The following is a 54,532-nucleotide window of genomic DNA, read 5'->3' as shown; positions in this document are numbered from 1 at the left end:
GGTTAACCCGCCACAAACTTGGATTAGACGGTCTGATAGGGTCGACTTACCATGGTCGATGTGGGCGATAATCGAAAAGTTACGAATGTGCTTCATAGATTTAGGGTGACTAACTCTTTACAAATAGGGACAGTAAGAAACGCCATCTACTGACGGCATTTCAATCAAGTTGGCAGATTCTACCGAATTTCGTTAACGGGCGCACGTAATTTAAAGTACATACCCAAATAACCTTTAGTGGAGGGGGACAGCACTTACTGGATTGGCTCTCCAAGTACCCGAACGAGGGTAACTTGGCGCTTAGATTCATCTTCTAACGGACGAGAAACACGTTTTGCGATCCACATTCCACCAGCGGCAAACAATACCGATGCCAATATGATGATGCCTTCCCCGCCGGCTGTCAGCGGCGCTAATAGGAAGTGACCAAACATCGCACCGATAATCAAACCAAACAATGGCAGTAAATAAACCGCCATTGCTGATTTTATTAGGCTCGACTCAGGAAAACCAATCTCGACGACTTGACCTATTTTCACCGATTTATCCGTGCGCAGGTGCCAAGATAAACTCTTGTTACCAATGGCTTTAGTAACAACGCCCGTTCCACAGCTTTTCTGTGAAGAGCAACTACTGCAACTGGTCTGCTGTTCGCAACTTAAATCAATTTCGTATTGCTTGCCGCGACGATGCACGTCTGTCACGGTAGCCAACGCGGTCATCATTGTTATTTACTCTTTGTTACATTAAATGTGACAGATTGGGCTATACGCTGTGCTGTGGTCGGTGGAATGTCTCCTACAACAGAGATTTCATGTTGACCGCTCACAAAACTGTGTAGCGTTCTTCTGCCTTGGCGAACCAACTGCCCTTTTAACGAATGCTCATCCTTGTTTGCTACGTAAACAGAGAAGCTAAACAGACCATCAGAATACAGCTGGCTCTCCACCATTTGGTTAGTAACGGCCATACGATAGCGGTTGAGCTCGTTCGGCTCGAAACCCTCAGGGATCCAACCAACCTGCCAATTACTGGTCCCAATATCGCCTTTTGGCATGGTGAGAACAGCAGGTAATTGAACATCTTGCAGGCCACTCATTAACTCTGCGATTTTTGGGTTTACCGTGTAAGAAATAGTGCGATATTGTTCAAGCATTTCACCATCGCGGTCCACAAGGTCGGCACGTAACGGCAATTTACTCTTTTCATCGATCCATAGTACGTATGAATAGCGCAGACCGTCTTTAGGAACAATACGCAGCACTTGTGTTGCCACACCAGCTTCACGAGCTCTACCCACTTTTACATAGTCGTAATACAAGTTTAGCTCATCGATATTGGTGTTGAGCATAGGCATAGTCGGAGCGACCATTTTACCTGACTCGATGGTGAACGGTTCTAAACCCGTTTCGATATAACTTACTTCAGTTCCGCGACGAATCACTTCACGCACTGGGCCACTTAAGTAGACAAGATGAGCATATTGATCGTCACCATGCGTGGCATGACGATACAGCAACGGCTCAATGCTGTTCTTTTTGATAAGGATATAAGAGAGTTCGTAACTTAAATTCTTACTCGCCTCGCTCATTTGATGCAATAAAGCCTCCGCTGGCTTATCACCAGCAAAGGCTTGAGAAGACATCATACTGAACAGAGCGCAAGCGCTGATCAGAAATTTTTTCATTCAATATCCGGATTCAGATTTGCATCTTGTTGAGATGCATCACTGTTAATTCGTAACTGCAATTCGTAGTCTCGCAGCATAGCATGAACACGCTTGCGCTGCTCTTGCATATTTGCCTCGCCTACAGAACGTTCTACAGACTCACGAGTCAAACTCACTGGTTCTGCGCTGCCAGCAAACGGAACCGTCTGCAATACAGGTAATTGATCTGTTTGCGGCGACATTGAATCGCTACCACCGTACTGCTGTACACCTAAAATAACAACAAGCGATACACATGCAGCAACAGCAACTTGACCAAACTGCGTCAACCAACCTGGCAACTGACGTTTTGCTTTTTGCGGTTCTGGTTGCGACTCTTTTGGCGTATCCGCAATTGAGATAACATTTGCACTGTGCGAATCAAACGCACGGTGTGCAGGTTCATCTTCTAACGCTAACGCCACGCTTTCAGCAATATTCCACTCAGGTTTTGCTGGCGCTTCGCCTCGCATCACATCACCAATCAGGTGATAGTTCTGCCAAGCATCACGGCTCTCTTGGTCTTGCTCTAACTCTTGAATTAAAGCCTTATCGACCAATTCTCCATCCATGAGAGCTGAAAGTTTTTCTTTGTCAGCCATTATTTTCACCATAGTTATTACTTGTACTAGCGTTGCAAAAGAGGTCTGATTTTCTTTTCCACCGCCTCACGAGCACGGAAGATACGCGATCGTACCGTTCCTACCGGGCAATCCATCACTTCTGCAATTTCTTCATAACTCAAGCCATCGAGCTCTCGTAATGTCATTGCGGTTTTTAAATCTTCAGGTAAAGCTTCGATTGCACTGAACACCACCCGTTGCAATTCTTTGGACAACGTTAAGTTCTCAGGGTTCGATATTTCTTTAAGTGCACTACCTGTTTCGTAAAATTCAGCATCTTCAGCATCGACATCTGTCGCTGGAGGTCTACGCCCTTGAGCAACAATGTGATTTTTCGCAGTATTCACTGCAATGCGATACAGCCACGTATAAAACGCACTTTCCCCACGAAAGCTAGGGATAGCTCGGTAAGCTTTAATAAACGCTTCTTGTGCTACATCTGGTACATCGCCAGGATTACTAACGTATCTGGAAATAAGATTACATACCTTATTCTGGTACTTTGTTACCAACAGGTTGAATGCTTGCTTATCGCCATTCTGAACTCGCTCAATCAATACTTGATCGGTCAGCTGCTCGTTCATTCGAGCGGATACTCCTATTTGTTATGCCCCTACTCTTCTCAGATATGGGTACTAATTATGCAAAACGTAGTATTGACACCACTGCTTACTTGAGCACTATTGTGACCCTAACGTGAATGAGAAAGTTCCATGGTTTCTCAAGTTTTTTGTCATTGTTTTTTCACAGTGTGATGTCTGTACCCAAATGACCACCGCTGCCTGACTTTAGTCTAAGTTTGACAAGCGAGCATCTTGGAGGGAAATGGGTATAATGAATGATCTCTGTCCCAGATTGTGCTGGGTCGAGCATGGAAAAGCAATGGCATTGACAAACTATTACTTTTCATTTGCATGGCTAATGGCTATCTGAACACCGCGTTACAAATTATAACTTAGGAAGCATGCTCATGCTCTGCATGAAAAAGAAGAGTGGCTCAGTCACCGCCGTAACACGGACGTCGATAGGTCTCCCAACTTAGCCCTTAGCGACAGATGTCGCGATAATGGAATGCACATGGTGTGCAAATAATACACAAGGTAACTTTGTTACCTTAGCTTGGGATTATAAAAGTTATATGAACACAAATCGTGAACATGAGTGTGATGTATTAGTGGTAGGGAGTGGCGCGGCAGGTTTGTCGTTGGCTTTGCGCGTTGCTAACCACTGTAAGGTGATGGTGCTGAGTAAAGGACCACGCAGCGAAGGGGCAACCTACTATGCTCAAGGCGGTATCGCTGCCGTATTTGATGAGTCAGACACCATTGATTCACACGTTGAAGACACGCAAATCGCCGGGGATGGTATTTGCGATGAGGAGACCGTAAGGTTCATTGCTGAGCATTCAAAAGAGTGTGTACAGTGGTTGATTGACGGTGGTGTCCCATTTGATCGTGAAGAAGATGACTCTGACGATGAACCTCGCTACCACTTAACTCGTGAAGGTGGTCATAGCCGTCGTCGTATTCTTCACGCGGCAGATGCGACAGGTATGGCGATGCAAACCTCCCTGCAAGATAACGCTCATAACCATCCAAACATTCATGTTCTCGAACGTCACAATGCTCTGGACTTAATCACCGAAGACAAAATTGGCGGTGATAAAAACAAAGTTATCGGTGCTTATATTTGGAACCGCAACGAAGAGCATGTCGAAACCGTGCGAGCCAAATTTGTGGTTCTCGCTACAGGTGGTGCTTCAAAGGTTTATCAATACACCTCTAACCCAGATGTGTCGTCTGGTGATGGTATTGCGATTGCTTGGCGTGCAGGGTGTCGTGTGGCGAATATGGAATTTAACCAGTTCCACCCTACGTGTTTATATCACCCAGAAGCACGTAACTTCTTGCTGACTGAAGCGTTGCGTGGCGAAGGTGCTTACCTGCGTCGTCCAGATGGCTCTCGCTTTATGCCGGATTTCGATGAACGTAAAGAGCTTGCTCCGCGTGACGTCGTGGCTCGTGCTATCGACTTCGAAATGAAGCGTTTAGGTGCCGACTGTATGTATCTCGACATCAGCCATAAGCCTGCTGACTTTATTACGAAACACTTCCCAACCATTTATTCACGTTTGATGGACTTGGGCATTGACATGACTAAAGAGCCAATCCCAATCGTACCTGCTGCACACTACACTTGTGGCGGTGTCATGGTGGATAGAAATGGCTGCACCGATCTGAAAAATTTGTATGCGATTGGTGAAGTTAGCTACACCGGCCTGCACGGTGCTAACCGCATGGCATCAAACTCACTTCTCGAATGCGTGGTTTATGCTTGGTCTGCGGCAAAAGATATTCTAAAACATCACACTAACGTTGAGCTACCCTCACAGGTGCCATGTTGGGATGAAAGTAAAGTAACCAATAGTGATGAAGAAGTGATCATTCAGCACAACTGGCACGAGCTTCGTCTGTTTATGTGGGACTACATGGGCATTGTGCGAACTGACAAGCGTTTAGAGCGCGCCTTACGCCGTATCCAACTGTTGCAACAAGAAACACACGAGTACTACAGCAATTTCCGAGTGTCGAACAACTTATTAGAACTGCGTAACCTTTTACAAGTAGCAGAGTTGATGGTTCGTTGTGCGATGCAGCGTAAAGAGAGTCGAGGTTTGCACTACACGCTTGACTATCCGAACCAACTGGAAAACAGCGGACCAACGATTTTGGTTCCAGCTAAACAGCTTTAACTTTACAAATTAAACTAGGGAGCATTAGCTCCCTGTTTCATTTCCCATTGGCGTAATACCAAAGATAATTGACGATACTGCTCATCGTCACAGCTATCACGCCAAATCGTAACACTACGGCCAGATTGCAATTGGAATGTTATCTTGAATGGTGATGCCGATGTATCAACTCGCTGTAAATGACCCTTTTCGGACTCAATATCTTCCGAGTATTCGCCATACTCAAGGGCATCAAACCTAACCGAGCCATCGCAGTGCACATACCAATGCCCATGACTTGTAGGTTGAACAAGGCCTTGGCTTGAGAGAGCCTTAACAATCAGTAATAACAAATAAGTCGATAATACGAGCGGAATGCTAGAGAAGATAACAGCCCAAGTCATCAATAAGAAAAGTACAACATTGAAGACTCGGGCAGTCAGAGAGGGAGAAGCAGTAAAATTAACGAACTTTGCTGAGGTTATGGGCGACAATTTTATCAACCATTGCTGCATGACCTAAATTTTCGCTACGGCCATGCCCCATTACCCAAGTAAACAGATCAGGATCATCGCATTCAAGTAAAGAAACAAAGTCACGCTGCTCTTGTTCACTCAGAGTATCAAAGCACTCTTCAAAAAACGGCATAATTACTACGTCAAGCTCAAGCATGCCTCGACGACAAGCCCATTTAATACGCGCTTTTTCTTCCGGAGTGTACATTCACTATTCCTTCATAGATGTCTTGTTGTTAGTGCGGAGTGTAACAAGGGATGTGCTACGTCACTAGTGTGCGGGTCACAATACGATAGTGAAAGCAGACAAATGTTGATTCGTAAATCGCTCCCCTAGTATCTCAAGGTTATTTGGGTATAACATAGCGGAAAAATATCTTCAAAAGGCATTGTAATTATGGAATGGCAAACTCGTTTTTCAGCATTACCTCTCTCAACTCAAGACGCACTTCCAGAGTTATCTATCTCACTGCTGGATAACTTCGGCATGATCACCATGATCGGTGATGATAAAAAATCATACTTACAAGGTCAGGTTACCTGCGATGTTGTTTCTTTAGAACAAGACCAATCAACACTGGGCGCACATTGTGATGCGAAAGGAAAAGTGTGGAGCGTGTTCCGCCTTTTCCATCATCATGATGGCTACGGCATGATCCAACCAAAATCGGCGATTGACGTAGAACTTAATGAAATAAAGAAATACGCTATTTTCTCTAAAGTAACGATTGAAGCTTCTGATGACGTTATCTTAGGTGTTGCTGGCGTCAAAGCCGACGAATTCATTTCAACAATGAGCAAGACAACTGGCAGCGTTCGCCCAGTTGACGGTGGCACAGCAGTGCAAGTTGCACAAGATCGCTGGTTACTGATATTAAGTGCGCCAGAAGCACAGCAAATCGTTGAAACTACCGACGCTGTCTTTACGACAAATGAGCTTTGGAATCGTTTCGATATTGAGGCAGGTTTACCATTTGTCTCTGCATCCGCGCAGAATGCTCACATTCCACAAGCACTTAACGTGCAAGCTTTAGGAGGCATAAGCTTCACAAAGGGCTGCTACACGGGACAAGAAACGGTAGCACGAGCGAAGTATCGCGGTACCAATAAACGTGCGATGTATATCGTAAAAGGTGCAACTTCTGCTCCATTCAGTGACGAACCAATTGAGCTCGAACGCAGCGTAGGTGAAAACTGGCGTTCAGTAGGTGCTTTATTAAATCACTACCAGTTCAGTGACAATCACGCGATTGGCCTGATCGTGCTGCCTAATAATCTCGATGAGGACACTCGTCTTCGTTTGGTTGCGCAACCAGAATGTGAATGGACAATCGAATCACTGCCTTACAGTCTTGATGATGAGTAATACAATCAATACTCCTTTGATGCAATTTCTCAAAGACCAACACATTCCGTTTCGTCTGTTACCGCATCAAAGACCAGCAACCACCATTGAGGATGCCGCGCACCAACGCGGCATTCGCCCCTCTCAAATGGTGAAAGCAATCTTGCTACGAGACATGGGTAATCAATATGCACTCGCCTGTGCGCCAGGTGATCGTAGCGTTGATCCCAAAAAAGTGCGCTCGTTACTGAAATGTCGCCGGATGACTTGTGTTGATCAAGCCGATGTTGAGTCCATCACTGGTTACAAAATTGGTACTGTCACTCCTCTGCTACTAAAACGTCATATGCCAATCGTGTTCGACCCTAGCTTACTAGAAGAACAGGAAGTCACGATCAGCAGTGGCGATCGCATGGCTGGACTGGCGCTTTCTATCCAAGATCTTATCCAATTGTGTCAGCCGACCGTAGCTGAGATCTGTCGTTAATCGTCTAAAAACAATGTAATGACACGTAGTGTTTCTATCACTGCGTGATCTCGCTCATATCTACAAAAATAGACATGAGAATTTTTAATCACATATAAAACATAAATAGTCACAAAGATAAAACTCGTATATGCTGAATTTGTTGGTTAAGTTTCAAACAAGCACTTAACCAATATAAAGTGAGTCAGCTAGCTGAGTGACAGCATTCATGCAGTTAGTTATCCACTTTTGTGTAATGCATCTGTGACTATTCGCCCGCTGAAGCGGGCTTTTTTTTACGTGGAACTTTTTCTCTTTCATTTCCTCTAATCGTTAGAACGTAAAGTGTGTTACGCGAAGCACGACCTTAATAGAAACAACTAGCAAACAACCGTTTTCGTTCTATTCTTAATTCTGTAACAAAACTATTGCTTAATGCGTCACGTAAAAAGGAGTGTATTGGGTAAGGGTTCCTTTAGAGAGGTTATTTTTGGGGTAATCCTCACGCTATTTAAGAGATGACACTGTCAAATTGTCTAAGACAACACAATTCTCTGACGCAACACCCTACATCTGTATTTAATACTATTGCTGTCACAATAATTTTCGCGTCCAGAACGTAGAATACCTAGGCTAGGTTAGATAAAAGGAAAGTAAATATGAGACTGTTTAAGCGCTATACACCAAGTATGATTGCTAAACATATAAGTCGTCTTTTTAAAGGAAGAATTTATATTTACGGGGTCGGTAGATTCGAGTTTGATAACGGTAAGTTAATACTGCCGGAGAAAGCAGAGCAACGCCATTTCCGAGCGGTCAAAGAGATCAATCAAGAAATAATGAAACTCCGATGCGCATATGCTTAGCAAAATGTTGATAAAACAAAGGCTGGATTAACCAGCCTTTTGTGTATTTGAAGTTCGCTTTGCACTTACTGACGCGCCAGATCCGGCAAGTGTCCCTTTAAACCAAGCGCGCGCTTCATGATCTCATCTTTCGCTCCCGGCAGTTGCCCCGCTAAACTTAAGCCAATGCCACGAACGAGCTTCTTAGCTGGGTTCTCGCCAGAGAACAAATCTCGAAACCCTTGCATAGTAGCGATCATCTTTGCCGCTTCCGCTTTTCGCCAACGCTCGTAGCTTCTTAGGTTGCGTTTACTACCGATATCTTGTCCCTGCTTCCAAAGTGCTAACACCTCTTGAGCAAGACTGGCCGCATCTAATAAACCCAAATTCACACCCTGCCCCGCTAATGGGTGAATGGTATGGGCCGCATCACCAACCAGCGCGACTCGCTCGACGACAAAATCTCGCGCATAGCGCATTTTCAAAGGAAACGCAGCACGCTCTCCCACTACTTCACATAGACCAAGTCGAGCATCAAACTCACTCGTCAACGCTTTATTGAAATCATGTTCACTCATCGCCACTAACTGCTCTGCTCGATTTGGCTCCGTGGACCAAACAATAGAGCACATATTTGGTTGCGACATTGGCAAAAATGCCAACGGTCCGTGAGGAGTAAATATCTGGCGCGCAATGCTGTTGTGTGGCATAGCAGTTTTGACATTCGCGACCAAAGCATGATGACCATAGTCCCAATGCGTTAATGGAATATCCATTTGATGGCGAAGCCACGAATTCGCCCCATCGGCTCCGACCACTAATTTAGCGGTCATGGCTTGGCCATTATCGAGCGTCAGCCAGCTTTCTTGCTCACCGACCGCGAGAGTCGCGCAACGTGCAGGCATAAACATAGTGACGTTATCGAGCTTTTGGACTTGTTCAAGCAGCGCAAGTTGAATCACACGATTCTCAACAATGTGCCCTAAATCAGGTTGTGCCATACTTTGTGCATTAAATTCAATACTGGCAAAGCTATCTTGTTCCCATACTTCCATGCCATGGTAAGGTGAAGCTCGGCGCTGTTCTATGCCCTGCCAAGCACCAAGTTTACGCAAAATCGTCTCACTAGAGCGGCTCAGCGCAGACACACGAACATCGGGCAATTCTTTCAACGAATCATCTGGCACTTTACCTTCAATAACGGCGACACGCAGATCACTGTCTTTGAACGCGGCAGCAAGTGCCAACCCAACCATCCCTCCGCCGATGATGGCGATATCTACACTTTGCATCATTGCTTTTTATTACCTAATTCAGTGCGGCCGTTCATCGTTTTACCAAGCCAAGTGTATGGCGTAGTAGCGGCTGCTTAAAAATAGAAAGGTTATCCATCGCTGCTAAGGCAGTATTTCGGCCAATTCGCATCGCGGGTAAATCATTTGAAAAAACATGCACCAAGGCACTGGTTAGCCAAATAGTTTCGCTTCGATCTGCTTCTCTACGTTGACTAAAGCGCATCAGGCCTTGATAAAGACCCACATCCTCACTTTGGTGCACAATTTCTTCTGCTAGTGAGACTACATCGCGAATACCGAGATTAAAGCCTTGTCCAGCTATCGGGTGCAGCGTTTGCGCCGCATTTCCAACAATCGCAAAGCGATGTGAAATATTTTGCTTTCGATGGCGAAGAAGCAATGGGTAACTTGCACGACGCCCCACTTTTTTCATCGCGCCTAAACGCCAACCAAAATCGTTCTGTAAATGCTGGAGAAATGCTTGATCAGATAACTCAAGAACGGCTTGGGCTTCTTCAGGGTGCAAACACCAAACTAAGGACATTCGATTGTCACTCATTGGCAATAAAGCAACAGGGCCATTTTCAGTAAAACGTTCAAAGGCTCTACCTTGATGAGGTTCTTGAGTCACAATATTGGCAATGACAGCCACTTGTTCAAAATCTTGCTCAGAAAGTTCTAGACCAATTTTCTGACAACAGGTCGAAACAGCACCATCTGCAGCCACCAGCAGTTTTGCTTCAAGTTGCTCACCACTTTTCAACGTCACATGGGTACAGTTTTGCTCGCGCTCGATATCGGTAACGGAGTCAGGACAAAACAGCGTAATTGATTCGCTGCTGTCTAATAATTCTTGATATACACGCCCAACATCGGCTAATTCTACAACATACCCTAGAGCTTCAACCCCAACCTCTTGCTTGGTAATCTCCGTCATCCCAGCATGAGAACGGTCAGAAACGTGGATATGTTCAATGGGTGTGACAAACGGTTCTACTGACGTCCAGAGCTGTAGTTGACGCAACAGATTGACAGTACCGTAAGACAATGCGATTGAGCGAGAGTCAAAACCAGGGTGCATATCTGATTGTGCTTTAAAAGGCTCAACGACGGCAATGCGGAGCTTTCCCTGAGACAAATGGTCAATCGCCAATGCTAACGTTGCACCAGCCATGGCACCACCAGCAATGACTACATCATATTGCTTCATACTAACCTCTGGACGGTCTACGATTAGTGAATAGTAGGTTTTTTGTCGCTGCTTTCAGGACGAACACCAAATTCAGCATGAATCGTTAGTACGCAAGCTTTGATGTGCTCAATCACTTGCTCTAGCAATTGCGCTTGTTCACCAAGATCGTCATCTTCATCGATGCCTAATTTGGCAATCTCTTCTAGGTCAGCCAGTGCTTCTTTAGCGTCATCAGATGCTTTATTAAGCGCAACGCCTGCTAGACCTAACCCAGAAATAAAGTGGTTTACAAAGTCGGACACACTGTCGGCTAATGCGAATAAGCCTTCTTCGCCCGGCTCATCTGGCAATAGTAAAGACAGCTCCATTGATGTGCCAGTAAGCTCATTAACAGTAACGTTGAATATGCTCTGAGCAAAAGTGAGTGCTGTCGAGGGCCACCCCATCCCATCATTGGTGTAGTCAAAAAGAATCGGCTGCCAAGTTTGATCATTGATCGCCAATCCACCACTTAACATGCCAACAAATAAGCCATGTAACTCCGCCGGTGTCACAGCCAGGCTTGCCGATTGCAGTTCAGCAGCAATAGATTGGTATTCAGGAAGGGTGATTTCACTCATAACTTGGCTCATTCTTGCGTAATAATGTATTGGTATATCCTACCATCAAGGTTAGTGGTCTGAAACGGCTATCAAATTCAATTTTGGACAGCATTTGTTCAATTTGCCCAATTCCTGTGTGATCTCGTCATCATTTCTCTTTCTGTGATGGGAAATGCTTGAATCTTAATAGCGGTTTTCCTATAGTTTGCTCCTCGGTAGTTGTATGAAGCAACACCTTAGATAGCGCGAATATAGAGTTTATTCATCATGAGCAATCAAGCGATCGACGTTGAAATATTAGGCAAACTTACACGTGTGAATTGTCCGACAGGACAAGAAGAGTCTCTTGTTGCAGCGGCAAAAGATCTGGATCGCCGATTGAAAGAAATGAGCGAACGTACTAAGGTAACCAATGAAATCCAACTGCTGACCTTTGCTGCATTGAATATTTGCTATGAGTTGCACACCAAGTCATACGAATCCAATGGTCAACAGCAAGAAATTACTGAGCGAATGGAAAAGCTCACCGCGTCTTTAGAGAACGCACTAAGCAAAGTTACGCAAGGACAGCAGTAAATACAAAATTTACCCTGGGGTGTGCGTCAGCAGGATTTAAGTCCCTGAGCCGATAAGCAATACCTAAGGGTTAGTATTTGGTAACTATTGAGCAAGCTCGGCATGCACCGAGAAGCCTACGGTTGTCATTGCTGATCCGCCTTGAACCAGCTGGTTCAAGGGCCACAATCCTCAACGGCACCCTGGGGTATTCTCTCTATGTCAGACCTCTCTCGACAAGACTTCCGCAAACTGATTCGTGAAAAGCGCAACGCTCTGTGCAGTGATACGCAATACCAAGCGGGAATCGACCTTATTACTCAATTTTCCCAACTTCCTGAAATCGATCAGGCGCAACATATTGCCATCTACCTTTCTGCAGACGGTGAGCTTGATACTAAACCGCTCATTGAATGGTTATGGCAACAGGGAAAATCGGTTTATCTGCCCGTCATCCATCCCTTTTCTAAAGGTCAGTTACTGTTTCTTCAGTATATAAGTGATGAACAGCTCGTCTACAACAAGTACGGCATCTTAGAGCCCAAGCTCGATATCAGACACCTCAAACCCGTTCGCCAGCTTGATTTAATCTGCACGCCTTTAGTTGGGTTCGACAGTATCGGACACCGCTTAGGCATGGGCGGAGGGTACTACGATCGTACTCTGTCACGTTGGTTTATAACTGGAGAGGGTGCTAAACCTGTCGGTATCGCTCATGACTGCCAACATGTAGAACGCTTACCAATTGAAAGCTGGGATATTCCATTACCTAAGATCGTGACCCCAAGCCAAATATGGCAATGGGAAAGTGACAAGTAAGCCGCTATAATCACGCCCGCAAACGTTAACGAACATCTATTCAGGAGATTGGCATGACTCAAGATGAAATGAAAAAAGCGGCTGGTTGGGCAGCACTAAAATATGTTGAGAAAGGCAGCATTGTCGGTGTTGGTACTGGCTCTACCGTGAATCACTTCATCGATGCACTAGGCACTATCAAAGATGATATTAAAGGTGCAGTGTCTAGCTCTGTCGCTTCAACTGAGCGCCTTAAAGAGCTTGGTATTGAAGTATACGAGTGTAACGATGTAATGAAGCTGGATGTGTATGTTGATGGCGCAGATGAGATCAACCCAGCACGTGAAATGATCAAAGGCGGCGGCGCGGCTCTGACTCGTGAGAAAATTGTCGCAGCAATCTCTGATAAGTTCGTATGTATCGTTGACGGCACTAAAGCAGTTGACGTACTTGGCCAGTTCCCATTGCCTGTTGAAGTAATCCCAATGGCACGCTCTTACGTGGCTCGTGAATTGGTAAAACTAGGTGGTGATCCAGCTTACCGTGAAGGCGTTGTGACTGACAACGGCAACGTGATTCTGGATGTGCACAATATGCAAATTACCAACCCGAAAGAAATGGAAGACAAAATAAACGGCATCGCTGGTGTCGTGACTGTGGGTCTTTTCGCTCATCGTGGTGCAGACGTAGTGATCACTGGCACACCAGAAGGTGCAAAAATTGAAGAATAAATAACAGCCCAAAATGAACCTATCTGGTTCACTTTTCTGTTATTTCATTACATACGGTGCTGCAAGGCACCGTTTTTTATTCCTTTCTATAATAAAATTATCTCTTATTCCGTAATTTTCTTACCCAAAGCAATTTTTTTTTGTTACTTTATTGAACAGAAGACGCACAGGGAAACGTTTGTCTTCCTACAAAACTGTTAATTATCCCCTTTTTAATAGTTTTGCCCAATGTGCGCCACATTAGCCCACCTTTCCATTTTAAGGACGAGAAAAAATGGCCAAAGTTTCACTGGAAAAAGAAAAGATTAAGATCCTCTTGTTAGAGGGACTCCACCCTTCTTCAGTTGAAGTTCTTCAAGCAGCTGGTTATACCAACATTGAATACCATAAAGGTTCCCTTCCGGAAGAAGAACTAATTGAAGCAGTAAAAGACGTGCACTTCATTGGTATCCGCTCCCGTACGAACCTATCCGAAGAGGTAATCAATGCGGCGAACAAGCTGGTTGCAATTGGCTGTTTTTGTATTGGTACTAACCAAGTAAACCTAGATGCAGCAGCAAAACGCGGTATTCCTGTCTTTAATGCACCATTCTCTAACACTCGAAGCGTGGCAGAGCTTGTACTTGGGCAAATCCTTTTACTAGTGCGTGGTATTCCTGAAAAGAATGCACTTGCACATCGCGGTATTTGGAAGAAAAGTGCAGACAACTCTTACGAAGCTCGTGGTAAGTGCCTTGGCATTATCGGATACGGTCACATTGGTACGCAGCTTGGTATTATTGCCGAAAACTTAGGTATGCGCGTTTACTACTACGATATTGAGAACAAACTGTCCCTTGGTAATGCGACGCAAGTACATACCATGAGTGAACTATTGAACAAATGTGATGTGATTTCTTTGCACGTTCCCGAAACACCGGAAACGAAAAACATGATGGGTGAAGCTGAATTTGCTCGAATGAAACCAGGTTCCATCTTTATCAACGCGGCACGTGGCACCGTTGTGGATATTCCTGCACTTTGCCATAGCTTAGAAGCTGGTCACCTTGCTGGCGCTGCAATTGATGTATTCCCAACTGAACCAAAAACGAATGCTGACCCGTTCGAGTCTCCTTTACAAAAATTCGATAACGTCATCCTTACTCCACACGTTGGTGGTTCAACGCAAGAAGCACAAGAGAATATCGGCTTAGAAGTGGCGGGCAAACTGGCTAAGTACTCTGATAACGGCTCGACACTTTCAAGCGTAAACTTCCCTGAAGTGTCATTGCCAGAACACAGTGGAGAGTGCTCTCGTCTGCTTCATATCCACAAGAACCGTCCTGGTATTCTAACTCAGATCAACACCATCTTTGCTGAAGAAGGCATTAACATTGCCGCGCAGTACCTACAAACAGCCGCTGAAATAGGCTACGTAGTGATCGACGTTGAAACTGAACGAGCAGAAGAAGCTCTAACAAAGCTCAAAAACATTGAAGGCACAATCCGTGCTCGTATCCTTCACTAAACAGTGAAACAGAAACGACAAAGGCAGGGGTTGTAACTCCCTGCCTTTTGCTTTTTACTGTTTGCTAAGCCTTACTTTAGCTTATAAATGACATCGACTTGATCGCGAATGATCATGGTTGAATCTTGGTAGCTATTCGCTCCTTCTTTACTATCCATCGCCATTGAACGCATTAACACAGGCTGAACGTGCATCTGTCTGTAATTGATCTGCCATACATCGCCCAACTTTTTCTCAAAACCAGTCGCTAATGACCCTGCTTTTTCTCTTGCGTCCTTAATCGCAGCCATTCGTGCCTTTTGCTGATACTCGGCTTGGTTGCTTACCTTAAGTTGAATATTATCAACCTGATTAATTCCCGCTTCTAACGCCATATCTAGGTATTGGTTAAGGTTTTTCAGATCCGTCACCGTGACATCAATACTGCGAGATGCTCGATACCCAACAAGTTCTGCTTTTCCTGATTTAGGGTAATGGTACTGAGGAGCAAGGTATAAATTCGAGCTAGTAATATTGTCTTTTGACAAGCCGGCATCCGATAAGCTTTTTAGAAACTCTTCAACGGTTTTATCTACGGACAATTTCGCTTGTTCGGCCGTCATTGTCGTATCGACTACTTTTACAGAAAACGTAGCCATATCAGGTGTGGCCGTCACTTCGCCATACCCCGTTGTCGTAACATGAGCAAACTCTGGCGTATTCGCCAAAACTGAAGCACTGGTAAGGCTGAGTGCTGAAGCCAGCAAAAATGAATACAATTTCATTCAATAAATCCATCCATACAAAATTAAGTACTTAATCTCAGATTCCAACATCACTATCATGGCTGAGAAAGCGTGTGGTTTCATAATAGAAACTTCCGCCGATTATCCAAGCACCCATAGTGACTTCTAACACAACTTTGACTATGTAACATTGGCGTAATTTTTAAACAAAACACACTTAAGTTAACGATATGCAGCTCTGACAAACTTATTGAGGTAGATGCTGCTGCGCATACCCCACTATCGCGTGTGAGATTTCTTGTAATACCCCAGTTTCTAACTGCCAGTGGTGCCAATAAATCCGATGGGACATTAAAAAACCTGGAGTCACATCAACCAACACACCTCTGTCTAATTCGTCGGTAATTTGCAAGCGGGGGATCAAGCAATAAGCAACACCAGCTAACGCCACTTTTAGAAACGCTTCAGAACTACTGATGTTGTGATGAATAACGCTGTCAGGATTGACGTTAAAATGCTCGGTAAGAAATGTTTTATGTAGATCATCATATTGGTCATATGAAACGGCCGGTGCTTTTGCCAATGTCTGATTATTTACGCCTTTAGAAAAATAACGCTGATAGAACTCTGGGCTCGCGACACAAACATAATCGATGCGACCTAAATAGTCTGCTCTGCATCCGGGGATTGGCTGGGACTCCAAGCTGATCGCTCCTGTCACTTCGCCACTTTTGAGTTTTTCAATAGAGCGGTATTCACCATAGATAGTCAGTTTTAGTTCAACTTGACGCTGCTTCATAACATTTTGCAGCGCTGGCAGTAGCCATGTTGCAAGGCTATCTGCATTAGTCGCTAAAGAGAGTTGCACAGGTCGCGTACTGGTATCATTTTTTAATTCGGGGAGAATTTCATGCTCTAGCAAGCGTACTCGCCGATAAAGACCCAACAATTTTTTACCAATTAGCGTTGGCTTAGGTGGCTGGCTTCGAATTAAAACAGGCTGCGCGAGAAACTTCTCTAACTGCTTGATACGTTGAGAAATGGCGGATTGAGAAACAAATAAATGCTCGGCAGCACGCTCAAAGCTACCCTGATAAACTATAGCGTCTAATGCCTCAATCCATTTGTAATCTAACCCTCGCATACCTTTCCTCTCACTCTTGATCAAACGCCTCCCGTTAAATTAGTCTATCTAATGTAAGATTAAAATCATTAATTATACTTATTTAGATAAACGCTTTATCTTTCCCTTTTCTGTAAATGTATTTGTTATTTTGAAGTGAGGTGAAGTGTGAGCTTGTGGGTTCTATTGCAAGGTTTTGGTTTAGGAGCATCAATGATCATTCCGATCGGCGCGCAAAATGCGTATGTTTTGAATCAAGGCATAAAGCGTAACCACCACCTAACAACCGCCACTATTTGTAGCGTGCTAGATATGATTTTCATCTCTCTAGGTATTTTTGGTGGTGGTGCAATTCTGTCTCAAAATGAAATCTTACTGACGTCGGTGACACTTGGTGGTATTGCTTTCTTGAGCTTCTATGGACTGCTCTCATTAAAAAGTGCTTTTAAGCCAGAGAGTGAATCGGAATCAAAAGGGGAGATCGTAGCTCGAGGTCGTCGAACGGTTATTCTAGGTGCGTTAGCCGTCACTGTGCTTAATCCGCACTTATATTTAGATACAGTCGTTATTCTAGGTTCGATCGGTGGACAATTTGAAGGCCATGATCGCATTGCTTTTGCACTAGGTACGATTATGGCTTCCTTTGTTTGGTTCTACACTTTATCGATAGGAGCCGCCAAACTAGGTCCAACACTCTCTAAACCAAAAGTGAAAAAAACCATCGACATTGCAATCGCAATGATGATGTTCACAATAGCGTATATCTTAGCGAGTGAGCTTATTGATAAGTATTGGTAATCATAAGGTAGTAAGGCAGCAGAGACATGGAGTCACTAAAACGTATTTATAACAACAATAGAGAGCGATTCAACGCGCTCTCTATTCCTTTTCGGGAATGGCAGCACGAAGCCACCTTAGACTTTGAGACAGATATACGCATTGCGAGAGAGCTTGGTTGGACGGGTACGCATACCAAAAGCCTCTTTTTAACACTCAAAGGACAAGGTTACGCAGTTTATCTGACAGATAAGGACTCGCGCCTCGATGCCAAGCAGATTAAAGCGATTACAGGTAAACGTCCCTCTATTTGTAATGACGATGAAATGGTCGAAGTGTTAGGTTGCGTACCCGGCGCGGTTTGCCCAATAGGCTTACCGGAATACATCACTATCATTGTTGATACCAATCTCTATCAACATCAAGAGTTGCTCTATACGCCTGGCTTACCTGAGTTCACATTTGGATTTGCAGGTAAACATCTAAAACGCCTCTTACTTGCTGGTCATCACACCCTTTACGAAGTATAAAAAAGCGAGGCCTATTGGCCTCGCTTTTGAATATCGACTGCTTTTGATTAAGCGTCGACTTTGTTCAGGTGAACATCCATTTGTGGGAATGGAATCTCGATACCATTTTCATCCAATGCTTCTTTAATACCTTGCATTGCATCAAAGTATACGCCCCAGTAATCTGCAGTTTTCACCCATGGACGAACCACAAAGTTAACTGAAGAGTCTGCTAACGTAAGTACACCAATTGTGATATCTGGGTCTTTCAAGATACGTGGATCTTTCTCTAGCGTCTCACGAATCACTTTCTTCGTTAGTTTAAGGTCTGCTTTGTATGAAACACCAATCACTAGGTCGACACGTCGTGTCGCATGGCGAGAGTAGTTAGTAATGGCACCGCCGATAACTGAAGAGTTAGGCACAACAACCATTTTGTTGTCTGGTGTTTTTAGAACTGTTTGGAAGATTTGAATTGCTTCAACACTACCCGCTACACCACCGATTTCTACGTAGTCGCCTGATTTGAATGGACGGAACGCAACAATAAGTACGCCTGCTGCAAAGTTTGATAGTGAACCTTGTAGTGCAAGACCAACAGCAAGACCTGCCGCACCAATCACAGCAACAACAGAAGCGGTTTGAACTCCTAATCGACCAAGAGCCGCGATTAGCACGATTACAAATAGCAAGTAACGAACAAGACCGTGAATAAATTCAACGACGGCCTTATCCATGTTTTTCTTTTCTAGTACTTTAGAAACACTACCAGCGACTGCCTTAACGATAAGATTACCGATAAACAGAATAAGCACCGCAGAGATAATGTTCACACCGTACTGAACCAGTAGATCTGAATTGTTTGTCAGCCAAGTTTCAGCCTGAGTTAGACCATCCGTTAAAGTGGTATCGATACCCACCGATTCACCTGCCATAATTCTTATCCTCAAAAATAAAGAGATATAAATCCAATTGCCGTTAATTTATGAACCTTGTTTTTTTAAAGGCTCTTTTCTAAAACAACATCCCTATTGCTCCACTGAACAGTGTCAGATTTTTGGCACAATATCCCAACTCTGACTTTTTTCAAAGTCAGAGTTTCGCAAAGATATGCAAAACAAGACTTTATCAGAGCTTTCTGACACTGACTTGTTACAGGTTACGCAATGCACTCTGATTTCGCCACTCTTAAGACTGATATTCCCATGTTTTCTTTAAAAAAAACGTTAAAGGTGAGATATCTCACTAGCAAATACAACCTAACGCATAAAAATATCGGGAGAAAGCAGAGGGGAAGAAAATGATAGATATAAAAAAAACCCGCTCAAAGAGCGGGTTTTTAAGTAACTTAATCAGTAACGATTATAGTACGTCAACTGCGTTAAGGTCAGCAAATGCTTGCTCTAGACGAGTAACCATTGAAGCTTGGCCTGCACGTAGCCATACGCGTGGATCGTAGTACTTCTTGTTTGGTGCATCTTCACCAGTTGGGTTACCGATCTGACCTTGTAGGTAATCGTGGTTTTCAGCTTCGAACTTACGGATACCATCCCAAGTAGCCCACTGTGTATCAGTATCGATGTTCATTTTGATTACACCGTAGCCGATAGATTCACGGATTTCTTCTAGAGAAGAACCTGAACCACCGTGGAATACGAAGTTTAGAGAGTTCGCTGGAAGACCGAATTTCTCAGAAACGTGCGCTTGAGAATCACGTAGGATAGTTGGAGTTAGTACAACGTTACCTGGCTTGTATACGCCGTGTACGTTACCGAAAGATGCTGCGATAGTGAAACGGTGGCTGATTGCGCTTAGTTTCTCGTATGCGTATGCAACGTCTTCTGGAGAAGTGTATAGCTCAGACGCATCCATATCAGAGTTGTCAACGCCGTCTTCTTCACCACCAGTACAACCTAGTTCGATTTCTAGAGTCATGTTCATTTTAGCCATGCGCTCTAGGTACTTAGCAGAAATTTCGATGTTCTCTTCTAGAGACTCTTCAGAAAGGTCGATCATGTGAGAAGAGAATAGTGGCTTACCAGTTTGCGCGAAGTACTCTTCACCAGCGTCTAGTAGACCGTCGATCCAAGGAAGTAGTTTCTTAGCTGCGTGGTCAGTGTGTAGGATTACTGGAACACCGTAAGCTTCAGCTACAGCGTGAACGTATTTCGCACCAGCAACAGCACCTAGGATTTGAGCTTCTTGACCTTCAAGTTTTAGACCTTTACCAGCAAAGAAAGCAGCGCCACCGTTAGAGAACTGAACGATAACTGGAGCTTTAACTTTTGCAGCTGCTTCAAGTACTGCGTTTACAGAGTCAGTACCCACACAGTTTACTGCTGGAAGTGCAAAGCTGTTTTCTTTTGCAACTTCAAATACTTTCTGAACGTCATCGCCAGAGATAACACCTGGTTTTACGAAGTCGAAGATCTTAGACATGGATGTAATCCTATTTATCTGTCGTTTTTAAACAAAACTTGTTAAGTTGAAAATCTTGCAAACGTTTGCTCACAACTGAGGCTATTCTAGCAGAGTTCCTCACACGTTGCAGCAAACAAGAAAGCGGGAGAATCACTCCCCCGCTTTGCTTTAATTACTTAGCGCGTGCTTCTAGCATTTCTACTGCTGGAAGAACTTTACCTTCTACGAACTCAAGGAAAGCGCCGCCGCCAGTAGAGATGTAAGATACATCCGCTTTGATACCGAACTTGTCGATAGCTGCTAGCGTGTCACCACCGCCTGCAACAGAGAAGCCTTCAGAAGCTGCGATAGCTTCAGAGATACCTTTAGTACCTGCTTCGAAGTTCTTGAATTCGAATACGCCTACTGGACCATTCCATAGGATAGTCTTAGCGTTTTTAAGGATTTCAGCTAGTTCAGCTGTTGAATCTGGACCAAGGTCGAAGATCATGTCGTCGTCTTGTACTTCAGAAACGTGCTTAATTTCAGCTTCTGCGTTCTCGTCGAATGCTTTCGCACATGCAACGTCAGTTGCTACTGGAATTGCACACTCGTCCATTAGCTTCTTAGCTGTTTCAACTAGGTCTGCTTCGTATAGAGACTTACCAACGTTGTGGCCAGCAGCTGCGATGAATGTGTTAGCAATACCACCACCAACAACGAGTTGGTCAGCGATTTTAGATAGAGACTCAAGAACCGTTAGCTTAGTAGAAACTTTTGAACCACCTACGATAGCAACCATTGGACGAGCTGGCTTGTCCATTGCTTTGCCTAGCGCTTCTAGTTCGTTCGCTAGTAGAGGACCAGCACATGCTACGTCTGCGTGCATACCAACGCCGTGAGTAGATGCTTGAGCACGGTGAGCCGTACCGAATGCGTCCATTACGAATACGTCACATAGTGCTGCGTATTTCTTAGATAGCTCTTCGTCGTTTTTCTTTTCGCCTTTGTTGAAGCGAACGTTTTCAAGAACAACAAGTTCACCCGCATTTAGCTCTAGGCCATCTAGGTAGTCTTTTGCTAGCTTCACTTCGCAATCTAGTGCGTCGTTTAGGTAGTTAACAACTGGTTGTAGAGAGAACTCTTCAGCGTATTCACCTTCAGTTGGGCGACCTAGGTGAGACGTAACCATTACTTTAGCGCCTGCTTCTAGGCAGTGCTTAATAGTTGGAAGAGATGCGATGATACGTGCATCCGAAGTTACTTTACCGTCTTTTACTGGCACGTTTAGGTCAGCACGGATAAATACACGTTTACCTGCAAGATCCAGGTCAGTCATCTTGATTACAGACATGATGTGTCCTCTCAAATATTTAATAATTAAAGTTTTTGAAAACTCGGCAACCCTGCCAAGCCTGTTAATTCTTCAAACTGGTTATAGATATGGAGATATTATGGATTTATTTCAAGGCTAGAAATAAAAATTCTCCATCACTTCTTCGTCATTACTGTTCCACTTGCGAAGAAGCTTGCATTGCTAAGGCAGTATCCAGCATCCGGTTAGCAAAGCCCCATTCGTTGTCGCACCAAACGAGCATTTTTACGAGTTGCCCGTTACTCACTCTAGTCTGGCTTCCATCCACAATCGCACTATGGGGGTCGTGGTTAAAGTCGATGGAAACGAGTGGCGATTCAGTATAGTCAACAATGTTACGTAATGTACACTGAGATGCGTTAACAATGGTTTGATTTACGTCATTAACTTTCACATTTGTACTAATTGTGACACTTAAATCCATTGCAGTGACGTTAACCGTTGGAACACGAACAGAAATTGCTTCGAATTTGTTGGAAAATTTCGGGAAGATCCTTTCAATCCCCTTATGCAACTTAGTGTCCACCGGAATAATAGATTGGCTTGCAGCACGGGTACGGCGTAAGTCGTTATGATACGCATCAATTACTTGTTGATCGTTCATGGACGAATGAATTGTGGTAATGGTGCCAGACTCTATGCCGAAGGCTTCGTCTAGTACTTTAATGATGGGAACGATACAGTTGGTGGTGCAAGAGCCATTGGAGACAACACGGTGCTCGTCTTTCAGAGTTTCGTGGTTCACGCCATAGATAATCGTATTATCTAGGTCGTTTGCGCCCGGGTGCGAAAACAGTACTTTCTTCGCGCCTGCTTCTAGATGCGCTTGCCCATCCGCTTGCGAACCAAATACGCCAGTGCAATCCAAGACGATATCAACTTCTAAATCACGCCAAGGAAGTAATTCGATTTCGGAGAGATGGAGAATGCGAATGGAATCATATTCACCGCTGTCATGATGAACATGCAAATGTTCTTGGTCATGGGAAATTTTTTTACCAAAGCGACCATGACTGGTGTCATATTGCAGTAGGTGTGCCATCGCCTCTGGCTGTGCTAGTTCGTTTACCGCCACAACCTTGATCTGCTGGTGTTTTCCGCTTTCATACACCGCTCGCAGAACATTACGACCTATACGTCCAAATCCATTGATCGCAACCTTTAGCATTTATCCTTCGCCCTACCAAAAATTTCGTGTCACAGATACTACCTGATCAGGCTGACAAACGCACCTGTTGAATCAAAGTAAAGCAGGATTAAAAAAAGGTCGAGACTATGCTCGACCTTATTACAACGATAGATAATTAAAATGCGACGTCTAAACCTAACCAGTAGCGACGACCATCTTCAATATATCCGTATTCTTCGTAACTGATTTCCTCGTCCAGCAAGTTATAGATAGCGCCTTTAATACGAGTATTGTCGGTTAACTGGTATGTCACACCGGCGTCCACAAAGGTATAAGCTGGCTCTACGATACTGTTTCTTGATGGGCCAGTAACCGGATCCATTTCTTTACCTCGGTACGTGACTTTCGCCCAGCTCTCTAGATCTGTTGTCGTTTGCCAAGTCACATCCACATTAAACAGATGCTTTGGTAACTGCTGCAGCGGCATGCCTTTGTATTCACCTGTTTTTTGCTCTGAGTCGGTAAATGTGTAGCTCGAGCTGAGGTAAATGGTTTCCGTTAATGGCGATGCTAAGGTCGCTTCAATACCTTGTGTGACCGCTTCGTCCACGTTAATGCGGTACGTTGGATCTGCACCCCATTGGTTTGGTCCATCTGTACAGATGGTATCTGGACAAACAACACGTGTGATCTTGTCTTTGAACTCATTATGGAACGCAGTCAAAGAGACATCTAAACCAGAGTCACCTTGATACAAGACACTGATTTCTTTGTTTAGCGACGTTTCAGGGTCAAGGTCTGGGTTACCGTAGATATTACCGCCGCCACTGACTTGCGCCCAACCAGGAGTAATTTCACGTAATTGCGGAGAACGGAAACCTGTTGCCACACCGCCTTTCACAGTCCAAGACGGGTCAACTCGCCATACACCATAGACACGCGGACTAAAGTGCGCGCCATAGTTTTCGTCATGATCTAGACGGCCGCCAAGCGTAACGCTAAACGGATCAGCAATTCTCCATTCATCTTCAATGAAAACAGCCCACTGCGTATTCGATGTTTCAGTCTTCGATGACGCTTTGTTGGAGGTGAAATCCTCAAGCTCTGCATGAGTAGCGTCCACACCCGTCGTCAACGTATGGTTTCCAATACCAGTCACCAAGCTCGATTTGAACGTGGTGTTGGTGATCGTCATCTCACGAGATTTGTTCTCGCTCTCTTCTCGCTGTAAGTAAGTATCTGAAATTCCCACCGAATCCCAATCACCGTTGTGGCTTACCGTTACGTAATTACGACGATATTCATTCAGTGAATCTTCACACCCACCACGACACCCAGTGGTCGGCACTGAAAGGCCCACATTACCACGACGACTTTGTGCCGAGGTGCCACCTTCTAATTGCACCGAGTGGCGCTCATTAATCTGGTAAGTCAGCTTTGAAGAGATACTCTGCATATCTTTATCTTCATAACCGTATTCGATGTCATCTTCTTCTCTGGTTGTGTACTGACCATATACTTGGAGAGATAAATTTTCAGCCAACGGACCATTAACGAAAAAATTCGCGCTCTGCTCTCCACCTGAGCGGCTATTCTCTTGTATTACCGTGCCCAGTTGAACATTACCCGTCCACTCTAGCGCATCTTTTCGTGTGATGACGTTAATCACACCACCAATCGCATCAGAACCGTAAAGCGTCGACATTGGGCCACGAATAACTTCGATTCGCTCAATCGCTTGAAGAGGAGGTAACCAACCTTGTTCGATACCAGGACCGTCACTATTTGGACGAGTTTCACGCGTGCTTTGACGTTTACCGTCGACCAGTATCAAAGTGTATTTAGAACCCATACCACGGATACTAATGTCGGTGGTATCACCACCACCTGTCACGACGACACCTGGCACACTTTTTAGTGCATCAGTCACATCGCGGTAATAACGAGAGTCCAACTCCTCACGTGAAATCACACTAATACTTGCAGGCGCGTCCGCTTGAGATTGCTCATAACTTGATGCAGTTACAACCACTGTTTCCATTTTAGAAACTGCATCATTGGCAAAAACATGAGGGACACTGACGAAGGCTAAAATACCAGTTGCGGTAATAACTGGCAGTCTAAGAGTAGACATCTACATCTCCATAATTGATAATGATTATTATTTTCGAAAGTGAATTATTCACAAATAGAATGAGATGCATAGTGAGAGTTATGGAACGGTTCTTTCCATTTATGGAACTCGTACATAACGCAGTAAGGAGTAAAAGAAATATGCACGACTTAGCATCAATTAGAGCCTTTGATGCGCTCAATCAGCATAAAAGTTTGACAGCCGCTGCTAAAGCCCTTAATCAGCCAAAATCAACGCTAAGTCGTCGCTTGGCACAATTAGAAGAAGACTTCGGTCAGGCTCTAACCGCCAGACAAGGTAATCGATTAGTTCTGACAAGAGCTGGAGAAATCTTTGCCCACTACAGCCGCCAGATTCTTGAGTTAAGTGAAGAGAGTTATGATGCACTTCAAGGTTTAACGAACCAAGTTTCAGGGCCACTGCATATTGTTTGTCACACTGCCTTAGTTAGAAGCTGGCTCGGCGGCGTACTCAATCGTTTTCTTGCTGATAATCCCGATGTTAGAGTTCAACTTACCAGTGACTTTTCTGAGGCGCATCATGACCCAGATTTGTTCATCTGGCTCGGTGAACGTAAAGAGCTAGACTGGCGAAAAGAAGTGCTGGGGGTATTTCGCTATACGCCTTTTGCCTCTCCAAATTATCTAAAACAACATGGGCCTATACCGCACCCCAAAGAACTTGAAGCACATCCATGGATCGATTTTGGTTCAGTGCAAGAAAATGGATTGATGCTAGCACACCCTCAACACGGTGAGTTCTTTTTAGAGCCCTTTGTTAGTCGCTTATACAGCGACAACATAGCAATGCAAATAGACAGTATCGCGAATGGTCATGGTATTGGACTGCTGCCGACTTGGACAGCATGCGGCTATGAGAAACATCACCCAGGGCGAATCACACCTTGCTTAGAAGGTTGGCTTTCTGAGCCTATTTCCATTAACTGCTATACACCAGCAGGACGACCACCACTGCGCTTATCCGTACTTTTAGACTGCATTCACCAAAGCATTCCACAAGGTTGGAAAACCTGACAAAAATAAAAAGGCCATCATAATGATGGCCTTTCTAACTTTAGCGTTTAACAATCGTCGTTTACGTTCGACTGTTTAGACGGTCCTGCAATTACGCTAGCAATTCTTTTGCTGTGTTCACTACGTTTTCAGTCGTGAAGCCAAACATCTCGAATAGCTGACCAGCAGGTGCAGATTCACCGAATGTTGTCATACCGATGATGCGACCGTCGAAGCCTACGTACTTGTACCAGAAATCCGCAATGCCCGCTTCAATAGCGATACGTGCCGTTACGTCTGATGGCAGTACAGATTCACGGTAAGCAGCGTCTTGTTTGTCGAATGCATCTGTTGATGGCATTGAAACAACGCGTACTTTCTTGCCTTCTGAAGTTAGTTGCTCAGCGGCTTTCACTGCAAGCTCAACCTCAGAACCTGTTGCGATAAGGATTAGCTCAGGCTTACCTTCGCTATCTTTCAGGATGTAAGCACCTTTCGCGATGTCTGCGACTTGTTCAGCAGTACGCTCTTGTTGCGCTAGGTTTTGACGAGAGAAGATAAGTGCAGTTGGTGCATCTTTACGTTCAATCGCTAGTTTCCATGCAACTGCAGACTCAACTTGGTCACATGGGCGCCATGTGCTCATGTTTGGAGTTACACGTAGAGACGCCATTTGCTCAACAGGTTGGTGAGTTGGGCCATCTTCGCCAAGACCGATCGAATCATGCGTGTAAACTTGGATGTTCTGAATTTTCATCAGCGCAGCCATACGCATTGCGTTACGAGCGTATTCCATGAACATTAGGAATGTTGCGCCGTAAGGAACGAAACCACCGTGCAATGCGATACCGTTGATGATAGCAGTCATACCGAATTCGCGTACACCGTAGTGGATGTAGTTGCCAGAGAAGTCCTCCGTTTCTAGAGACTTAGAACCAGACCACATGGTCAGGTTAGAAGGCGCTAGGTCAGCAGAACCACCCATAAACTCAGGAAGCATTTGACCAAACGCTTCTAGTGCATTTTGCGATGCTTTACGTGATGCAATGTTCGCTGGGTTTGCTTGAAGATCGGCAATGATTTGGTTCGCTTTTTCTTCCCACTGTGCAGGAAGTTCGCCGTTTAGACGACGTTTAAGCTCTGCCGCTTCAGCAGGGTAAGCTGCAGCGTATGCTTCGAATTTTTCATTCCAAGCTGCTTCTTTCGCGGCGCCCGCTTCTTTTGCATCCCACTCAGCGTAAACATCTGCCGGGATCTCAAATGGGCCGTACTCCCAACCTAGGTATTCGCGAGCCGCTTGGATTTCATCGTGACCTAGTGGTGCACCGTGACAGTCGTGCGAACCAGACTTGTTAGGAGAACCGAAACCGATAATTGTTTTGGTACAGATAAGCGTAGGACGTGGGTCCGCTTTTGCTGCTTCAATTGCTGCGTTGATCGCGTCTGAGTCGTGACCATCGACTGCTGGGATTACATGCCAGCCGTACGCTTCAAAACGCTTAGGTGTATCGTCAGAGAACCAGCCTTCAACGTGACCGTCGATAGAAATGCCGTTGTCATCCCAGAACGCGATCAGTTTGCCTAGACCTAACGTCCCAGCAAGAGAGCATGCTTCATGCGAGATGCCTTCCATTAGACAGCCGTCACCCATGAACACATACGTAAAGTGGTCAACGATATCGTGACCTTCTTTGTTGAACTGTGCCGCTAGTGCTTTCTCTGCGATCGCCATACCAACAGCGTTAGTTATGCCTTGACCTAGAGGACCCGTTGTTGTCTCGATACCAGGCGCGTAGCCGTACTCTGGGTGACCTGGGGTTTTTGAGTGCAATTGACGGAAGTTTTTCAGATCGTCAATAGATAGCTCGTAACCGCTTAAGTGCAGTAGAGAGTAAATAAGCATTGACCCATGACCGTTTGACAGCACAAAGCGATCGCGGTCGGCCCACTCTGGGTTTGAAGGGTTATGGTTTAGGTGAGAGCGCCAAAGAACTTCAGCGATATCAGCCATACCCATTGGTGCGCCTGGGTGGCCTGAGTTAGCTTGTTGAACACCATCCATGCTTAGAGCACGAATTGCATTGGCAAGATGTTTACGAGACGACATGTCTGCTCCTGAGTACATTAAGCGAAACGAAAAGTAGGTCATAATTCTCTCAAAGCCCTGTTGGGTGTGCAAACGTTTTCCAGTCCAAAACCTCACAAATATTGCACCTTTCGCGCCAAATCGTTCGAAGTTCTTAAAATTATCAATAAATCAGGCAAACGTTTGGTTATAACAAAAACCAAAAAAGAGCTTGTAATTCGAGCAATCAAATTTAGAATAGACGTCTAGATGTAGATACACCTACAAAAATTAGTATTAATTTGCGCTGGAGAGTTTATCATTCCCCAGTTTTAAACCAGATATAGTGGAGCTAACATGGCTAAGCACCTGTTTACTTCTGAGTCAGTATCAGAAGGTCATCCAGATAAAATTGCAGACCAGATTTCTGATGCGGTTCTTGACGCGATTCTAGAGCAAGATCCAAAGGCTCGTGTTGCATGTGAGACTTACGTTAAAACCGGTATGGTAATGGTGGGTGGTGAAATCACGACTTCAGCATGGGTAGACATCGAAGAGTTAACTCGTGAAACCGTTCGTGAAATCGGCTACGTACATTCAGATATGGGCTTTGACGCAGATTCTTGTGCGGTACTAAACACAATCGGTAAACAGTCGCCAGATATCAACCAAGGTGTTGATAAAGCTGACCCTAAAGAACAAGGTGCAGGCGACCAAGGCATCATGTTTGGTTACGCTTGTAACGAAACTGAAGTACTAATGCCAGCGCCAATTACTTACTCTCACCGTCTTGTTCAAAAGCAAGCAGAAGTTCGTAAAAACGGCACACTACCTTGGTTGCGTCCTGATGCAAAATCTCAGGTAACATTCCAATACGATCAAGGTAACATCGTTGGTATCGACGCGGTTGTTCTTTCAACTCAACACTGTGATTCAATCTCAACTTCAGACCTGCGTGAAGCGGTAATGGAAGAGATCATTAAGCCAGTGCTACCTTCTGAGTGGATCAACAAAGAAACAAACTTCTTCATTAATCCAACCGGTCGCTTCGTAATCGGTGGTCCTATGGGTGACTGTGGTCTAACTGGTCGTAAGATCATCGTAGATACCTACGGCGGCGCAGCTCGTCACGGTGGCGGTGCGTTTTCTGGTAAAGATCCATCAAAAGTTGACCGTAGTGCAGCATACGCAGCACGCTACGTAGCGAAAAACATCGTAGCGGCAGGCATGGCTGACCGTTGTGAGATCCAACTTTCTTACGCAATCGGTGTTGCTGATCCAACGTCTATCATGGTGGAAACGTTCGGTACTGAGAAAGTATCTCACGACATCATCATTGAAGCGGTTCGTCAATTCTTCGACCTACGTCCATACGGTCTACAAGAAATGCTTAACCTTCTTCAACCTATCTACAAGAAGACAGCGGCTTACGGTCACTTCGGTCGTGAAGAATTCCCGTGGGAAGCAACAGACAAAGCTGCACTTCTACGCGATTTCGCTGGCATCAAATAATCAAGCCAAGCAAGAATCAATCAAGCCCTCGCCTATGGTGGGGGCTTTTTATTTTCAGCAACTTTTATCTAGTCATTTCGACTCATACCGCCCTGCCCCACAAAGCAGTCCTGTTTCTCCCTCATTTTTATACCGAATAAATTTTAAGCAATTATTTGTAAATTATCCCATCTCCGCCAATAGTTAAAATATTGTTAACTCCAATTTAAATAGAGACGTCGGATGCTGGCGACTGTGGAAGCAACACTTAAGTAAAGACATGAGTCAGGCATCTTTATGGCCGATACCAAACTAAGCCAATGCTCAGATGTAAACTTGAAAAAGTCGCTTCAAGTTTGACTGAACAAAAACCGCTGTCAGTTGGTATAAGCGGATAATGTGGGAATAAATCAAGGAGGAGTTATGCCTCGAACTGTTAATCCATCGGACTTCCACAACAAGCGAAAGGAAGTGCCAGACAACGAATACGCCAGAACCATACCGTGCAATACGGTCAATCTTTCTGCACCTTTTCATTGGCTAGCATTAGGTCTGCATGATTTCGTGCGAATGCCACTTATTAGTGCTTTCTATGGCATCTGTTTTATGGCAGCTGCGATAGGCATTGTTTTGCTCGTACAGTGGCAAGGCACACACTTGGTCGTCATGCCCAGTTTGATTGTTTACATGTTAATCGGTCCGTTTCTCGCGCTGGGCTTGTATGATGCCAGTTGGGAGAGAGAGCGCGGACACAAAGCAAGCTTGCTCCATTCAATGAAAGCGATCGGTCGTAACTCAACATCTCAATGGGCGTTCGCCGTGTTACTCGCAGTGTGTATGATATTTTGGATGCGCATTGCCGCTCTACTTCATGCGCTCTACCCTTCTGTTCAAGGGGCACCTTTAAGTGAGTTCCTACCCTTCCTTGTCATCGGCTCTTTAGTTGGCTTTGTTTTGGCTTGTGTGGTGTTTAGCATTTCAGCCTTTTCTATTCCGCTCATGATGGAGCGTCGCGTAGACATGATGACCGCTGTATTTACCAGCTTTAATGCAGTGAAATCCAACATTCCAGCAATGATTGTTTGGGCAGCGATCATCTGTGGCGGTATTCTTATCGGCTTTGCGACCTACGGGATCGGAATGTTGTTTACCATGCCAATTCTAGGCTACGGTACATGGCACGCTTACCATGCCACCATCAAGAAAAAACACACACCATAATTAACTGATGCTATGATCTGGCCCTCGCAAATGCGGGGGCTTTTTTATTTGATTTATCGAGGTGAATTGTGGATATAGAACTCAGCTATAAAGCCAAGCAAGTGATGGCGGGCTGTATCGCGATGGCGGAACAAGCTTTCAAACGTTCTTTCCCGATTCCAACAATCACCTTCGACGTCCGTGGGAAAGCGGCAGGAAAAGCCTACCTTCAATTAAATCAAGTACGCCTAAACCCTGTTTTATTTCGCGAAAACACCCAAGCATTCTTAGATGAAGTCATTCCTCATGAAGTAGCACACCTGATTACTTATCAGGTTTACGGGCGAGTTAGGCCTCACGGTAAAGAATGGAAAGGCGTCATGGAAGCCGTATTTAACGTACCAGCCAAAACCACTCACAGCTTTGAAGTAAAATCCGTTCAAGGTAAAACCTTTGAGTATCGTTGTGGTTGTATGACCTACCCTCTATCGATTCGCCGTCATAATAAAGTGCTGCGCAAAGAGGCGACGTACTCTTGTCAAAAATGCCGCCAACCACTTAACTTCACCGGTATTCAGTTATCGTAGCCCTTACCTCATAGTGTTACTTGCGTTCCCAAAATAAAGATCGAGTTGATCAAAACCTTCCCTTCGCCACTTATTGTTAACTTACTCATCACTAAAGCTATTTTATGCGTGTTATCATGAATAAAGTCATACTTTATAAAGACTTTTATCATGAAATACTTATTCTCTCTGTTGCTTATCGCGCTTTCTAGCACTGCGATTGCCGCGCCACCGAGCTCATTCTCTGCAGCCAAACGTGAGGCGGTCAAAATTTATCAAGACCACCCAACAAGCTTCTACTGTGGCTGTAACATTCAATGGCAAGGCAAGAAAGGCTCACCCGATTTAGCCTCTTGCGGTTACCAAGTCCGTAAACAAGAAAAACGGGCTGCACGAATCGAATGGGAGCACGTTGTTCCTGCGTGGCAATTTGGCCACCAGCGTCAATGCTGGCAAGATGGCGGACGTAAAAACTGTAAGAAAAAAGACAAAACTTTTCGTTTGATGGAAGCAGACTTGCACAACCTAACTCCTGCTATTGGTGAAGTAAACGGTGACCGTTCGAACTACAACTTCAGCCAATGGAACGGTATGGATGGCGTGAGTTATGGTCGCTGTGAGATGCAAGTGAACTTTAAGCAGCGTAAAGTCATGCCACCAGACCGTGCGCGTGGCTCAATTGCTCGTACCTATCTATACATGAGCAAAGAGTACGGTTTCAAACTGTCGAAGCAGCAAACGCAATTAATGAGTGCTTGGAACAAAACCTATCCTGTCGATAAATGGGAATGTGAGCGTGACGAGCGCATTGCAAAAGTACAGGGCAATCACAACCCATTTGTTCAAGAAGCCTGCCGCGCACTGTAACCTCCGACCTCGAAGCGTTTCAATTACTGATATTGAAACGCTTCTTGCCCCTTGTTTTTTCGGTGCAAAGCATCCATGTTAGGGTTTAAGTTTATTCTCTTGCTGGAAATCTCATGCGTACCCCTCGAATTTATCATCCAGAATCCATTCATCAACTTGGCTCACTTGCTTTAAGTGACGACGCAGCAGGCCATATCGGTCGTGTTTTGCGCATGAAAGAAGGCCAAGACGTTCTCCTTTTTGACGGCAGTGGCGCAGAGTTCCCAGCGGTTATCAGTGAAGTCAGCAAGAAATCAGTTTTGGTTAACATCACCGAGCGCGTAGAAAACAGTATTGAATCCCCTTTAGATCTGCACCTTGGTCAAGTCATTTCACGTGGCGATAAGATGGAGTTCACCATCCAAAAGTCTGTTGAACTTGGCGTCAATACCATCACTCCTCTGATTTCTGAACGTTGTGGTGTCAAGCTTGACCAAAAGCGTTTTGAGAAAAAACTCGCGCAATGGCAGAAAATCGCCATCAGTGCCTGTGAGCAATGTGGGCGTAATGTCGTGCCCGAAATTCGTCCAATTATGAGCTTGGAAGAGTGGTGTAAAGAAGAGTACGATGGTTTAAAGCTTAACCTTCACCCTCGTGCTAAATACTCAATCAACACTTTGCCAACCCCGGTTGAAAAAGTGCGCCTACTGATCGGTCCTGAAGGCGGTTTATCGTCTGAAGAAATCGAGATGACTCGAGAATACCAATTTGAAGAAACGCTACTCGGCCCTCGCGTTCTGCGTACCGAAACAGCGGCTCTGACAGCAATTACAGCCTTACAAGTTCGTTTCGGCGATCTTGGTTAAACGGAGAAAAATAATGATCAAACTCGGTATCGTAATGGACCCAATCTCGTCCATTAACATCAAAAAAGACTCTAGCTTTGCCATGATGCTTGAAGCGCAACGACGCGGCTATGAAATCCACTACATGGAAATGAATGATCTGCATCTCGATCAAGGCGTTGCCATTGCAGATACTAAAGTGGTAGAACTAAAAGAAGATCCAAACGGTTGGTACGAGTTCAAATCAGAGCAAACTATCAAACTGTCTGAGCTAGACGCGGTGCTAATGCGTAAAGATCCTCCGTTTGATACTGAATACATCTACGCGACTTACATCCTTGAGCGTGCAGAAGAACAGGGTGCACTGATCGTTAACAAGCCTCAAAGCTTACGTGATTGTAACGAAAAGCTGTTTACAGCATGGTTCCCAGAGCTGACACCTACAACGATCGTGACGCGAAAAGCAGAAAAAATTAAAGAATTTCGTGAAAAACATGGTGATGTCATCCTGAAACCGCTTGATGGTATGGGTGGCGCGTCCATCTTCCGTGTAAAAGAAAACGATCCAAACGTCTCTGTAATCATCGAGACATTGACTAACCACGGTCAAAACTACGCAATGGCACAAACCTTCGTGCCAGACATCAGCAACGGTGACAAACGTATCCTAGTAGTAGATGGCGAACCTATGCCTTACTGTCTAGCACGCATTCCTGCTAAAGGCGAAACGCGCGGCAACCTAGCCGCTGGTGGTACTGGTGAAGCTCGTCCGCTAAGCGAAACCGACCTCAAAATTGCGCAAACCGTTGCTCCGACACTGAAAGAAAAAGGCCTTATCTTTGTTGGCCTTGACGTAATTGGCGACAAGCTAACAGAAATCAACGTCACCAGCCCAACCTGTATTCGCGAAATTGAAGCAGCTTTTGATATCTCAATCACAGGCAAGCTGATGGATGCGATTGAGCGTCGAGTAAAAGGCGAATAACTCAAACTGTATTACAGTTAATAGAGAGCGTAGTACATTAACTTAAGCAAACTCATGCACATACCTAGATGGTAAACTGTATGATGTTTGCTTAAGGACATTTACGAGAGTTAAGGGTCAGTATGAGTATGAATCTCACAAATCACTTTTTGGTTGCCATGCCTGGGATGAAAGATCCGTACTTTCAAAACAGCGTGATCTACGTTTGTGAGCACAACGAAGACGGCGCTATGGGGCTGATGATCAATGCTCCTGTTGATATCACCGTCGGCAACATGCTCAAGCAGGTGGAAGTTCAGCCAGTACACCCGCGCCTATTTGAAGCCAGTCTAGATAGACCAGTTTACAATGGCGGCCCAATCTCGGAAGATCGTGGCTTTATTTTGCATAAACCCAAAGATTACTACGAGTCCAGCGTCCAAATGACCGATGACCTCGCGGTAACCACTTCGCGTGATATTCTGTCGGTGTTAGGAACAGAAGCAGAACCAAGTGATTACTTAGTGGCACTTGGCTACTCCGGTTGGAGTGCAGGCCAATTAGAAAGTGAGCTGGTCGAAAACTCTTGGCTCACCATTGAAGCGACGCCTGAAATTATCTTTAATACACCAATCAACGAGCGTTGGAAGAAAGCGGTCGAAAAGCTGGGCATCGACCCAAGTCACCTTTCAGCAGACTCTGGACATGCTTAGTCCAAATATACAGTTACATTAGACAGAGACACCTTATGTCACGCACAATTATGGCTTTTGACTTTGGAACCAAAAGCATTGGTAGCGCTATTGGCCAAGAAATTACTGGTACAGCTTCCCCATTAAAAGCCTTTAAAGCCAATGACGGTATTCCAAACTGGGACGATATCGAAAAGCAAATCAAAGAGTGGCAACCAGATTTGCTAGTGGTCGGTTTACCGACCGATCTGCATGGTAAAGACCTTGAGACCATAACCCCTCGTGCACGAAAATTTGCTAAGCGTCTGCAAGGCCGATACGGATTGCCAGTTGAACTGCATGATGAGCGTTTATCTACAGCAGAAGCTCGTGCGGAGTTGTTCAGCATGGGCGGCTACAAAGCCCTATCGAAAGGTAATGTTGACTGCCAGTCAGCAGTGGTGATTCTAGAAAGCTGGTTTGAAGCCCTTTGGGGTGAGTAAACACTTCAAGCACAATGAAAAAAGGTTGGCTCCTGCCAACCTTTTTTGTTTCTGGATTGGATTAATCCATATCGATCTTAACGTTCGCCAAACTGCCCGTAGAGAATGCTTCACCACGCTGCGTTTTCAACATCAAGCGCAGATCATTTGCCGAGTCGGCACTATGTAGTGCATCCTCTTCGCTGATCTTACCTTGCATCACTAACTTATAAAGAGATTGATCGAACGTCAGCATACCAAACTCATTTGAGCGAGCCATGGTTGACTTCAACTCATGTAAATCTCCGCGACGAATCAAATCCGACACACGTGGGCTATTTAGCAAGATCTCAAATACACCATGACGTCCCTGCCCATTTTTATCTCGGATCAGCTGCTGACCAACCACGCCTTTCAGATTCATCGACAAGTCGAACAAGAATTGTTCTTTTTGATCTTTCGGTACCAAGTGAAGAATGCGCTCTAAAGCTTGGTTTGCATTGTTGGCGTGCAACGTTGCCATACACAGGTGACCCGTTTCGGCGAAGGTCATCGCGTATTCCATTGTTTCACGGCTACGGATCTCACCAATCAAAATCATATCTGGTGCTTGGCGCAGCGAGTTTTTAAGCGCAACTTCATAGCTTTCCGTATCTAACCCAACTTCACGTTGAGTCACGATACAGCGCTTGTGTTCATGCACGAACTCGATCGGATCTTCGACCGTCAAAATGTGCCCGGTTTTATTACTGTTTCGATAGCCTGTCATCGCCGCCATAGTGGTCGATTTACCCGAACCAGTAGCACCGACCACCAGCACCAAACCACGCTTAGCTATCGCCAAATCTTGCAACACTAACGGTAACTTTAACTGCTCAAAAGTAGGAATATTAGTTTCAATACGACGAATCACTGCGCCTGGTAACTCGCGTTGAAAAAAGGCACTCACACGGAAGCGACCACAATCTCTCACAATGGCAAAATTCGACTCGCGACTTTTACGAAATTCCTGACGCCGATCTGGTTCCATAGCGCTGTCGAGTAATGCAGCCACATCGCTCTCGGTAAGTTTTTCCCCTTGCGGACGCAATTCGCCATCCACACGAAATAGAATTGGCGCTCCAACCGTGATGTAAAGATCCGACGCTTTCAGCGCCAGCATGCCTTCGAGAAATTTATCTAGATCCATCTTCCGTATTCACCATTATCTGTATGAACGTTACGAGAATTGCTGCACTTCTAATCCGATCTTACTATCGACCTCTTCACGAGCAACCATGCCTTGCGCCATTAACTGACGAGCATTTTGCTCCATGGTTTGCATGCCGTGAGCCGCACCTGTTTGAATTATCGAATACATCTGCGCGACTTTGTCTTCGCGGATCAAGTTACGAATCGCAGGCGTTGCCATCATAATTTCATGGCATGCAATACGGCCACCACCATTACGCTTCAGAAGCTTTTGCGCGATAACCGAACGAAGGGACTCAGATAGCATCGAGCGGACCATATCTTTATCACTACCAGGAAAAACATCGATAATACGGTCAATGGTTTTTGCCGCCGAGCTGGTGTGCAACGTCCCGAAAACTAAGTGACCCGTTTCTGCCGCCGTTAAGGCAAGGCTGATGGTTTCTTTGTCACGCATCTCACCAACCAGAATAACGTCTGGGTCTTCGCGCAATGCACTACGCAAAGCATTTTGGAAACTATGGGTGTCACGGTGAACTTCACGCTGGTTGATCAAACATTTATTGTTGTTGTGAACAAATTCAATCGGATCTTCAATTGTGAGTACGTGCTTGTTGTGATTACGGTTAATGTAGTCAACAATGGCTGCTAAGGTCGTCGATTTACCTGAACCTGTTGGGCCAGTGACCAGAACTAAGCCTTTTTCAGCGTTCGCAATTTTTTTGAAGATCTCTGGCGCTTCTAGCTCTTCCAGAGTTGGAATGCTACTTGGAATGGTACGGAATACTGCCGCACAACCGCGAGATTGGTTGAAAGCGTTGACACGGAAACGGCCAACGTTATGCAACTCAAAAGAGAAATCGACTTCGAGTTTTTCTTCGAATTCACTGCGTTGGGCATCGTTCATGATTTCGAAAACCAAACGATGCACTTCTTGGTGTGTAAACGCTGGAATGCCTAGTTTTCTCACATCCCCATCAATACGAACCATTGGTGGGACACCTGCAGAAAGATGTAGATCCGAGGCATTATGTTTTACACTAAAATCCAGTAACTCAGTGATATCCATTTAAAATCCTTAAGTCTAAAGTACAGCTATGAGTAGTATTCAACAAAATATTGAACATATCACCTCTCAAATTCGATATGACGAGCAAAAATGTGGTCGAACTCCAGAGTCAGTGCAACTTCTAGCGGTAAGCAAAACTAAACCTGTCGAGGCAATTCTCGAAGCCTACCAAGCGGGACCAACCGCCTTTGGTGAAAACTACGTTCAAGAGGGCGTCAGTAAAGTTCAGCACTTTGCCGAGCATTATCCAGATAATCGAATCGAATGGCACTTCATTGGCCCGATTCAATCCAATAAATCGCGACTTGTTGCTGAACATTTCGATTGGGTTCACACCATCGATCGAACCAAGATTGCTCAACGCCTGAATGAGCAGCGGCCAAGCGAACTTAAACCGCTACAAGTTCTGATTCAGGTTAACACCAGTGGTGAGGCATCTAAGTCTGGTGTCACTGAAGCGGAAGTATTCGAGCTGGCGGAGTTGATTTCTCGCCTACCCAACCTCACTTTAAGAGGGTTGATGTCGATTCCTGCCAACGTGTCTGACTACGAATCACAGCTCCGTGAATTTCAGAAGTTGGCTACGTTGAAGCAAACACTCGAAGCACAGTTCCCAGAAATCGATACATTATCAATGGGAATGAGTGGTGATATGACCGCTGCAATCGAAGCTGGTAGTACAATGGTTCGTATTGGAACCGCTATTTTCGGCGCACGAGACTACAGCTAAATCAACAAAACGCTCACTCGCGACATAAGTTATGTCGTCAATCGTTAGAGCGTAAATGCGCAATCATCTTACTCGCCAATAGGAGCAGTAAGTAACAGCGGCGCCATTATACACCTGAGCGCACAACAAATTCTAAATATCATGATGGAAATCAGACAAATGGAACATAAAAAAATCGCCTTCATTGGTGCTGGCAACATGGTGAGAGCCATTGTTTCAGGCTTGGTTGCTAACGGATACCCAGCGCAAAACATTACCGCGACGGCTCCTTCAGAGGCTCGCCGCCTTCTGCTAGAACAAGATTTTGGCATCCGTACCACCAGCGATAACATCCAAGCTGCGACCGAGGCGGATGTGGTGGTATTGTCTGTGAAACCGCAAATGATGGCGGATGTCTGTAAACCACTGCAATCGATCGATTTCACTAATAAACTGGTGATTTCTATTGCCGCAGGCATCAACTGTTCTCGATTGGATGATATGCTAGCCACCAAATTGAACTTGGTTCGTGTTATGCCAAATACGCCATCACAACTTGGGTTGGGTATGAGTGGGTTATTCGCACCAACTCATGTAACCGAGCACGACAAAGCTTTTGCCGCAGAGTTAATGGAAGCGGTCGGTAAAGTATGTTGGGTTGAGCAAGAGTCAGGTATCAATAATGTGATTGCCGCAGCGGGCAGTGCTCCAGCATACTTCTTCCTGTTTATGGAAGCGATGCAAGCAGAAGCGATTGCGCAAGGCTTTGATAAAGAGACTGCTCGACTATTGGTTCAACAAGCTGCATTGGGCGCGGCCAGTATGGTGGTTAGCAACCCAGAAACTGAGCTATCGACCCTGCGTGAGAACGTGACATCGAAAGGTGGGACAACGGCAGAAGCACTACGTACATTCAACGAACATCAACTTTCAGATATTGTCGCTAAAGCCATGCAAGCTGCTGTGGCTCGCGCGGAAGAAATGGAAAAACTGTTTTAATTATTTGGATGAACTCCGTTTAGTATCATCCATCACTTGTTAAGGGTACCTTATGAATTCAATGAGTTTTCTCATCTCAACCCTATTTGACCTGTACATCATGGTCGTAATTTTGCGAATTTGGTTGCAAGCTGCACGCGCAGACTTCTACAACCCATTCTCGCAATTTATAGTAAAAGCGACTCAGCCGGTCATTGGTCCACTGCGCCGCGTTATCCCTTCCGTGGGGAATATTGACCTAGCAACCGTGTTGTTTGCCTACGTGTTGTGTGTGCTTAAATTTGTCGTGCTTATCCTAATAGCTTCGAACGGTTCCGTCTCTTTCAGCGCTGACTTCTTATTCTTGGGCTTATTATCATTAATCAAAGCCGCAGGTGGCCTATTGTTCTGGGTACTATTGATCCGTGCAATTTTGAGCTGGGTAAGCCAAGGCCGCAGCCCTATCGAGTACGTATTCCATCAACTGACCGAGCCAATGTGCGCTCCAATCCGTCGTATTCTTCCGGCTATTGGTGGTCTTGATTTAAGCGTACTGGTGTTATTTATCGGCTTGCAGTTCGCGAACTTCTTAATGGGCGATATCATTGGTCCAATTTGGTTCCAGCTATAATGTCAGCTGCAGTTTGGCAAGATGGTGAGGACATCATCCTGAAGCTCTATATTCAACCTAAAGCTAGCCGCGATAAAATCGTTGGCTTGCATGGTGAAGAGCTAAAAATCGCCATTACTGCTCCACCTGTCGATGGCAAAGCTAATGCACACCTAACTAAGTTCTTAGCCAAGCAGTTTAAAATCGCTAAGGGCTTGGTTCACATAGAAAAAGGTGAATTAGGACGGCACAAACAAATTCGGATAGAATCGCCTACCCAGATACCGACAGAAATTAAAGCCATCTTATGATGGCTTTTTATTTACGATTTTGTACCACACTTACTAATACCAACGACTGAGTACGCATTTTTTACCCCCTGACCAAGGTAAAATTGCAGCTATGGTTGTTTTATAACAAGTGCTTTGAGGAAGTAACAATGAGCAAATGGATTACCGCATTACTGATTAGCCTGTTGTCGTTACCAAGCTTCGCCGATCAGTTTAAAAATATGAAAGATATCGAAGTACACTATGTCGCGTTTAACTCAACATTCCTAACACCCAAAGTCGCACGTAGCTACGATATCAAACGTAATGGATACCTCGCTGTGGTTAATATTAGCGTGTTAGATAGAGCTTCATTGGGTAAGCCAGCATTAGAAGCAAAAATTGCTGGACGCGCGAAGAACCTTATCGGCCAAACTCAGACCTTGACCTTTCGTGAAGTCAAAGAAGGCAATGCGATATACTATTTAGCCGAACTACCAATTACCCACGAAGAAACTTTTACTTTCGATATTGACGTAAAAGCTGGAAACAAAGGCTCAGGTAAGCTTAAATTCACCCAGAAGTTTTATGTTGAAGAGTAATTGGGTTGTGATGTTCCAAAAGCTTTTGGATCTAAGCAGGCTAAAAACCACTTATTAATTAAAGAATATCTAGAGGAGAACGATTTGTTCTCCTCTATCACTATTAAAAGAGATTCCCATGAAAAAAATTGTGCTAGCAACTGGTAACCAAGGCAAAGTTCGTGAAATGGCAGATTTATTGTCTGACTTCGGCTTTGAAGTATTAGCGCAAAGTGAATTCAATGTATCGGAAGTAGCTGAAACGGGTACAACTTTCATTGAAAACGCAATCATTAAAGCTCGCCATGCCGCACAAGAAACAGGGCTTCCTGCCATTGCAGACGACTCTGGATTAGAAGTCGATTTCTTAAAAGGCGCTCCGGGCATTTACTCTGCACGTTACGCAGGCGAGAGCGCATCTGATCAAGAGAATCTAGAAAAATTGCTAGCGGCAATGGAAGGCGTACCAGAAGCAGAGCGTACAGCACGTTTCCACTGCGTATTAGTCCTCATGCGTCACGAGAACGACCCAACGCCTATCGTCTGTCACGGTAAATGGGAAGGCCGAATTCTAACTGAAGCACACGGTGAAAATGGCTTTGGCTACGACCCAATCTTCTTTGTTCCTGAAGACAACTGTGCGTCAGCCGAACTTGAACCTGCACGTAAGAAACAACTGTCTCACCGCGGTAAAGCGCTCAAGTCGTTGTTTGCTCAACTGTCTGAGCAAGTGTCTCAGTAATCACGAGCGAATTAGACCATGTTAACGCCCCCAGCACTCAGCTTGTATGTACACATCCCGTGGTGTGTGCAAAAGTGCCCGTATTGCGACTTTAACTCTCACGCGCTCAAAACCGAGATTCCAGAAGAAGAGTACATCAGTGCCCTTTTAGAAGATTTGGATACCGACATTGAGAAATACCGACTTAACGAAGCGCCACGTCCACTGCATTCAATCTTCATTGGTGGTGGTACGCCGAGTTTGATTTCGGCAGAAGGCATCGAGCGTCTACTTAAGGGCATTGAAGCGCGTATTCCGTTCAAGCCTGAAATCGAAATCACCATGGAAGCGAATCCAGGCACCATCGAAGCAGAGCGTTTTGTTGGCTACCGCAAAGCTGGTGTAACGCGTATCTCTATCGGCGTGCAAAGCTTTGAGCAACAAAAGCTTGAGCGTTTGGGGCGTATTCACGGCCAAGACGAAGCCGTCAACGCTGCTCAGCTGGCGCACCAAATCGGTTTGAACAGCTTTAACCTCGATCTCATGCACGGCTTACCTGATCAAAGCATCGAACAAGCCTTGGCAGATTTGGACAAAGCGATTGAGTTGGCGCCGCCGCACTTGTCTTGGTATCAGCTGACCATCGAACCAAACACCATGTTTTACTACAAGCCACCAACGCTACCTGACGATGATGACTTGTGGGATATTTTCGAGCTCGGACACCAAAAACTTGCAGCCGCGGGTTATGTGCAATATGAAATCTCCGGTTACAGCAAGCCGGGCTATCAGTGTCAGCACAACCTCAACTACTGGCGCTTTGGTGATTACCTTGGTATCGGTTGTGGCTCTCATGGCAAACTCAGTTTTACCGACGGACGTATTATTCGAACGACAAAGGTAAAACACCCGCGAGGCTATTTAGCGGCTTATCAAAATATGGTCAAACCTTATCTGCATACGGAACATGTCGTCGCGGATGAAGATCGTCCATTCGAGTTCTTTATGAACCGATTCCGCTTAATCGAAGCCTGTCCGAAGCAAGATTACGTGGACACCACGGGCTTACCGCTTAGTACGATTCAAGAAACCATCAGCTGGGCGATAGAAATGGGCTACCTGAGTGAAACGCCTACCCACTGGCAAATTACTGAAAAAGGGAAGCTCTTCCTTAATGATTTGCTCGAAGCCTTTATGGCCGAAGAAAGCGAAGAGTAACGCAACCCCAAAACAAAAAAAGCCTCTCAATTGAGAGGCTTTTTATTTAGAAACTGTGCCGTCCTAAATAAGGTTGACACATTTCCAACATTAGAAAATTGAACGGCCAATTCGCTCGGAGAGCAGCTCAAGCGCCTTAGTACCCGCAAGCGAGTTACCTGAAGGATCAAGCTCTGGAGACCATACTGAAATGGTCATTTCACCAGGTACTACCGCGATAATGCCACCACCAACACCAGACTTACCAGGCATACCAACGCGATAAGCAAACTCGCCCGCGCCATCATACAAGCCACACGTTGCTAACAGTGCATTAAGTTGTTTGGTTTGCACAGGAGAAACTACAGGCTTACCCGTTTGTACCGATGTGCCCTTGTTTGCTAAATAGCTAAACGTTTTAGCCAAATCGACGCAACTCATCTTCAGCGCACAAGCGTGGAAGTAGTTTTGTAGTACTGGAATCACTTCATTTTCGAAGTTGCCAAACGAACGCATGAGATATGCAATCGCCGCATTACGATCACCATGCATCATTTCGGATGCCGCAACGACTTTGTCATACACAATATGGGTATCACCAGAAAGCTGACGCACAAATTCCAACAGGCGCTGACGAGGTGCAGATAAGCGAGTTTGTAACAAATCTGCCACTACTATCGCTCCAGCATTTATAAATGGATTACGAGGAATACCTTGCTCCATTTCTAGCTGGATTAGCGAATTAAATGCCTGCCCCGAAGGCTCTTTTCCCACTCGAGACCAAATTTCTTCTTGCTTGTACAAGCACATCGCTAACGTCAAGCTCAATGCTTTTGAAATAGATTGGATAGAGAAAGGTTCATCGGCATCACCCGCCTTAATAACCTCACCTTCGTTGGTGTATACCGCAATACCTAACTTGTTGCTGGGTACTTTTGCCAGAGCAGGAATGTAATCAGCCACTTTACCTTGGCCGATTAAAGGGCGTACTTCCGCCAAAATATCTGTCAAAATTTCCACTGTCGGTTTCATTCTCTACCTTCTATTTACAAGAGAACTCGTTGAGCTCAGAGGTAAAAAAAGCCAACGTGTCGTTGGCTTTTCCATAGGGTTCGTTCGACTCAAGTCGATTATGGTTTTACTGCCACAATAATATTGCGGTTGATAGATTGATCAACACGGTGAAGATAACCGATGTAAGGCTCTTCTGAAAGTACCTTCCAACCTTGCTCTTCAAATAATGCCGCGACATCTTTCCATTTCAATGTAAATTCATTGAAAGACAACACCACTGAACCTTGTTTTTTCAATACCACTTTCCATGCAGGCAGAGCCTCTTTTAAAAGCTCTAGTGGACTGCGGTTCAGTTTGCTGTCCTTGGCATTTTTGCTGCCGTGCTGCACGCCATAAGGCAAGTCAGACACCATCACATCAACTGAGTTCTTTTTCACGACTTGATCAGCGATACGAGTATCAGCCGAATACAGCTTCATAAACTGAAGATGGCCTTGGTTGTAATCTTCTTTATTTGCTGCAGCTTCAACCACGAAACCATCCGCCACTTTCTTGCCACCCGCAGTGCGCTTTTCTTTGCTCACTTTGTGCTTAAAGCGGCCATTCTTCATGAACTTAACAATAAAGGTCTGGATCTCTTGCACCCACTTGGCGTTGATCTCAACCCCTACCACGTTCAAACCGTGGATCAAGCCTTCAAATAAGGTTGTACCTTTACCACACATTGGATCCATTAAGGTCAGTTGTTCACTTCCCGTATTGGACGCACTAATGCCGATATTCACCATCAAACGGGTAAACTGCTCGTTTGTTTTCCCGGTGTAGCGCAAAATCTGGCTCATACTTTCCGGGAAAGTGTTAAATACGGGCGCTTGAACTGGTCGAAGTAAACCATCTTCGCGCACTTCAAATAGCGCATAGTAAATCGAAGAGGCTGCGATTCTTCGCGCCTGCTCATCGGTTAGCGCTTCCTGACAAGAAAACACCAACGCAGCAGGTAAGCCAACGTCTTTACTACCAATTTCTGTCACATCCACGCCTTGTGAAGCTAAAATTGCTTTTAGCTCAGAACAGGCAATGGTCATTGCGCTATCAAAGTAAATTCGGTTATGACCCGGATTCGCTAATATCGCGTAATGGTACATCCCATGAACTCCTCTGGTTACGCAATACGCTTATATTTGATATCCCAAACACCGTGACCAAGACGGTGACCACGAGCTTCAAACTTCGTTAGCGGGCGATCGTCTGGACGAGGAACGAAATCACCATCTTTAGCAATGTTTTCGAAACCTGGCGCTTGGTTCATCACTTCAATCATGTGCTCTGCGTAGTTTTCCCAGTCGGTCGCCATGTGGAAAATACCTTCATTAGGGATAAGCTTCTCACGCACCATTTCCGCAAAACCTAATTGAACAATACGACGCTTGTGGTGACGCTTCTTATGCCAAGGGTCTGGGAAGAACAATTGCAGTGTCGATAAGCTGCCATTTGGGATCATGTGTTCGAATACTTCTACCGCATCGTGACACATTACACGCAGGTTAGTAATTCCCGCTTCGCGAGCATCGGCAAGACAAGCACCAACGCCTGGGCTATGAACTTCGATACCGATGAAGTTTTTCTCTGGCGCGTTCTTTGCCATTTCAACCAATGAAGCACCCATACCAAAACCGATCTCAAGCACTACTGGGTTATCGTTGCCAAACACCTCTTTCCAATCGAGAAGTTCAGCTTTGAAGTCAATACCCATCGTAGGCCAGCATTCATTCATCGCGCTCTCTTGACCTTTAGTCAAACGCCCTTCACGGCGTACAAAGCTGCGGATTTTGCGGATCAGCTTTCCGTCTTCGTTGTATTCGTTAGTGGTTACTTCACTCATTGATTTTGCCTGCACATTGATTAATCAAAGCGGGGATTATCCAAAGAATTTACTTAGGTGCAAGTATTTGTTGAGCTCTTGGTCTATGGCAACCCAAAAGCAACGACACACCTCTTTATATCCCTACTGTTTATCCGTTGTACTTCTTGCCCATTATGTGGTGCAATTTTGCACCTAACCAATACTAGAATACAGAGCAAGTCGTGACACCTTTCGCCAGTGCCATCCTAGAATGGTATGACGCATATGGAAGAAAAGATCTTCCGTGGCAACAAAATAAGACCGCATACAGTGTCTGGTTGTCTGAAATTATGCTTCAGCAAACTCAGGTCACTACGGTTATTCCGTATTACCAACGTTTCTTGGAGCGCTTTCCAACCGTGATCGATCTTGCCAATGCTGAGCAAGATGAAGTCCTACACCTTTGGACTGGCTTAGGGTACTACGCCCGAGCCCGTAACCTTCACAAAGCAGCACAAGAGGTCGCCTCTACATACAATGGTGAGTTTCCTCTTGATATAGAGAAAATGAACGCCCTACCGGGGATTGGTCGCTCTACCGCTGCCGCCATTTTATCGTCTGTGTATAAACAACCACACGCGATTCTTGATGGTAACGTGAAGCGCACCCTATCCCGCTGTTTCGCAGTTGCAGGATGGCCAGGACAAAAAAAGGTTGAAAACCAGCTGTGGGAAATTGCCGAAACGCACACCCCACAAACGGATGTAGATAAGTATAACCAGGCAATGATGGACATGGGCGCAATGGTCTGCACACGCAGCAAACCCAAATGTAGCCTCTGCCCTGTTGCTGATCTGTGTGTGGCAAAGCAACAAGGTAATGTGCTCGACTACCCGGGCAAAAAACCGAAGAAAGATAAGCCAATCAAGCAAACTCGTTTCGTGATGCTTCACCACAACACCGAAAATGGTCATGAGGTGTGGTTGGAGCAAAGACCACAAACAGGCATTTGGGGTGGCTTATTCTGCTTCCCACAAACCGAACATGTGGATGCAGAAAGCGACATTGAATTGCTACTGGATCAACGCGGCATTCAAGCCAGCAATATCAAACAGAAGCAAACACTGATTACCTTTCGTCATACATTCAGCCATTACCACCTAGATATCACGCCAATTTTGATTGATTTATCAAAGCAACCGGACGTGATAATGGAAGGCAACAAAGGTCTTTGGTATAACTTATCTAAACCTGAAGAAGTCGGTTTAGCCGCGCCAGTAAAACTATTGCTGGAAACGCTACCCCACGAACTTCGTTAATTGAATACAAGGAGTCATTATGAGCCGCACTGTATTTTGTGCTCGACTAAAGAAAGAAGGCGAAGGTCTAGACTTTCAACTTTACCCTGGTGAACTAGGTAAACGCATTTTCGACAACATCTCGAAAGAAGCGTGGGCTCAGTGGCAACACAAACAAACCATGTTGATCAACGAGAAGAAACTCAACATGATGGATCCAGAACACCGCAAACTGATCGAAACAGAAATGGTAAATTTCCTCTTTGAAGGAAAAGACGTTCATATCGAAGGTTACACACCGCCGAGCGAATAAAGTCGCTTGAGTTAAACAATGACATCACAACCATTTGTGGTGTCATTTTTCTATTACCTTCAATAACTCTGATACTTATGAAAAAAATTGTCTTTATCGCTGCCGCACTTTTAATGGCAGGCTGTAGCCGTGAATTCGTCGAAAAGATTTATGACGTCAACTACGAGCCAACAAACCGTTTTGCCAATAACTTAGCTGAGCTACCAGGACAATTTGAAAAAGATACTGCGGCGCTAGATGCCTTAATCAATAGCTTTTCAGGCAATATTCAAAAGCGCTGGGGTAAAAAAGAAATCAAGTACGCTGGCAAGAGTAATTACGTTAAGTACATCGATAACTACCTTAGCCGCGCCGAGGTCGACTTTCGCAAAGGCGTGATCACGATAGAGACCGTATCACCGACCGAGCCCCAAAAACACCTAAAAGACGCGATTGTCACCACCTTATTAACACCAGACGATCCCGCTCACGTCGACTTATTCTCCTCTAAAGGTATCACGTTAGAGGGGCAACCATTCCTGTATAAACAAGTTGTCGACCAAGACAATAAGCCAATTCAATGGTCTTGGCGGGCAAACCGATTTGCGGAATACCTCATCGCAAATAAAATAAAAACCAAAAATGTAGATTTCAAGAAAGCGTATTACGTCGAAATTCCCATGGTTGAAGACCACTTTTCAACTCGCAGCTACCAATACGCCGATATCGTGCGTCGAGCTTCCAAGAAATACGACATTCCAGAAGACTTGATATACGCCATTATTAAAACCGAGAGCAGTTTCAACCCATACGCGGTAAGTTGGGCAAATGCATATGGCCTAATGCAAGTTGTACCTAAAACAGCGGGACGAGATGTGTTCAAACTCGTGAAAAAGCGCTCGGGCCAACCAAGCCCTGAATATTTGTTTAATCCAGAAAACAACATAGATACCGGTACTGCGTATTTCTATATCTTAAAAAATCGTTATTTAAGAGAAGTCCGCCACCCTACCTCTCTCGAGTACAGCATGATTTCAGCTTACAATGGCGGTACTGGAGGAGTTTTAAACACATTTCATCGCAGTGATCGCAAACGCGCAATGCAAGATCTTAATTCATTGCAACCCAACCAAGTTTATTGGGCGTTAACCAAGAAACACCCGAACGCAGAAGCGCGTCGCTACCTAGAAAAAGTTACAAATTTCAAAAAGGAATTTAACTCGAAGCAAACTTTGTAGTGACAGTTGAATAAAAAGCGTTCGAACAACCACTTTTTTGAAATTATTTAAAAAAAGTGGTTGACGCAACGCGGGAAAATCCGTTTAATAGCGCTCCGTTGCCCGGATAGCTCAGTCGGTAGAGCAGAGGATTGAAAATCCTCGTGTCGGTGGTTCGATTCCGCCTCCGGGCACCACAATTTGATTTGTTGGTGTCTTAACGAAATGTTATAACACGGACAAAAGCACAAAGAATAAAGTGTGCCGACTTAGCTCAGTAGGTAGAGCAACTGACTTGTAATCAGTAGGTCACCAGTTCGATTCCGGTAGTCGGCACCATTCTTTTGCCTCGATAGCTCAGTCGGTAGAGCAGAGGATTGAAAATCCTCGTGTCGGTGGTTCGATTCCGCCTCGAGGCACCATATTTGGTGCACTTGCTTCATAAGCAAGACACAAAAAAGAATAGTTCCTCCTTAGCTCAGTTGGTAGAGCGACGGACTGTTAATCCGCAGGTCGCTGGTTCGAGCCCAGCAGGAGGAGCCAATTTCTAGAATCTTACTTAAGTGAGATTTTAAAAACAGAAGAGATAATCTCTTCTAAAAAGAATACAGTGTGCCGACTTAGCTCAGTAGGTAGAGCAACTGACTTGTAATCAGTAGGTCACCAGTTCGATTCCGGTAGTCGGCACCATTCTTTTGCCTCGATAGCTCAGTCGGTAGAGCAGAGGATTGAAAATCCTCGTGTCGGTGGTTCGATTCCGCCTCGAGGCACCATATTTGGTGCACTTGCTTCATAAGCAAGACACAAAAAATAATAATTCCTCCTTAGCTCAGTTGGTAGAGCGACGGACTGTTAATCCGCAGGTCGCTGGTTCGAGCCCAGCAGGAGGAGCCAATTTTAAAGCCGCATCACTTGATGCGGCTTTTTTGTATCTGCTTTATACGTCATTTCTCGCTTTCCCATTTATCTGCACTTCATTTCTAAACATCAGCGAACATTAAATCCTTTCTTCAAAAACACTTATTTCACGCTAAAAATTTAATCCTCATCGTAATTTTAATACGCATTAGTATCCGAGCATATTCATCTTCACTAAGATGCCCGAGTTATTACATTTCTTCTTTTAGCTATGCCTTGCATAGTGATAACACTTTATTTGTGAGCTAAATATGAAACTAAAAACTCAAGCCTATTTATTATCTGCGATCATATTGCTAGCTCTCCTAGCTCTGACCGCAACGGGCTTATGGACACTTCGCGTCGCAAGTAACCTTGATAACAAAGCTCGAGTTACTGAGCTATTTAAAAGTGCGTACAGCATACTTACCGAAGTAGAAAAGATGGCTATCGAAGGCAAAATGCCGGAAGACGAAGCGAAAGCATTAGCCACTCGCCTACTTCGTAACAATATCTACAAAGACAACGAATACGTTTATGTCGCAGATGAAAATATGATGTTCATCGCCGCACCACTAGACCCTCAACTGCACGGAACCAGCTTCCATGACTTTAAAGATGGCAGTGGTAATAGCGTAGGCCAACTCATTCTAGATGTATTGGGGCACAAAACAGGTCAGATCGTTGAATATACCTGGAGCCAAAAACAAGCTGACGGCAGCATTGAAGAAAAACACTCGATAGCAGAAAAAACACCACACTGGGGCTGGGTTGTCGGTACAGGTATTGGCTTTAATGAAGTTAACGCACGTTTTTGGTCGACAGCACAATGGCAGCTTGTGCTGTGTCTGATTATCGCGGGAAGTATTCTAAGTGGCCTGATCATTTCGATTCGCAAAATGCTTAATCTACTTGGTGGAGAGCCTAACGACGTGCGTAAAGCAGTTCAAGCTGTCGCTCAAGGAGACATTCAGACCAGTTTTGATACTGTGGCACCGAGAGGAAGTATCTATCGTGCCGTGCAAGATATGAGTCAATCACTAGCTACCATGGTGACAAACCTAGAGAAGTCTATGCATGCACTGCGCGCAGAGTTGTTTGCCGTAGAGGCTCGATCAAATACGATTGCCGATCTTACCGTATCTCAGCAGCAATCAACGGCGATGATTGCCACTGCGATGACTGAAATGGCATCTTCAGCCAACCATGTTGCCAATTCAGCAAGCGACACCGCAAACAATACGGACGAGGCTGACAAACAAAGCCAACATACTCAGAAACTCATTCATAACACGGTTGAAAACATTCAAGGTTTAGCTTCTCAATTAAATACTGCGAGTAAAGCGGTCGCCGATCTAGATCAGGATGTAAATAATATTGTAAAAGTGCTCGATGTGATTGGTGATATTGCAGAGCAAACAAACCTATTGGCACTCAATGCAGCCATTGAAGCAGCACGAGCTGGAGAACAAGGCCGAGGCTTCGCAGTCGTTGCTGATGAGGTACGCAACCTAGCAGGACGCACACAAGACAGCACAAAAGAGATTCAGTATATGATCTCCAATCTGCAAGAAGGCTCTCGCAATGCCATTCACACAATGGAAATATGTGCAGAAACCAGTGAAAGCACTGTTACAGAGTCTAAGAATGCCTCTGAAGCTCTACAGCAAATTGTAACGGCGTTAGAATCTATCACCACAATGAGCCAGCAGATCGCTACTGCTGCCGCTGAGCAGACGCAGGTTAGCGATGATATTGCGCTACGCATAAACCTTATCGATGAAAGCGGAGGCCAACTCAACTCTGTCGTAACCGAGAGTCAATCAAGTACTCAAAGTTTAGCTTCACTAGCGAATGAGCTAGAAGGTTGGGTAAACAAGTTCTCAGTAAAGCACTAGTTTAAAGTCAATTGTTCAATAAAAAGCACGTTTTCAGACGTGCTTTTTTGTTTTTATCGCCTTTATTTTGCAAGTGAACACACTATCAATGTTAAAACATCGCTTAAAGCATGGCGCATTGCTGCTAAAAACGCATAAAAACAGCCCACTCCGAGCACAAATTCATCAAACGATATTTTATTTTAATTTTATTGTTGACCTGAAAGCCGAAAAGCCTTTTAATACACCTCGTCGCCCGGATAGCTCAGTCGGTAGAGCAGAGGATTGAAAATCCTCGTGTCGGTGGTTCGATTCCGCCTCCGGGCACCACAATTTATTAATTGTTGGTGCTTAGCACGAACAATGTTAAAGAATAAAATGTGCCGACTTAGCTCAGTAGGTAGAGCAACTGACTTGTAATCAGTAGGTCACCAGTTCGATTCCGGTAGTCGGCACCATTTATTCTCTTAGAAAGACAATTCCTCCTTAGCTCAGTTGGTAGAGCGACGGACTGTTAATCCGCAGGTCGCTGGTTCGAGCCCAGCAGGAGGAGCCAATTTTCATTATTAAGTTAATAACTTATTAATGACATTGTGCCGACTTAGCTCAGTAGGTAGAGCAACTGACTTGTAATCAGTAGGTCACCAGTTCGATTCCGGTAGTCGGCACCACTTATTAAAATTTGTTCCTCCTTAGCTCAGTTGGTAGAGCGACGGACTGTTAATCCGCAGGTCGCTGGTTCGAGCCCAGCAGGAGGAGCCATATTAGAAGAAGCCGCATCACTTGATGCGGCTTTTTTGTATTAGTTTAAAGCTAAGCTCTCTCCTACTACTCCATAACGAAATAACATAAGCGCTTTGATTATTAAAAACCGCTTACCGCAAGCTAGCTATCGACTCACTAAGTAACCAGAAAATATTAACCACAAACGCGTGTGGCAAATGGTATGCCTTTCAACTAAAAAAAAGCTAGGTAAAAACCTAGCTTTTTAATTCAATCGGCCATCTCTGAAATCAGCTTAAACCACCAAGACAAATATACTTTGTCTCCAGATATTCATCGAGTCCTTGCTTAGCACCTTCCCGTCCAACACCCGACTCTTTAACTCCACCAAATGGAGCCACTTCAGTAGAGATGATCCCTTCATTCACTCCAACCATGCCGTACTCTAAACCTTCACTAAAAGTCACAATACGCTTCAAGCTATTCGTATAGAAATAGCAAGCCAAACCATATTCTGTATCGTTCGCCATTTCGAGAACTTGATAATCATTTTCAAAGGTAACAATAGGCAACACAGGCCCGAATAGCTCTTGCTGAACAATCGACATATTCTGCGTCACACTATCCAAAAGAACGGGCTCCATAAAGCGACCAGGCCGTCTCTGTGGAGAGTTAGCAATAGAGGCTCCTTCTTGTACAGCTTGATCGATCACCGCCTCTAGTCGATGCTTAGAGGCCATCGTAATAACAGGACCTAATGTGACACCTTTCTCTAAACCATTTCCAAGCTTTAGTTTGCTTAACTTCGACAATACTTTATCAATAAAAGCTTGTTTTACATTTTTATGAACATATAGCCGATTGGTACAAACACATGTTTGCCCTGCATTACGGAACTTCGACGCGACAAGCCCTTCCGCAGCCTCATCTAAGTCTGCATCTTCAAACACGATGAAAGGCGCATTACCACCCAACTCCATCGACACCGCCTTGACTGAATCACTGGCTTGCTTCATCAAAATTTTCCCAACGCGCGTAGACCCCGTAAAAGAGATCTTCTGAATCCTAGGATCAGTACTTAGTACTTGACCAAACTCAGCAGCCTGCTCCGACACCACGACAGAAAGCAGTTCTTTAGGGATACCAGCCTGATAAGCTAATTCAACAACAGCAATTGCAGTGAGAGGGGTAAGCTCTGATGGCTTGATCAACATGCCACAACCTGCCGCTAGGGCTGGTGCTGCTTTTCTTGTAATCATCGCAATAGGGAAGTTCCAAGGTGTAATTGCAGCGCATACTCCCACAGGCTGGCGAATTGCAGATAGACGTCTATCTGTCGTGGGGGCAGGAATAACTTCGCCATAAGCACGTTTTGCTTCTTCTGAGAACCACTCGACAAAAGAGGCACCATACATCACTTCCCCTTTGCTCTCAGCTAAAGGTTTACCCTGCTCTAAGGTAATAATCGTGGCTATGTCTTCTGCATTATCAAGAAGTAGTTGATACCACCCCCTCAAACGACGAGAGCGCTCTTTGGCACTTAATTTAGCCCAACGGACTTGCTCCGTTTTGCACTGACCAATGAGATCATCTAACTCATCAAGAGTACTAGGCTTTAACCGAATTAACTCTTGCTCAGTTGCAGGGTTGATGACCACAATTCCCTCTTCGGAAGACCATTGCTTAAATACAGATTTCAGCGTTTCATTTTTTATTTGTTGCATCATCAAACATACTCCTCAAGAACTCCTCTTAGGTTAATCGCTACTAGCAAGTTCAGCAAAGAAAACAAAGTTTTCTAAAAGGCATTAATTTTCGAAAGACTTAGCTCTCTTCCTCACTATATTTCGGGAAATTGCGCAATCCACGCAACGACGGTTTCGCTCTAAATATGGGAGCAATGAATGTTTGAGAAATAAGAAGTAGAAAATTATTGTTTAAGAGAGACGCTAACAAAACACGCAGTACGGAAGACTATTCATTCTATTACGGTTGAGGGCGAGTGTTATAAAGACTCATTGTTCAAATGGCCAATCTTTCAACGAGGACATGATACAAACTCGGAGTAATTGGAAGTGCAGGCAGCAGGCTCATCTTCCTGAGAAACTCATGTGCCAAAAGGGTAAAGAAAGTCGTATTGTCTCGCCTTCAATGTGTAAATGCATTTCTCGGGGACACGACCAAACGAAAAAGCCCCAGTCTTTCGACTAGGGCTTAATATAAGTGGCGGAGTGGACGGGACTCGAACCCGCGACCCCCGGCGTGACAGGCCGGTATTCTAACCAACTGAACTACCACTCCGCAGTGGTATCACTCGCTTGTAATCAGCAAGTGTCCGCTTTGTCTTCACTTTTCGAAAAAGTGAAAATAAAACTAAAGCCTGGCGATGTCCTACTCTCACATGGGGAAGCCCCACACTACCATCGGCGCTATTTCGTTTCACTTCTGAGTTCGGCATGGAAATCAGGTGGGTCCAAAACGCTATGGTCGCCAAGCAAAATTCTTTACATTTTGTTTTAGGCTTTAATTTAAAACATAAAACAAACAATAAATGGTGCTGATACCCAGAATCGAACTGGGGACCTCATCCTTACCAAGGATGCGCTCTACCGACTGAGCCATATCAGCACATTATTTGTGTCCGTGAGGACTAAAAAAGCCCGCTTTTACAAACGGGCTCTCTTAACTTTTGTCTTCGCCTTTTTAAAAAGGAAAAAACTAAATTTAAAGCCTGGCGATGTCCTACTCTCACATGGGGAAGCCCCACACTACCATCGGCGCTATTTCGTTTCACTTCTGAGTTCGGCATGGAAATCAG

Annotated in this window: 54 protein-coding genes, 14 tRNA genes, 1 rRNA gene and 1 other RNA gene; 43 read left to right on the top strand and 27 right to left on the bottom strand. The window is 44.9% G+C overall.

All coding sequences use genetic code 11. From position 1 onward, the window contains the following. The 5 genes from IQP38_RS26875 to rpoE all read right to left on the bottom strand — a co-directional run. On the bottom strand, positions 1-96 hold a 96-nt coding region (locus tag IQP38_RS26875), incomplete at its 3' end, for a GTP-binding protein (protein WP_228010202.1). Positions 97-254: 158 nt separating this feature from the next. Then, a complete protein-coding gene (locus tag IQP38_RS25915; RefSeq protein ID WP_005384575.1) occupies positions 255-725 on the bottom strand; it encodes a SoxR reducing system RseC family protein in 471 nt (156 codons plus the stop codon). 2 nt (positions 726-727) lie between these two features. Then, positions 728-1,687, bottom strand: coding sequence for a sigma-E factor regulatory protein RseB (gene rseB / locus IQP38_RS25910; protein WP_005380941.1), 960 nt, complete (start codon positions 1,685-1,687; stop codon positions 728-730). Then, positions 1,684-2,310, bottom strand: coding sequence for a sigma-E factor negative regulatory protein (locus IQP38_RS25905; protein WP_005380944.1), 627 nt, complete (start codon positions 2,308-2,310; stop codon positions 1,684-1,686). The genes rseB and IQP38_RS25905 overlap by 4 nt, the downstream gene beginning before the upstream one ends. Positions 2,311-2,336: 26 nt before the next feature. Beyond that, positions 2,337-2,915 (bottom strand): RNA polymerase sigma factor RpoE, encoded by a 579-nt coding sequence (gene rpoE, locus IQP38_RS25900; protein ID WP_005380946.1) that lies wholly within the window; start codon positions 2,913-2,915, stop codon positions 2,337-2,339. A gap of 554 nt (positions 2,916-3,469) precedes the next feature. On the opposite strand from rpoE, the gene nadB reads away from it, so the two are divergent. Then, entirely contained in the window at positions 3,470-5,083 is a 1,614-nt protein-coding gene (gene nadB / locus IQP38_RS25895; protein ID WP_005380947.1) for an L-aspartate oxidase, read from the top strand. A 14-nt stretch (positions 5,084-5,097) separates the two neighbouring features. Here nadB and IQP38_RS26870 read toward each other — a convergent pair whose 3' ends face one another. After that, the gene (locus IQP38_RS26870; RefSeq protein WP_228010200.1) at positions 5,098-5,556 is read right to left on the bottom strand and encodes a protein YgfX; all 459 of its coding nucleotides are present in this window, start codon (positions 5,554-5,556) and stop codon (positions 5,098-5,100) included. After that, positions 5,525-5,785, bottom strand: a complete 261-nt coding sequence (locus IQP38_RS25885; protein ID WP_005380951.1) for a succinate dehydrogenase assembly factor 2 — start codon at positions 5,783-5,785, stop codon at positions 5,525-5,527. The genes IQP38_RS26870 and IQP38_RS25885 overlap by 32 nt, the downstream gene beginning before the upstream one ends. Before the next feature lie 189 nt (positions 5,786-5,974). Here IQP38_RS25885 and ygfZ point away from each other — a divergent pair, with 189 nt between their 5' ends. From ygfZ to IQP38_RS25870, 3 genes are all read left to right on the top strand, one after another. Continuing rightward, positions 5,975-6,943: a tRNA-modifying protein YgfZ gene (ygfZ, locus tag IQP38_RS25880; protein ID WP_054577171.1), complete on the top strand. Its 969-nt coding sequence runs from the start codon at positions 5,975-5,977 to the stop codon at positions 6,941-6,943. Beyond that, positions 6,936-7,409 (top strand): aminoacyl-tRNA deacylase, encoded by a 474-nt coding sequence (locus tag IQP38_RS25875; RefSeq protein WP_193838156.1) that lies wholly within the window; start codon positions 6,936-6,938, stop codon positions 7,407-7,409. Before ygfZ ends, IQP38_RS25875 begins: the two co-directional genes overlap by 8 nt. 638 nt (positions 7,410-8,047) lie before the next feature. Further along, entirely contained in the window at positions 8,048-8,254 is a 207-nt protein-coding gene (locus IQP38_RS25870) for a DUF1107 domain-containing protein (protein ID WP_005380970.1), read from the top strand. A 65-nt stretch (positions 8,255-8,319) separates the two neighbouring features. Here the strand turns inward: IQP38_RS25870 and IQP38_RS25865 are convergent, their stop codons facing one another. The 3 genes from IQP38_RS25865 to IQP38_RS25855 are packed head-to-tail and all read right to left on the bottom strand — an operon-like array spanning position 8,320 to position 11,340. Next, positions 8,320-9,528 (bottom strand): FAD-dependent 2-octaprenylphenol hydroxylase, encoded by a 1,209-nt coding sequence (locus IQP38_RS25865; protein WP_017633554.1) that lies wholly within the window; start codon positions 9,526-9,528, stop codon positions 8,320-8,322. Between the two features lie 31 nt (positions 9,529-9,559). After that, entirely contained in the window at positions 9,560-10,738 is a 1,179-nt protein-coding gene (gene ubiH, locus IQP38_RS25860) for a 2-octaprenyl-6-methoxyphenyl hydroxylase (protein WP_017633555.1), read from the bottom strand. Positions 10,739-10,761: 23 nt separating this feature from the next. Further along, positions 10,762-11,340 carry a YecA family protein gene (locus IQP38_RS25855; RefSeq protein WP_005380976.1) on the bottom strand — a complete coding sequence of 193 codons (579 nt, stop codon included), beginning with the start codon at positions 11,338-11,340 and terminating at the stop codon, positions 10,762-10,764. A gap of 249 nt (positions 11,341-11,589) precedes the next feature. On the opposite strand from IQP38_RS25855, the gene IQP38_RS25850 reads away from it, so the two are divergent. The 5 genes from IQP38_RS25850 to serA all read left to right on the top strand — a co-directional run bounded on the left by IQP38_RS25850 (position 11,590) and on the right by serA (position 14,913). After that, positions 11,590-11,898: a cell division protein ZapA gene (locus IQP38_RS25850; protein WP_005384553.1), complete on the top strand. Its 309-nt coding sequence runs from the start codon at positions 11,590-11,592 to the stop codon at positions 11,896-11,898. Positions 11,899-11,906: 8 nt separating this feature from the next. Beyond that, positions 11,907-12,091, top strand: a non-coding RNA gene (ssrS, locus tag IQP38_RS25845) — 6S RNA. Between the two features lie 5 nt (positions 12,092-12,096). Beyond that, positions 12,097-12,696 carry a 5-formyltetrahydrofolate cyclo-ligase gene (locus IQP38_RS25840; RefSeq protein ID WP_005384552.1) on the top strand — a complete coding sequence of 200 codons (600 nt, stop codon included), beginning with the start codon at positions 12,097-12,099 and terminating at the stop codon, positions 12,694-12,696. Between the two features lie 53 nt (positions 12,697-12,749). After that, on the top strand, positions 12,750-13,406 hold the full coding sequence (gene rpiA / locus IQP38_RS25835) for a ribose-5-phosphate isomerase RpiA (protein ID WP_005380982.1): 657 nt from the start codon (positions 12,750-12,752) through the stop codon (positions 13,404-13,406). 274 nt (positions 13,407-13,680) lie between these two features. Beyond that, a complete protein-coding gene (gene serA, locus IQP38_RS25830; RefSeq protein WP_017821632.1) occupies positions 13,681-14,913 on the top strand; it encodes a phosphoglycerate dehydrogenase in 1,233 nt (410 codons plus the stop codon). Between the two features lie 71 nt (positions 14,914-14,984). Here the strand turns inward: serA and IQP38_RS25825 are convergent, their stop codons facing one another. Continuing rightward, entirely contained in the window at positions 14,985-15,677 is a 693-nt protein-coding gene (locus IQP38_RS25825; protein ID WP_005384550.1) for an oxidative stress defense protein, read from the bottom strand. 208 nt (positions 15,678-15,885) lie between these two features. After that, positions 15,886-16,782 carry a LysR family transcriptional regulator ArgP gene (locus IQP38_RS25820; RefSeq protein WP_025768836.1) on the bottom strand — a complete coding sequence of 299 codons (897 nt, stop codon included), beginning with the start codon at positions 16,780-16,782 and terminating at the stop codon, positions 15,886-15,888. A gap of 147 nt (positions 16,783-16,929) precedes the next feature. On the opposite strand from IQP38_RS25820, the gene IQP38_RS25815 reads away from it, so the two are divergent. Then, entirely contained in the window at positions 16,930-17,559 is a 630-nt protein-coding gene (locus tag IQP38_RS25815) for a LysE/ArgO family amino acid transporter (protein WP_025998531.1), read from the top strand. Between the two features lie 26 nt (positions 17,560-17,585). Further along, the gene (locus IQP38_RS25810) at positions 17,586-18,068 is read left to right on the top strand and encodes a YbaK/EbsC family protein (RefSeq protein WP_193838154.1); all 483 of its coding nucleotides are present in this window, start codon (positions 17,586-17,588) and stop codon (positions 18,066-18,068) included. 47 nt (positions 18,069-18,115) lie between these two features. On the opposite strand, the gene mscS is transcribed toward IQP38_RS25810, so the two are convergent. The 5 genes from mscS to IQP38_RS25785 form a co-directional block, all read right to left on the bottom strand. Further along, entirely contained in the window at positions 18,116-18,982 is an 867-nt protein-coding gene (gene mscS / locus IQP38_RS25805; RefSeq protein ID WP_005384548.1) for a small-conductance mechanosensitive channel MscS, read from the bottom strand. Positions 18,983-19,409: 427 nt separating this feature from the next. Next, positions 19,410-20,486 carry a class II fructose-bisphosphate aldolase gene (gene fbaA / locus IQP38_RS25800; protein ID WP_005380996.1) on the bottom strand — a complete coding sequence of 359 codons (1,077 nt, stop codon included), beginning with the start codon at positions 20,484-20,486 and terminating at the stop codon, positions 19,410-19,412. A gap of 154 nt (positions 20,487-20,640) precedes the next feature. Then, complete coding sequence (locus IQP38_RS25795) at positions 20,641-21,801, bottom strand: phosphoglycerate kinase (RefSeq protein WP_005384547.1); 1,161 nt, start codon at positions 21,799-21,801, stop codon at positions 20,641-20,643. 151 nt (positions 21,802-21,952) lie between these two features. Continuing rightward, positions 21,953-22,990, bottom strand: coding sequence for an erythrose-4-phosphate dehydrogenase (gene epd, locus IQP38_RS25790; protein WP_017633559.1), 1,038 nt, complete (start codon positions 22,988-22,990; stop codon positions 21,953-21,955). Positions 22,991-23,126: 136 nt separating this feature from the next. Further along, on the bottom strand, positions 23,127-25,085 hold the full coding sequence (locus IQP38_RS25785; protein WP_017633560.1) for a ligand-gated channel protein: 1,959 nt from the start codon (positions 25,083-25,085) through the stop codon (positions 23,127-23,129). Positions 25,086-25,225: 140 nt separating this feature from the next. On the opposite strand from IQP38_RS25785, the gene IQP38_RS25780 reads away from it, so the two are divergent. Beyond that, on the top strand, positions 25,226-26,119 hold the full coding sequence (locus IQP38_RS25780; RefSeq protein ID WP_017633561.1) for a LysR family transcriptional regulator: 894 nt from the start codon (positions 25,226-25,228) through the stop codon (positions 26,117-26,119). A 91-nt stretch (positions 26,120-26,210) separates the two neighbouring features. Here IQP38_RS25780 and tkt read toward each other — a convergent pair whose 3' ends face one another. Then, complete coding sequence (tkt, locus tag IQP38_RS25775; protein ID WP_005381028.1) at positions 26,211-28,205, bottom strand: transketolase; 1,995 nt, start codon at positions 28,203-28,205, stop codon at positions 26,211-26,213. Between the two features lie 315 nt (positions 28,206-28,520). Here tkt and metK point away from each other — a divergent pair, with 315 nt between their 5' ends. From metK to ruvX, 8 genes are all read left to right on the top strand, one after another. Continuing rightward, on the top strand, positions 28,521-29,675 hold the full coding sequence (gene metK / locus IQP38_RS25770) for a methionine adenosyltransferase (protein ID WP_005381027.1): 1,155 nt from the start codon (positions 28,521-28,523) through the stop codon (positions 29,673-29,675). A gap of 402 nt (positions 29,676-30,077) precedes the next feature. Beyond that, entirely contained in the window at positions 30,078-30,875 is a 798-nt protein-coding gene (locus IQP38_RS25765) for a DUF2189 domain-containing protein (protein WP_042521290.1), read from the top strand. A 68-nt stretch (positions 30,876-30,943) separates the two neighbouring features. Continuing rightward, the gene (locus IQP38_RS25760; protein WP_005381025.1) at positions 30,944-31,441 is read left to right on the top strand and encodes a SprT family zinc-dependent metalloprotease; all 498 of its coding nucleotides are present in this window, start codon (positions 30,944-30,946) and stop codon (positions 31,439-31,441) included. A gap of 150 nt (positions 31,442-31,591) precedes the next feature. Then, a complete protein-coding gene (endA, locus tag IQP38_RS25755) occupies positions 31,592-32,287 on the top strand; it encodes a deoxyribonuclease I (protein WP_017635582.1) in 696 nt (231 codons plus the stop codon). A 113-nt stretch (positions 32,288-32,400) separates the two neighbouring features. Further along, positions 32,401-33,132, top strand: a complete 732-nt coding sequence (gene rsmE, locus IQP38_RS25750) for a 16S rRNA (uracil(1498)-N(3))-methyltransferase (protein ID WP_017635581.1) — start codon at positions 32,401-32,403, stop codon at positions 33,130-33,132. A gap of 13 nt (positions 33,133-33,145) precedes the next feature. After that, positions 33,146-34,096 (top strand): glutathione synthase, encoded by a 951-nt coding sequence (gene gshB, locus IQP38_RS25745; RefSeq protein WP_017635580.1) that lies wholly within the window; start codon positions 33,146-33,148, stop codon positions 34,094-34,096. A 128-nt stretch (positions 34,097-34,224) separates the two neighbouring features. After that, a complete protein-coding gene (locus tag IQP38_RS25740; RefSeq protein ID WP_005381020.1) occupies positions 34,225-34,788 on the top strand; it encodes a YqgE/AlgH family protein in 564 nt (187 codons plus the stop codon). Between the two features lie 35 nt (positions 34,789-34,823). Continuing rightward, entirely contained in the window at positions 34,824-35,249 is a 426-nt protein-coding gene (gene ruvX / locus IQP38_RS25735; protein WP_005381017.1) for a Holliday junction resolvase RuvX, read from the top strand. Positions 35,250-35,310: 61 nt separating this feature from the next. Here ruvX and IQP38_RS25730 read toward each other — a convergent pair whose 3' ends face one another. Together IQP38_RS25730 and IQP38_RS25725 are read right to left on the bottom strand one after the other, a co-directional pair. Then, positions 35,311-36,417 (bottom strand): PilT/PilU family type 4a pilus ATPase, encoded by a 1,107-nt coding sequence (locus IQP38_RS25730; protein WP_005381016.1) that lies wholly within the window; start codon positions 36,415-36,417, stop codon positions 35,311-35,313. Positions 36,418-36,447: 30 nt separating this feature from the next. Continuing rightward, on the bottom strand, positions 36,448-37,488 hold the full coding sequence (locus tag IQP38_RS25725; RefSeq protein WP_005381015.1) for a type IV pilus twitching motility protein PilT: 1,041 nt from the start codon (positions 37,486-37,488) through the stop codon (positions 36,448-36,450). Between the two features lie 28 nt (positions 37,489-37,516). On the opposite strand from IQP38_RS25725, the gene IQP38_RS25720 reads away from it, so the two are divergent. The 7 genes from IQP38_RS25720 (at position 37,517) to hemW (ending at position 42,574) form a co-directional block, all read left to right on the top strand. Beyond that, complete coding sequence (locus IQP38_RS25720) at positions 37,517-38,218, top strand: YggS family pyridoxal phosphate-dependent enzyme (RefSeq protein WP_193838153.1); 702 nt, start codon at positions 37,517-37,519, stop codon at positions 38,216-38,218. A 159-nt stretch (positions 38,219-38,377) separates the two neighbouring features. Beyond that, positions 38,378-39,196 (top strand): pyrroline-5-carboxylate reductase, encoded by an 819-nt coding sequence (gene proC / locus IQP38_RS25715; protein WP_005381013.1) that lies wholly within the window; start codon positions 38,378-38,380, stop codon positions 39,194-39,196. A 52-nt stretch (positions 39,197-39,248) separates the two neighbouring features. Then, entirely contained in the window at positions 39,249-39,806 is a 558-nt protein-coding gene (locus IQP38_RS25710; protein WP_005381012.1) for a YggT family protein, read from the top strand. After that, positions 39,806-40,096 (top strand): DUF167 family protein YggU, encoded by a 291-nt coding sequence (gene yggU, locus IQP38_RS25705; RefSeq protein ID WP_005393980.1) that lies wholly within the window; start codon positions 39,806-39,808, stop codon positions 40,094-40,096. Before IQP38_RS25710 ends, yggU begins: the two co-directional genes overlap by 1 nt. A gap of 128 nt (positions 40,097-40,224) precedes the next feature. After that, complete coding sequence (locus IQP38_RS25700) at positions 40,225-40,656, top strand: DUF4426 domain-containing protein (RefSeq protein ID WP_005381010.1); 432 nt, start codon at positions 40,225-40,227, stop codon at positions 40,654-40,656. 118 nt (positions 40,657-40,774) lie between these two features. Beyond that, entirely contained in the window at positions 40,775-41,377 is a 603-nt protein-coding gene (locus tag IQP38_RS25695) for an XTP/dITP diphosphatase (protein WP_005381009.1), read from the top strand. An 18-nt stretch (positions 41,378-41,395) separates the two neighbouring features. After that, a complete protein-coding gene (gene hemW / locus IQP38_RS25690) occupies positions 41,396-42,574 on the top strand; it encodes a radical SAM family heme chaperone HemW (protein ID WP_138940385.1) in 1,179 nt (392 codons plus the stop codon). Positions 42,575-42,664: 90 nt separating this feature from the next. Here the strand turns inward: hemW and glsB are convergent, their stop codons facing one another. From glsB to trmB, 3 genes are all read right to left on the bottom strand, one after another. Next, complete coding sequence (gene glsB, locus IQP38_RS25685) at positions 42,665-43,585, bottom strand: glutaminase B (protein WP_005381007.1); 921 nt, start codon at positions 43,583-43,585, stop codon at positions 42,665-42,667. A 98-nt stretch (positions 43,586-43,683) separates the two neighbouring features. Further along, a complete protein-coding gene (locus IQP38_RS25680; RefSeq protein ID WP_065274864.1) occupies positions 43,684-44,712 on the bottom strand; it encodes a TRM11 family SAM-dependent methyltransferase in 1,029 nt (342 codons plus the stop codon). Between the two features lie 17 nt (positions 44,713-44,729). Further along, positions 44,730-45,449: a tRNA (guanosine(46)-N7)-methyltransferase TrmB gene (trmB, locus tag IQP38_RS25675; RefSeq protein WP_005384506.1), complete on the bottom strand. Its 720-nt coding sequence runs from the start codon at positions 45,447-45,449 to the stop codon at positions 44,730-44,732. A gap of 203 nt (positions 45,450-45,652) precedes the next feature. On the opposite strand from trmB, the gene mutY reads away from it, so the two are divergent. The 16 genes from mutY to IQP38_RS25595 all read left to right on the top strand — a co-directional run bounded on the left by mutY (position 45,653) and on the right by IQP38_RS25595 (position 51,753). Continuing rightward, positions 45,653-46,729, top strand: coding sequence for an A/G-specific adenine glycosylase (mutY, locus tag IQP38_RS25670; protein WP_017635575.1), 1,077 nt, complete (start codon positions 45,653-45,655; stop codon positions 46,727-46,729). Positions 46,730-46,748: 19 nt separating this feature from the next. Next, complete coding sequence (locus IQP38_RS25665; protein ID WP_005381002.1) at positions 46,749-47,021, top strand: oxidative damage protection protein; 273 nt, start codon at positions 46,749-46,751, stop codon at positions 47,019-47,021. Positions 47,022-47,098: 77 nt separating this feature from the next. Next, positions 47,099-48,238 carry a membrane-bound lytic murein transglycosylase MltC gene (gene mltC / locus IQP38_RS25660; protein ID WP_005381001.1) on the top strand — a complete coding sequence of 380 codons (1,140 nt, stop codon included), beginning with the start codon at positions 47,099-47,101 and terminating at the stop codon, positions 48,236-48,238. Positions 48,239-48,338: 100 nt separating this feature from the next. Next, positions 48,339-48,414: transfer RNA gene (locus IQP38_RS25655), tRNA-Phe, on the top strand. A 66-nt stretch (positions 48,415-48,480) separates the two neighbouring features. Next, a tRNA-Thr gene (locus tag IQP38_RS25650) sits at positions 48,481-48,556 on the top strand. A 7-nt stretch (positions 48,557-48,563) separates the two neighbouring features. After that, positions 48,564-48,639: transfer RNA gene (locus tag IQP38_RS25645), tRNA-Phe, on the top strand. A gap of 45 nt (positions 48,640-48,684) precedes the next feature. Further along, positions 48,685-48,760: transfer RNA gene (locus tag IQP38_RS25640), tRNA-Asn, on the top strand. Positions 48,761-48,831: 71 nt separating this feature from the next. Further along, a tRNA-Thr gene (locus tag IQP38_RS25635) sits at positions 48,832-48,907 on the top strand. A 7-nt stretch (positions 48,908-48,914) separates the two neighbouring features. Further along, positions 48,915-48,990 (top strand) — tRNA-Phe (locus IQP38_RS25630). Positions 48,991-49,035: 45 nt separating this feature from the next. Next, positions 49,036-49,111 (top strand) — tRNA-Asn (locus tag IQP38_RS25625). A gap of 275 nt (positions 49,112-49,386) precedes the next feature. After that, positions 49,387-51,012, top strand: a complete 1,626-nt coding sequence (locus IQP38_RS25620; RefSeq protein WP_017635717.1) for a methyl-accepting chemotaxis protein — start codon at positions 49,387-49,389, stop codon at positions 51,010-51,012. A 233-nt stretch (positions 51,013-51,245) separates the two neighbouring features. Further along, positions 51,246-51,321 (top strand) — tRNA-Phe (locus IQP38_RS25615). A gap of 52 nt (positions 51,322-51,373) precedes the next feature. Next, positions 51,374-51,449 (top strand) — tRNA-Thr (locus tag IQP38_RS25610). Positions 51,450-51,471: 22 nt separating this feature from the next. Further along, positions 51,472-51,547, top strand: a tRNA-Asn gene (locus IQP38_RS25605). Positions 51,548-51,586: 39 nt separating this feature from the next. Then, a tRNA-Thr gene (locus IQP38_RS25600) sits at positions 51,587-51,662 on the top strand. A 15-nt stretch (positions 51,663-51,677) separates the two neighbouring features. Then, positions 51,678-51,753 (top strand) — tRNA-Asn (locus IQP38_RS25595). A 251-nt stretch (positions 51,754-52,004) separates the two neighbouring features. Here the strand turns inward: IQP38_RS25595 and IQP38_RS25590 are convergent. The 4 genes from IQP38_RS25590 to IQP38_RS25575 all read right to left on the bottom strand — a co-directional run bounded on the left by IQP38_RS25590 (position 52,005) and on the right by IQP38_RS25575 (position 54,342). Then, a complete protein-coding gene (locus IQP38_RS25590) occupies positions 52,005-53,441 on the bottom strand; it encodes an NAD-dependent succinate-semialdehyde dehydrogenase (RefSeq protein WP_017635617.1) in 1,437 nt (478 codons plus the stop codon). Positions 53,442-53,938: 497 nt separating this feature from the next. After that, positions 53,939-54,015, bottom strand: a tRNA-Asp gene (locus IQP38_RS25585). Between the two features lie 77 nt (positions 54,016-54,092). Then, positions 54,093-54,209: ribosomal RNA gene (gene rrf / locus IQP38_RS25580) — 5S ribosomal RNA — on the bottom strand. A 57-nt stretch (positions 54,210-54,266) separates the two neighbouring features. Next, positions 54,267-54,342, bottom strand: a tRNA-Thr gene (locus tag IQP38_RS25575). Positions 54,343-54,532: the final 190 nt, after the last annotated feature.

Source organism: Vibrio sp. OPT41 (assembly GCF_015163595.1).
GTDB lineage: Bacteria > Pseudomonadota > Gammaproteobacteria > Enterobacterales > Vibrionaceae > Vibrio > Vibrio alginolyticus.
Note: the sequence above shows the minus strand (reverse complement) of the source record. Positions and strands in the feature narration are given on the sequence as shown.

What these genes read in the sequence shown, in the direction of transcription:
- IQP38_RS25915 (WP_005384575.1), bottom strand. Translation starts at nt 725, where the DNA reads ATGATGACCGCGTTGGCTACCGTGACAGACGTGCATCGTCGCGGCAAG.
- rseB (WP_005380941.1), bottom strand. Translation starts at nt 1,687, where the DNA reads ATGAAAAAATTTCTGATCAGCGCTTGCGCTCTGTTCAGTATGATGTCT.
- IQP38_RS25905 (WP_005380944.1), bottom strand. Translation starts at nt 2,310, where the DNA reads ATGGCTGACAAAGAAAAACTTTCAGCTCTCATGGATGGAGAATTGGTC.
- rpoE (WP_005380946.1), bottom strand. Translation starts at nt 2,915, where the DNA reads ATGAACGAGCAGCTGACCGATCAAGTATTGATTGAGCGAGTTCAGAAT.
- nadB (WP_005380947.1), top strand. Translation starts at nt 3,470, where the DNA reads ATGAACACAAATCGTGAACATGAGTGTGATGTATTAGTGGTAGGGAGT.
- IQP38_RS25885 (WP_005380951.1), bottom strand. Translation starts at nt 5,785, where the DNA reads ATGTACACTCCGGAAGAAAAAGCGCGTATTAAATGGGCTTGTCGTCGA.
- ygfZ (WP_054577171.1), top strand. Translation starts at nt 5,975, where the DNA reads ATGGAATGGCAAACTCGTTTTTCAGCATTACCTCTCTCAACTCAAGAC.
- IQP38_RS25875 (WP_193838156.1), top strand. Translation starts at nt 6,936, where the DNA reads ATGAGTAATACAATCAATACTCCTTTGATGCAATTTCTCAAAGACCAA.
- IQP38_RS25870 (WP_005380970.1), top strand. Translation starts at nt 8,048, where the DNA reads ATGAGACTGTTTAAGCGCTATACACCAAGTATGATTGCTAAACATATA.
- IQP38_RS25865 (WP_017633554.1), bottom strand. Translation starts at nt 9,528, where the DNA reads ATGATGCAAAGTGTAGATATCGCCATCATCGGCGGAGGGATGGTTGGG.
- ubiH (WP_017633555.1), bottom strand. Translation starts at nt 10,738, where the DNA reads ATGAAGCAATATGATGTAGTCATTGCTGGTGGTGCCATGGCTGGTGCA.
- IQP38_RS25855 (WP_005380976.1), bottom strand. Translation starts at nt 11,340, where the DNA reads ATGAGTGAAATCACCCTTCCTGAATACCAATCTATTGCTGCTGAACTG.
- IQP38_RS25850 (WP_005384553.1), top strand. Translation starts at nt 11,590, where the DNA reads ATGAGCAATCAAGCGATCGACGTTGAAATATTAGGCAAACTTACACGT.
- IQP38_RS25840 (WP_005384552.1), top strand. Translation starts at nt 12,097, where the DNA reads ATGTCAGACCTCTCTCGACAAGACTTCCGCAAACTGATTCGTGAAAAG.
- rpiA (WP_005380982.1), top strand. Translation starts at nt 12,750, where the DNA reads ATGACTCAAGATGAAATGAAAAAAGCGGCTGGTTGGGCAGCACTAAAA.
- serA (WP_017821632.1), top strand. Translation starts at nt 13,681, where the DNA reads ATGGCCAAAGTTTCACTGGAAAAAGAAAAGATTAAGATCCTCTTGTTA.
- IQP38_RS25825 (WP_005384550.1), bottom strand. Translation starts at nt 15,677, where the DNA reads ATGAAATTGTATTCATTTTTGCTGGCTTCAGCACTCAGCCTTACCAGT.
- IQP38_RS25820 (WP_025768836.1), bottom strand. Translation starts at nt 16,782, where the DNA reads ATGCGAGGGTTAGATTACAAATGGATTGAGGCATTAGACGCTATAGTT.
- IQP38_RS25810 (WP_193838154.1), top strand. Translation starts at nt 17,586, where the DNA reads ATGGAGTCACTAAAACGTATTTATAACAACAATAGAGAGCGATTCAAC.
- mscS (WP_005384548.1), bottom strand. Translation starts at nt 18,982, where the DNA reads ATGGCAGGTGAATCGGTGGGTATCGATACCACTTTAACGGATGGTCTA.
- fbaA (WP_005380996.1), bottom strand. Translation starts at nt 20,486, where the DNA reads ATGTCTAAGATCTTCGACTTCGTAAAACCAGGTGTTATCTCTGGCGAT.
- IQP38_RS25795 (WP_005384547.1), bottom strand. Translation starts at nt 21,801, where the DNA reads ATGTCTGTAATCAAGATGACTGACCTGGATCTTGCAGGTAAACGTGTA.
- epd (WP_017633559.1), bottom strand. Translation starts at nt 22,990, where the DNA reads ATGCTAAAGGTTGCGATCAATGGATTTGGACGTATAGGTCGTAATGTT.
- IQP38_RS25785 (WP_017633560.1), bottom strand. Translation starts at nt 25,085, where the DNA reads ATGTCTACTCTTAGACTGCCAGTTATTACCGCAACTGGTATTTTAGCC.
- IQP38_RS25780 (WP_017633561.1), top strand. Translation starts at nt 25,226, where the DNA reads ATGCACGACTTAGCATCAATTAGAGCCTTTGATGCGCTCAATCAGCAT.
- tkt (WP_005381028.1), bottom strand. Translation starts at nt 28,205, where the DNA reads ATGTCGTCTCGTAAACATCTTGCCAATGCAATTCGTGCTCTAAGCATG.
- metK (WP_005381027.1), top strand. Translation starts at nt 28,521, where the DNA reads ATGGCTAAGCACCTGTTTACTTCTGAGTCAGTATCAGAAGGTCATCCA.
- IQP38_RS25765 (WP_042521290.1), top strand. Translation starts at nt 30,078, where the DNA reads ATGCCTCGAACTGTTAATCCATCGGACTTCCACAACAAGCGAAAGGAA.
- endA (WP_017635582.1), top strand. Translation starts at nt 31,592, where the DNA reads ATGAAATACTTATTCTCTCTGTTGCTTATCGCGCTTTCTAGCACTGCG.
- rsmE (WP_017635581.1), top strand. Translation starts at nt 32,401, where the DNA reads ATGCGTACCCCTCGAATTTATCATCCAGAATCCATTCATCAACTTGGC.
- gshB (WP_017635580.1), top strand. Translation starts at nt 33,146, where the DNA reads ATGATCAAACTCGGTATCGTAATGGACCCAATCTCGTCCATTAACATC.
- IQP38_RS25740 (WP_005381020.1), top strand. Translation starts at nt 34,225, where the DNA reads ATGAATCTCACAAATCACTTTTTGGTTGCCATGCCTGGGATGAAAGAT.
- ruvX (WP_005381017.1), top strand. Translation starts at nt 34,824, where the DNA reads ATGTCACGCACAATTATGGCTTTTGACTTTGGAACCAAAAGCATTGGT.
- IQP38_RS25730 (WP_005381016.1), bottom strand. Translation starts at nt 36,417, where the DNA reads ATGGATCTAGATAAATTTCTCGAAGGCATGCTGGCGCTGAAAGCGTCG.
- IQP38_RS25725 (WP_005381015.1), bottom strand. Translation starts at nt 37,488, where the DNA reads ATGGATATCACTGAGTTACTGGATTTTAGTGTAAAACATAATGCCTCG.
- IQP38_RS25720 (WP_193838153.1), top strand. Translation starts at nt 37,517, where the DNA reads ATGAGTAGTATTCAACAAAATATTGAACATATCACCTCTCAAATTCGA.
- proC (WP_005381013.1), top strand. Translation starts at nt 38,378, where the DNA reads ATGGAACATAAAAAAATCGCCTTCATTGGTGCTGGCAACATGGTGAGA.
- IQP38_RS25710 (WP_005381012.1), top strand. Translation starts at nt 39,249, where the DNA reads ATGAATTCAATGAGTTTTCTCATCTCAACCCTATTTGACCTGTACATC.
- yggU (WP_005393980.1), top strand. Translation starts at nt 39,806, where the DNA reads ATGTCAGCTGCAGTTTGGCAAGATGGTGAGGACATCATCCTGAAGCTC.
- IQP38_RS25700 (WP_005381010.1), top strand. Translation starts at nt 40,225, where the DNA reads ATGAGCAAATGGATTACCGCATTACTGATTAGCCTGTTGTCGTTACCA.
- IQP38_RS25695 (WP_005381009.1), top strand. Translation starts at nt 40,775, where the DNA reads ATGAAAAAAATTGTGCTAGCAACTGGTAACCAAGGCAAAGTTCGTGAA.
- hemW (WP_138940385.1), top strand. Translation starts at nt 41,396, where the DNA reads ATGTTAACGCCCCCAGCACTCAGCTTGTATGTACACATCCCGTGGTGT.
- glsB (WP_005381007.1), bottom strand. Translation starts at nt 43,585, where the DNA reads ATGAAACCGACAGTGGAAATTTTGACAGATATTTTGGCGGAAGTACGC.
- IQP38_RS25680 (WP_065274864.1), bottom strand. Translation starts at nt 44,712, where the DNA reads ATGTACCATTACGCGATATTAGCGAATCCGGGTCATAACCGAATTTAC.
- trmB (WP_005384506.1), bottom strand. Translation starts at nt 45,449, where the DNA reads ATGAGTGAAGTAACCACTAACGAATACAACGAAGACGGAAAGCTGATC.
- IQP38_RS25665 (WP_005381002.1), top strand. Translation starts at nt 46,749, where the DNA reads ATGAGCCGCACTGTATTTTGTGCTCGACTAAAGAAAGAAGGCGAAGGT.
- mltC (WP_005381001.1), top strand. Translation starts at nt 47,099, where the DNA reads ATGAAAAAAATTGTCTTTATCGCTGCCGCACTTTTAATGGCAGGCTGT.
- IQP38_RS25620 (WP_017635717.1), top strand. Translation starts at nt 49,387, where the DNA reads ATGAAACTAAAAACTCAAGCCTATTTATTATCTGCGATCATATTGCTA.
- IQP38_RS25590 (WP_017635617.1), bottom strand. Translation starts at nt 53,441, where the DNA reads ATGATGCAACAAATAAAAAATGAAACGCTGAAATCTGTATTTAAGCAA.